Below are 57671 nucleotides of genomic sequence, written 5' to 3' on the forward strand. Positions count from 1 at the left end.
GCCGACGCGGACCCGGCGCGGGCGGCCGAGGCCGCGCACGACGCCGCCCGGGACGCCCTCGCACTCGTCCAGGCGTGGCTCGGCGAGCCCCGGCTGGAGCGGGCCCGGCTGGTCCTGCACACCGCCGGCGCGGTCGGCGCGGCCCCCGGCGAGGCCCCCCGCCACCTGGCCGGCGCCGCCGTGTGGGGGCTGGTCCGGTCGGCCCAGTCCGAGCACCCGGGCCGGTTCACGCTGCTCGACACCGACCGCGCCGCCGCCTCGCTCGCGGCCGTCCCGGCGGCCGTCGCCTCCGGCGCGCCGCAGCTCGCCGTCCGCGACGGCGCGCCGCTGACGCCCCGGCTGGTCCGGGCCCGCGACGCCGTGGCGCTGCCGCTGCCCGCCGACGGCGCGCCGTGGCGGCTCGACGTCACCGAGAAGGGGACGCTGGAGAACCTCGCCCTGCTGCCCGCCCCGGCGCAGGGTGACCTGCCGGCCGGCCACGTCCTCGTCGCGATGCGTGCCTCCGGGCTGAACTTCCGCGACGTGGTGCTGGCCCTCGGCATGGTGCCCGACCAGGAGGTGCTGGGCAACGAGGGGGCCGGCGTGGTGCTCGACGTCGGGCCGGGGGTCACCGACCTCGCCCCGGGCGACCGGGTGATGGGCATCTTCTCCGGGTCGTTCTCCTCCGTCGCGGCCACCGACCGCCGCCTGCTCACCCGCATCCCCGACGACTGGTCGTACGCCGAGGCCGCCGCCGTGCCGGTGGTGTTCCTGACCGCCTGGTACGGCCTGGTCGAGCTGGCCCGGCTGGCGGCGGGGGAGTCCGTGCTGGTGCATGCCGCGGCCGGCGGCGTCGGGATGGCCGCCGTGCAGATCGCCCGCCACCTCGGCGCGGAGGTCTACGGCACGGCCAGCCCCGGCAAGTGGCCGGCGCTGCGGGCCACCGGCCTCGACGACGCGCACCTCGCCTCCTCCCGCACCCTCGACTTCGTCGAGGAGTTCCGCGACCGCACCGCCGGGCGGGGCGTCGACGTGGTGCTCAACGCGCTCAGCGGCGAGTTCGTCGACGCGTCCCTGCGGCTGCTCGCCCCCGGCGGCCGGTTCGTCGAGATGGGCAAGACCGACAAGCGGGACCCGCAGCGGGTCGCCGAGGCCCATCCCGGCGTCGACTACCAGGTCTTCGACCTCATCGAGGCCGGGCCGGACGCCATCGGCCGGATGCTCGGCGAGCTGATGGCGCTCTTCGCCACCGGCGCGCTGCGCCCGCTGCCCCGGCGCACCTGGGACGTGCGGCGGGCCCCGGAGGCGTTCCGCTTCCTGAGCCAGGCCCGGCAGGTCGGCAAGCTCGCCCTGAGCATCCCGCAGCCGCCCCGGCTCGACGGCACCGTCCTGGTCTCCGGCGCCACCGGCACCCTCGGCGCGCTGCTCTGCCGGCACCTGGTCACCGCGCACGACGCCCGGCAGCTCCTCCTGGTCAGCCGGCGCGGCCCCGACGCCGAGGGCGCCGACGAGTTGCTGGCAGACCTCAAGGCGCTCGGCGCGGACGTGTCGATCGTCGCCGCCGACCTGGCCGACCCGGACGCCGTCGCCGACGTGCTGTCCATGGTGGACCCCCGGCAGCCGCTGCGGGCCGTCGTGCACGCCGCCGGGGTCCTCGACGACGCCACCGTCGAGTCACTCACCCCCGACCGGCTCGCCGCGGTGCTGCGCCCCAAGGTCGACGCGGCCTGGAACCTGCACCTGGCCACCCTCGGCCACGAGCTGACCGCGTTCGTGCTGTTCTCCGCCGCCGCAGGCGTGTTCGGCGGTCCGGGGCAGGGCAACTACGCCGCAGGCAACGCGTTCCTCGACGCCCTCGCCGAGCACCGTCGGGCCCTCGGCCTGCCGGCCGTCGCCCTCGCCTGGGGCCGGTGGGCGCAGGCCAGCGGCATGACCGGGCACCTCGACGTCGCCGACATCCGCCGGCTCGACCGTGGCGGCATGGCCGCCCTGTCCAACGACGAGGCCCTCGCCCTGTTCGACGCCGGCTGGCGGTCCGAACGCCCCGTCCTCATGCCGGCGAAGATCAGCACCGGGGTGGCGGCGCCGGGCGTGCCCGTCCATCCGCTGCTGGCCGGCCTGGTCCGAACCGCCGGCCGCCGGGCCGCCGCCGGTGAGGCCGCCGCCGGGCAGGCGTTCGCCGCGACCCTGGCCGGCCTCTCCGACGACAAGCGGGTACGCGCCCTGCGCGACCTGGTGCTGTCGCACGTGGCCGTCGTCCTCGGCCACGGCGACCCGGCCGGCATCGAACCGACCCGGGCGTTCCGGGAACTCGGCTTCGACTCGCTCACCGCGGTCGAGCTGCGCAACCGGCTCGGCGCGGCCACCGGGCTGCGGCTGCCCGCGACGCTGGTCTTCGACAACCCGACGCCGGCGGCGCTCGCCGCGCACCTCGCCGGGCAGTTCGCCCCGGCCGGCGCGGCGGACACCTCGGCGGCGGCCGGGCGGGAACTCGACCGCCTCGAGGCGGCGCTCGCCGGCCTCGACCCGGCCGACGACGAGTTCCGCCGGATCACCGACCGGCTGCACGGCCTGCTGGACCGGCTGGCCGAGCGGCAGTCGGAGGCGGACGGCGACGACGACCTGGAGTCGGCCACCGCCGAGAACATCTTCGACCTGATCGACCGCGAGCTGGAGACGTCGTGACCAGCCGCAACGACCACGGCATGCCGAGTGAGGTGGGTCCACGGTGAGCAACGAGGACGAAAAGTACGTCGAGTACCTGAAGCGTACGACCTCGGAGCTGCGGCGCACCCGGCGGCGGCTGCGCGAGCTGGAGGACCGGGCGCAGGAGCCCATCGCCATCGTGGCGATGAGCTGCCGCTACCCCGGCGGCGTCTCCTCACCTGAGCAGCTCTGGGACCTCGTCCGCGACGGCGGGGACGGCATCGGCCCGTTCCCCGCCGACCGGGGCTGGGACCTCGACCGGCTGTTCCACCCCGACCCCGACAACCCGGGCACCAGCTACGTGTCCGAGGGCGGCTTCGTCTACGACGCCGCCGACTTCGACGCCGACGTGTTCGGCATCTCACCCCGCGAGGCCGTCGCCATGGACCCGCAGCAGCGGCTGCTGCTGGAGACGTCCTGGGAGGCGTTCGAGCGGGCCGGGCTGCCGCTGCCGGCGGTGCGGGGCAGCCGCACCGGCGTGTTCGTCGGGGCCGCGTCGCACGGCTACGACGGGATGATGGCCCAGGCCCAGGCCGAGAACGGCGAGGGGCACCTGCTCACCGGCAACGCCACCAGTGTCATCTCCGGCCGGGTCGCGTACACCCTGGGCCTCGAAGGGCCGGCGGTCACCGTCGACACCGCCTGCTCGTCGTCGCTGGTCGCCGTGCACCTCGCCGCGCAGGCGCTGCGCAACGGCGACTGCGAGCTGGCGCTGGCCGGCGGCGTGACGGTCATGCCCACCCCGGCGGTCTTCGTCGGCTTCTCCCGGCAGCGCGGCCTCGCCGCCGACGGCCGGTGCAAGGCGTTCGCCGCCGGCGCGGACGGCACCTCCTGGTCCGAGGGCATCGGCATGCTGCTGCTCGCCCGCCTCTCCGACGCCCAGCGCCACGGATACCCGGTGCTCGCCGTGGTCCGGGGCAGCGCCGTCAACCAGGACGGCGCGTCCAACGGGCTGAGCGCCCCGCACGGGCCCTCCCAGGTGCGGGTCATCCGGCAGGCCCTGGCCAACGCCCGGCTCACCCCCGAGCAGGTCGACGTGGTCGAGGCGCACGGCACCGGCACCCGGCTCGGCGACCCGATCGAGGCGCAGGCGCTGCTGGCCACGTACGGGCAGGACCGGGGCGACGCCGCGCCGCTGCTGCTCGGCTCGGTCAAGTCGAACATCGGGCACACCCAGGCCGCCGCGGGCGTCGCCGGGCTGATCAAGATGGTGCTGGCCATCCGGCACGGGATCGTCCCGCCGACCCTGCACGTCGACCAGCCGTCCCCGCACATCGACTGGACCGCCGGGGCCGTCAGCCTCGCCACCGAGGCGACCCCGTGGCCGGCCGTGGACCGGCCCCGCCGGGCGGCCGTGTCGTCGTTCGGGGTGTCCGGCACCAACGCGCACACCATCGTCGAGCAGGCCCCAGCCCCGGAGGCGGGCGAGGACGCCCCGGCCCCGACGGCCGGCCGTCCGGTCGTACCGGTGCTGCTGTCGGCCCGGTCGGAGGGCGCGCTCGCCGCGCAGGCCGGCCGCTGGGCGGCGTGGCTGGACGCCGACGCCGACCTGCGTCCCCTCGACGTCGCCCACTCGTCGGTCGCCTCCCGGTCCCCCCTGGACACCCGCGCCGTCGTCGCCGCCACCGGCCGGGACGATCTGCTCGCCGGGCTGCGCGCCCTCGCCGCCGGCTCGCCGGCCGGCACCGTGCTCACCGGCACGGGCTCGACCCGTGGCCAGCTCGCGGTCCTGTTCTCCGGCCAGGGCGCGCAGCGCGCCGGCATGGGCCGGGAGCTGTACGAGACCTTCCCCGTGTTCGCCGCCGCGCTGGACGAGACGTGCGGGCACCTGGACCGGGCCCTGCCGCGCCCCCTGCGGGAGGTGCTGTTCGCCGCCGACGGCACCCCCGAGGCTGCTCTGCTGGACCAGACCGTGTTCACCCAGGCCGGCCTGTTCGCCGTCGAGGTGGCCCTGTTCCGGCTCGTGGAGTCCTTCGGGATCGCGCCGGACTTCGTCGGCGGCCACTCGATCGGCGAGATCACGGCCGCCCACGTGGCCGGGGTGCTCTCCCTCGAACACGCCTGCGCGCTGGTCGCCGCCCGGGGCCGGCTGATGCAGGCCCTGCCGGCCGGCGGCGGGATGCTCGCCGTCGCCGCGCCGGAGGCCGATGTCGTGGCGACGCTGGACGGGCTGACCGACCGGGTCGGGATCGCCACCGTCAACGGGCCGGCCTCGGTCGTGGTGTCCGGCGACGTCGACGCCCTCGACGAGGTCGAGCGGACCTGGCGGGACCGGGGTGCCCGCACCCGCCGGCTCGCCGTCAGCCACGCCTTCCACAGTCCGCTCATGGAGCCGATGCTGGCCCGGTTCCGGGCGGTGCTCGACAAGCTGACGTTCGCCGCCCCGCTGCTGCCGGTGGTGTCGAACCTGACCGGCGCGCTCGCCGACCCCGACGAGATCCGCACGGCCGACCACTGGGCACGGCACGTCCGGGAAACCGTCCGGTACGCCGACGGGGTGACCGCGCTGCGGGCCGCCGGGGTCGACACGTTCCTGGAGGTCGGGCCGCGCAGCGTGCTCACCGCGATGACCGCCGACGCGCTGCCCGGCGACACCGGCGTCCTCGCCGTCGCCGCCCAGCGCGCCGACCGGCCCGAGGCCGCCGCCCTGCTCGCCGCCCTCGGCGAGCTGCACGTCCACGGCGTGCCCGTCACCTGGCAGCCGTGGTTCGCCGACACCGGCGCGACCCGGGTCGACCTGCCCACGTACGCGTTCCAGCACCAGCGCTACTGGCCCGAGTTCGCCCCCACCGCCGAGCCGGGCGGGCGGGCCGACGGCGCGGAGGGCGACTTCTGGGCGGCCGTGGAACGCGGGGACCTGCCCGCCGTGGCGTCCCACCTCGCCGTGCAGGACGACCCGTCCGCCGTCGAGGCCCTCGCCCCGGCCGTGCCGGTCCTGTCGTCCTGGCGCAAGGCCCGCCTCCGCGACGCCACCCTGAACGCCTGGTCGTACCGCGTCGACTGGCAACCCGTCCGCCCCGCCCCCACCCCGGCCCTGAAGGGCCGCTGGCTGATCGTCACCCCCACCCCCGCCGATCTTGCAGTTGCGGCCCTTGATTCGGGCGGAATGCGGCTTTCATCGGGGCCGCAACCGCATGATCGCGGGGTGGCGGGCGTGCTGGCCGGGGCGGGGGCGGACGTGGACCGCCTCGTCGTACCCGCCGGGGTCGGGCGGGGTGAGCTGGGTGAGGTGCTGCGCCAGGGCGGCGGGGCGGGGTGGGCCGGGGTGGTGTGCGTGCTGCCCGAGGGGGACGCGGCGCTGCCGGACGCCCCCGCCGTGCCAGCCGGCACCGCCCTGCTCCTCACCCTCGTCCAGGCCCTCGCCGACACCGGCCTGGCCGGTCGGCTGTGGTGCGTCACCCGCGGCGCCGTGTCCGTCGGTAACGGCGAGACCGTCGCCGACCCGGCATCGGCGGCGGCCTGGGGGCTCGGCCGGGTCGTCGCCCTGGAACAGCCCGACCGCTGGGGCGGCCTGATCGACCTGCCCGCCCTGCCCGCCCGCACCGACAGGCCCGCCGGCCCAGCCCTGCCCGCCGGCACCGACCTGCCCGCCGGGGGCACCCCGCCCGCCGACGGCACCCCGACCGGCGGGGTCGACCCGACCGGCGGGGCCGCCGACCGCCTCGACCGGGCCACCGGGGACGCGCTGCTCGCCGTCCTCGCCGACGCCGGCCACGACCAGGTGGCGATCCGCCCGCAGGGCACCTTCGGCCGCCGCCTCGTGCCCGCCGCCCCGCCCGCCGGGGCGGGCTGGCAGCCGTCGGGCACGGTGCTGGTCACCGGCGGCACCGGTGCGCTGGGCCGGCACACCGCCCGGTGGCTGCTGGCCAACGGGGCCGCCGAGGTGGTCCTCGCCTCCCGGCGGGGCCCCGACGCCCCCGGCGCCGCCGAGCTGACCGGGGAGCTGGCCGAGCTGGGCGCCGCCCGGATCGTCGCCTGCGACGTCACCGACGCCGACGCCGTCACCGCGCTGGTCGCCGGTCTGCCGGACCTCACCGCCGTCGTGCACACCGCCGGGGTCGTCGACGACGGCGTCCTCGACGGCCTCGACCCGGCCCGGATGCAGACCGTCCTCGACGGCAAGGTCCGCGCCGCCCGGGTGCTGCACGAGGCCACCGCCGGCCGCGACCTCGACGCGTTCGTGCTCTTCTCCTCCCTCGCCGGGGTCGTCGGCAGCGCCGGCCAGGGCAACTACGCGGCGGCCAACGCGTACCTCGACGCGTTCGCGGCCTGGCGACGCGGCCAGGGGCTGCCCGCCACCGCGCTCGCCTGGGGCGCCTGGGCCTCCGACGGGATGGCCGCGGCCACCGCCGCGCTGACCGCCCGGCTCACCCGGGGCGGCGTCAACCCGCTGCCCGCCGCCGAGGCGGTCACCGCGCTCGGCCGCCTCGTCAACGCCGCCGAGCCGGCGCTCACCGTCGCCGACGTCGACTGGGGACGCCTCGCCGCCGCCTGGGGCCGGCCCACCCCGCTGATCGCCGCCCTGCCCGGGGTGCCCGCCGCGCCCGCCGGCCCCGTCCGCGCCGTGGTCGTCGGCCGGTCCCTGCCGCAGCTCACCGAGCTGGTCCGCACCCAGGCCGCCGTGGTGCTCGGCTACCCGGCAGGCCAGCCGCTGCCCGACCGCACCTTCCGCGACCTCGGCTTCGACTCGCTCACCGCCGTCGAGCTGCGCAACCGGCTCGCCGCCGAGACGGGCACGGCCCTGCCCGCCACCCTCGTCTTCGACCATCCGACCGTCGCTGAGCTGGCCGCCCACCTGCACGACCGCACCGCCGGCCACGCGCCCGGCGAGGTGGTCGCCGACGGCACCGACCTGCACCGCGAGCCGATCGCCATCGTCGCGATGAGCTGCCGCTTCCCCGGCGGGGTGTCCTCGCCCGAGCAGCTGTGGGACCTGGTCTCCGGCGGCACCGACGCGATGACCCTGATGCCCGGCGAGCGCGGCTGGAACGTCGCCGAGCTGTACCACCCCGACCCCGAACACCTCGGCACCAGCTACGTCCGCGAGGGCGGCTTCGTCGCCGGGGCCGGCGAGTTCGACCCCGCCTTCTTCGGCATCAGCCCCCGCGAGGCCCTGGCCATGGACCCGCAGCAGCGGCTGCTGCTGGAGACCACCTGGGAGGCGTTCGAGCGGGCCCGGATCGACCCGACCGCGCTGCGCGGCAGCCGCACCGGCGTGTACGTCGGCACCAACGGCCAGGACTACGGCTCGCTGCTGATGGCCGCCGGGGGCGTCGACGAGAACTACCTCGCCACCGGCACCTCCGCCAGCGTCATCTCCGGCCGGCTGGCGTACTCCTTCGGGCTGCACGGCCCCGCCGTCACCGTCGACACCGCCTGCTCGTCGTCGCTGGTCGCCATGCACCTCGCCGCGCAGGCCCTCCAGGCGGGGGAGTGCGACCTGGCCCTGGCCGGCGGCGCCACCGTGATGGCCACCCCCGGCATCTTCGTCGGCTTCTCCCGGCAGCGCGGGCTGGCAGCCGACGGCCGGTGCAAGCCGTTCGCCGGGGCCGCCGACGGCACCGGCTGGGGCGAGGGCGTCGGCCTGCTGGTCCTCCAGCGGCTCTCCGACGCCCGCCGCGACGGCAACCCGGTCCTCGCCGTGATCCGGGGCAGCGCCGTCAACCAGGACGGCGCGTCCAACGGGCTCACCGCCCCCAACGGCCCCGCCCAGCAACGGGTCATCCGGCAGGCGCTGGCCAACGCCCGGCTCACCGCCGACCAGGTCGACGCCGTCGAGGCGCACGGCACCGGCACCACCCTCGGCGACCCGATCGAGGCGCAGGCGCTCATCGCCACGTACGGCCACGACCGCCCCGCAGACCGCCCGCTCTGGCTCGGCTCGATCAAGTCGAACATCGGCCACACCCAGGCCGCCGCCGGCGTCGCCGGGGTGATCAAGATGGTGCTCGCCATGCGGCACGGGGTGCTGCCCCCCACCCTGCACGTCGACGAGCCCACCCCGCACGTCGACTGGTCCGCCGGCAGCGTCGAGCTGCTCACCGCCGCCCGTCCCTGGGAGCCGGCCGACGGCGTCCGCCGCGCCGGGATCTCCTCGTTCGGCATCAGCGGCACCAACGTGCACACCATCCTCGAACAGGCCCCCGCCGACGAGCCCGCCCCGACCGCCGACGGGCCGACCGGGGAACTGCCCTGGGTGCTGTCCGGGCGCACCGCCGCCGCCCTCGCCGCCCGCGCCCGCGACCTGACCGCCCACCTCGCCGGCGCCGGGCTCGCCGACGCCGCGCTCGTCGACGTCGGCTGGTCGCTGGTAGCCACCCGGGCGGCCCAGGACCACCGGGCCGTCGTCTTCGCCGCCGACCGGGACGACCTGACCACCGCGCTGGGCGCGCTCGCCGACGGGCGGACCGCCCCGGAGACCGTCACCCGGGGAGCCGGTACGCCGGGCGAGGTCGCCTTCGTCTTCCCCGGCCAGGGCTCCCAGTGGGTCGGCATGGCCGCCGAGCTGCTCGACACCGCCGGAGTCTTCGCCGAGAAGTTCGCCGCCTGCGCCGAGGCGCTGCGCCCGTACGTCGACTGGTCGCCGGTCGACGTGGTGCGCGGCGCGCCCGACGCCCCCTCCCTGGAACGGGTCGACGTCGTCCAGCCCACCCTGTTCGCGGTCGGTGTCTCCCTCGCCGCGCTCTGGGAGTCGTACGGGGTCCGCCCGACCGCCGTGGTCGGGCACTCGCAGGGGGAGATCGCCGCCGCGCACGTCGCCGGCGCCCTCACCCTCGACGACGCGGCGGCCGTGGTCGCCCTGCGCAGCCGGATCATCGCCGGCATCGCCGGGGACGGCGGGATGGTCTCCGTCGCCACCACCGCCGACGAGGCCACCAGCACCATCGCCCGCTGGGACGGCCGGGTCGCCCTCGCCGCCGTCAACGGGCCCACCTCCGTCGTCGTCTCCGGGGACAGCGCCGCCCTCGACGCGCTGGTCGCCCACTACGAGGCCCGCGAGGTGCGGGTCCGCCGGATCCCCGTCGACTACGCCTCGCACTCCGCCCACGTCGAGCCGCTGCGCGACCAACTCCTGGAACTGCTCGCCGGGCTGACCCCGCGCACCAGCGAGATCCGGTTCCGGTCCACCGTCACCGGCGACTGGCTCGACACCGCCGACCTCGACGCCGACTACTGGTACCGCAACCTGCGGCAGACCGTCCGCTTCGACGACGCCGTGCGCAGCCTCGTCGCCGCCGGCTACCAGACCTTCGTCGAGGTCAGCGCACACCCGGTGCTCACCATGGCTGTACAGGAGAGTGTCGAGTTGGCCGCCGCCGACCCGGGCGCGGTCACCGTCACCGGCACGCTGCGCCGCCACGAGGGCGGCCTCGGCCGGTTCCTCCGCGCCGCGGCCGAGGTCTACGTCGGGGGTACGACCGTCGACTGGCGGCCCGCGTTCGCCGGGCTCGCCGCGCACCGCCGCGACCTGCCCACGTACCCCTTCCAGCGGCAGCTCTACTGGCCGCAGCCGGCCCCGGCGTCCGCCCCGGCCGCCGGCCCGGTCGAGGTCGACGAGGTCGACGCCCGGTTCTGGGCCGCCGTCGAGGCCGAGGACCTGAGCGCCCTCACCGCCGAACTCGCCGCCGACGCGACCGACGCCGTGCCCGAGGCGGCCGTCGCCGACGTGCTGCCCGCCCTCGCCGCCTGGCGCCGCCGGCACCGCGACCAGGCCATGGTGGACTCCTGGCGGTACCGCGACGCCTGGCTGCCCGTCGCCACCGACGGGCCTGGTGAGCCCACCGCCACCGGCACCTGGTGGCTGGTCACCGGGCCCGACGACGCCGACGCGGCGCAGGCCGCGTTCTGCCGGGACGCCCTCGACCGGCGCGGCGGGACCGTCGTACCCCTGGCCCTGGACACCGAGCGGACGGACCGCGCCGCCCTCGCCGACCGGCTGCGCGACCTCGCCGCGGCGGGACCGGTCGCCGGGATCGTGTCGCTGCTCGCGCTCGACGAGACGCCCGCCCCGGCGCACCCGTCCGCGCCGGTCGGCTTCGCCGGCACGGTCACCCTGACCCAGGCCCTCGGCGACGCCGGCGTCCGCGCCCCGCTGTGGACGCTGACCTCCGGAGCCGTCTCCACCGACCCCGCCGACCCGCTGCCGCACCCCGTGCAGCAGCTCGCCTGGGGCTTCGGCCGGGTTGCCGCCCTGGAACACCCCGACCGCTGGGGCGGCCTCGTCGACCTCCCCGACGAGCTGGACGACGCCGCCGGTCGGCGGCTGGTCCGCGTCCTCACCGGCGGCGACGGCGAGGACCAGGTGGCCCTGCGCCGGGCCGGCGCGTTCGGCCGACGGCTGCTGCGCGCCCCGCTCGGCGACGCCCCCGCCACCCGGACCTGGCGGCCCTCCGGCACCGCCCTGGTCACCGGCGGCACCGGCGCCCTCGGCGGGCACATGGCCCGCTGGCTCGCCGCCAACGGCGCGTCCCACCTGGTGCTGCTCAGCCGGCGCGGCCGGCAGGCCGAGGGGATCGCCGAGCTGGAGGCCGAGCTGGTCGGCCTGGGCGCCCGGGTCACCGTGGCCGCCTGCGACGCCGCCGACCGCGACGCGCTCGCCGCCGTCATCGCCGACGTGCCCGCCGAGCACCCGCTGACCACCGTCGTGCACACCGCCGCCGTCCTCGACGACTCCGTGATCAACTCGCTCACCCTGGAACAGGTCGACTACGCGCTGAGCGCCAAGGTCAACGCCGCGCTCAACCTGCACGAGCTGACCCGCGACCGCGACCTCGACGCGTTCATCCTGTTCTCCTCGATGGCCGGCACCGTCGGCAGCTCCGGCGTCGGCAACTACGCCCCCGGCAACGCGTTCCTCAACGCCCTCGCCGAGCACCGGCGCGGCCTCGGCCTGCCCGCCACCTCCATCGGCTGGGGCGCGTGGGGCGGCGGCGGCATGGCCGAGGGCGACTTCGGTCGGATGCTGCACCGCCACGGCGCGCCCGAGATGCATCCCCGGCTCGCCGTCACCGCGCTGCACCAGGCCGTCGAGCACGACGAGACCTTCCTGACCATTTCGAACATCGCGTGGGACCGGTTCTACGTCGCGTTCACCGCCACCCGGCCCGGCCCGCTGATCGCCGAGATCCCCGAGGCGCAGCAGCTCCAGGCCACCAAGGGCCTCGTCGAGGCGAAGGAGGTGGAGGAGGCCGGCCCGGCCGGGGCGTTCACCCGGATGAGCGCCGCCGAACGCCAGCAGGCGCTGCTCGACCTGGTCCGCGACCAGGCCGCCACCGTCCTCAAGTACGACGGCGGCCAGGCCGTCGACCCGCACCACGCGTTCCGGGACCTCGGCTTCGACTCGGTGACCGCCGTGGAGCTGCGCAACCGGCTCGCCACCGCCACCGGGCTGCGCCTGCCGGTGACCCTGGTCTTCGACTACCCCACCGCCACCGCGCTCGCCCGGCACCTGCACGAGGAACTGGGTGGCGAGGCCGAGGCTCCGGCGGAGACCGCCCCCGTGACGCTCAGCGACGACGAGCCGGTGGCGATCGTGGCCATGTCCTGCCGGTTCCCCGGCGGCGCCACCGACCCGGAGCGGTTCTGGCAGATGCTGCACGCCGGCCGGGACGCCGTCTCCGACCTGCCCGGCGACCGGGGCTGGGACGTCGAGCGCCTGTACGACCCCGACCCCTATTCCACCGGCACCTCCTACGTCCGTAGCGGCGCCTTCCTGTACGAGGTGGCGGACTTCGATGCGGGCTTCTTCGGCATCTCGCCTCGGGAGGCGTTGGCGATGGATCCGCAGCAGCGGTTGTTGTTGGAGGCGTCGTGGGAGGTGGTGGAGCGGGCAGGGGTTGATCCGGGGGGGTTGCGGGGTTCGCGAACAGGGGTGTTCGTGGGGACGAATGGTCAGGACTATGGGGCCCTGTTGATGGTTTCTGCGGATGAGGTGGAGGGGTTCGCGGGGACGGGGAATGCGGCGAGTGTGGTGTCGGGTCGGGTGGCGTACGCGTTGGGGTTGGAGGGGCCGGCGGTGTCGGTGGACACGGCGTGTTCGTCGTCCCTCGTGGCGTTGCACCTGGCGGTGCAGTCGCTGCGGCGCGGCGAGTGTGACCTGGCGTTCGCGGGTGGTGTGACGGTGATGGCCACGCCGGGGTTGTTCGTGGAGTTCTCGCGGCAGCGGGGATTGGCCGCCGATGGGCGGTGCAAGGCGTTCGCGGCGGGCGCGGACGGCACGGGCTGGGGTGAGGGCGTCGGTGTGCTGCTGGTGGAGCGGCTTGCTGACGCGCGGCGGAACGGGCACCGGGTCCTGGCGATCGTGCGGGGGAGCGCGGTCAACCAGGACGGTGCCAGCAATGGTCTGACGGCCCCGAACGGCCCGTCGCAGCAACGGGTGATCCGGCAGGCCCTCGCCTCGGCGGGGCTGTCCACGGCGGACGTGGACGTGGTGGAGGCGCACGGCACCGGCACGACGCTCGGCGACCCGATCGAGGCGCAGGCGCTCCTGGCCACCTACGGACAAGGCCGGGACGCGCCGCTGCTGCTGGGCTCGGTGAAGTCCAACATCGGCCACACCCAGGCGGCGGCCGGGGTGGCCGGCGTGATCAAGATGGTGCTGGCCATGCAGGAGGGTGTCGTCCCGGCGACCCTGCACGTCGACGAGCCCTCCCCGCACATCGACTGGACGTCGGGCGCGGTGGAGTTGGCGACCGAGGCCACGCCGTGGCCCGAGACGGGCCGGACGCGGCGGGCGGCGGTGTCGTCGTTCGGCATCTCCGGCACCAACGCGCACGTGATCATCGAGCTGCCCGACGACGAGCCGGTCGAGCCGGTCGCCGTCCCCGCCACGGCGCCGGGGCTGGTCGCCTCGGGCGTGACGGTGTGGTCGGTGTCGGCCCGGTCCAGGGCCGCCCTCGCCGGTCAGGCCGCCCGCCTGGCCCGGTACGTCCGGGAACACGACGGCGTCGCGCCGGCCGGAGTGGCGTGGTCCCTGGCCACGACCCGGTCGACGTTCGACCACCGGGCGACGGTCGTCGGGTCGAGCGTCGAGGAGCTGCTGTCCGGTCTGGACGCCCTGGGCGCGGGTGCGCCTGCGGGGACGGCCGTCACGGGTGTGGTCGCGTCCCACGGTGCGGGTCCGGTGTTCGTGTTCCCGGGTCAGGGTGCGCAGTCGGCGCGGATGGCGGCTGGTCTGGTGGGTCGGACGCCGGTGTTCGACGTGCGGCTGGCGGAGTGTCAGCGTGCTCTGGCTCCGTTCCTGGACGTGGATCTCGTCGCGGTGTTGACGGGCGGGGACGAGTCGTGGTTGGAGCGGGTCGAGGTGGTGCAGCCGGTGCTGTGGGCGGTCGGCATCGCCTTGGCGGCGGTGTGGCGGCACGCGGGCGTCACCCCGCAGGCGGTGGTCGGTCACTCGCAGGGTGAGATCGGTGCGGCGTGTGTGGCGGGGATCCTGTCGCTGGACGATGCGGCGAAGACGGTTGCCCTGCGCTCGCGGGCCCTCGCGGTGTTGCGGGGTACGGGGGCGATGGCGTCGGTGGATCTGTCCGCCGATGCGGTGACCGAACGGCTGGGCGCGTTTCCCGGTGTCGGGGTGGCGGCGGTGAACGGTCCGGCCACCGTGGTCGTCTCGGGTCCGCCGCAGCCGGTGGCGGACCTCGTGGAGGCGTGCCAGGCCGAAGGGATCCGGGCCCGGTTGATTCCGGTGGACTACGCGTCGCATTCGGCGTCGGTGCAGGAGGTCGCGGAGCAGTTGCGGGCGGACCTGGCCGATGTGACCCCGCAGGCCGGCGACGTCCGGTTGGTGTCGACGTTGACCGGGGACTGGGTCGATCCGACCTCCATGGGCGCGCAGTACTGGTACGACAACTTGCGCCGGACGGTGCAGTTCGACGCCGCCGTCCGGGTCGCGATCGCCGCCGGCCACACCACGTTTGTGGAGATCAGCCCGCATCCGGTGTTGACGATGCCGGTGACGGCGATCCTCGACGACACCGGAACCACCGGACACACGTTGGGCAGCCTGCGCCGGGGTGACGACGACGCGACCCGGCTGCTGACGAACCTGGCGACCGCGCACGCCATCGGCCTGCCCGTCGACCTGACGAACGTGCTCGCCGGAACCGACGTGGTGCCGCTGCCCACCTACGCCTTCGACCGGGACCGGTTCTGGCCGACCGCCATCGCCGGGCAGCCCGGTCAGGACGACGCGCCGACCGGCGTCGACTCCGCGTTCTGGGCCGCCGTCGAGCGGGAGGATCTCCCCGCGCTCGCGGAACTCACCGCGCAGAGCGCCGCCGAATCCCTCGAACGGCTGGGCGCGGCCCTGCCGGTGCTCGCCTCCTGGCGGCGGCAGCAGCGGGAACGGTCCACCCTCGACGACTGGCGCTACCGCAGCGTCTGGCAGCCGTACACCGGGACGCCCGTCAGTTTCGTTCCCGGCGCCTGGTGGGTCGTCGCCGACGAGCGGCACGCTGCCGACGGCGAGACGGCGGTCGCCGAGCTGACCCGCCGGGGCGCCGACGCCCGGCTGGTGCTGCTGCCCGAGCGGCTGGCCGACCGGGCCGCCGTCGCCGAGCACCTGACCGCCGCCACCCGCACCACCGACGGGGACACCGCCCCGGCGCACGGTGTCCTGTCGCTGCTCGCCCTCGCCGACGGCGCGGTCGACGACACCCAGCCGGTGCCGCCGTTCCTCGCCCGCTCGCTGGCCCTGATCCAGGCCCTCGGCGACCTCGACGTGTCCGCGCCGCTGTGGTGCGTCACCCGGGGCGCCGCCGGCGCCACCCGGGGCGGGACCGTCGACCGGCCGGAGCAGTCGCTGCTCTGGGGCCTCGGCCGGGCCGTCGCCCTGGAACACCCCGAGCGCTGGGGCGGCCTGGTCGACGTGCCGGCCACCCTCGACGACCACGGCTGGGACCTGCTCTGCGCCGCCCTCGCCGGCCTCGACGGCGAGGACCAGCTCGCGCTCGACGGGGCCACCGTCCTCGTCCGCCGGCTGGTCCGGGCCCCCGCCGGAGCCCCCGCCGCCGACGCGCCCGACCACCCGGGCACCACGCTGGTCACCGGCGGCACCGGCGCGCTCGGCGCGGAGGTGGCCCGCTGGCTGGCCGCCCGGGGCGCCGAGCACCTGCTGCTGGTCAGCCGCCGGGGCGCGGACGCGCCGGGCGCCGCCGAGCTGGCCCGGGAGCTGACCGACGCGGGCACCCGGGTCACCGTCGCGGCCTGCGACGTGGCCGACCGGGCGGCACTGGCGAAGCTGCTCGACGACGTGCCCGCCGACGCGCCGCTGACCGGCGTCGTGCACGCGGCGGGCGTCCTCGACGACGGGGTCCTGGACGGCCTCACCGCCGCCCGGATCGCCACCGTGCTGCGGCCCAAGGTGCTCGGCGCGCTGCACCTGCACGAGCTGACCGTCGGCCGGGACCTGCGCACGTTCGTGCTGTTCTCCGCGATGGCGGGCCAGCTCGGCGCCGCCGGCCAGGGCAGCTACGCCGCCGCGAACGCGTACCTCGACGCCCTCGCCGAGCAGCGGCACCGGCAGGGGCTGCCGGCCACCTCGATCGCCTGGGGTCCCTGGGCGGCCGGCGGGATGGCCGCCGCCGACCCGGCCGTGGAGGAACGTCGCCGCCGCACGGGCGTGGCCCGCCTCGACACCGCGCCCGCCCTCGCCGCGCTGGAACGGTGCGTGGCACGGCGCGAACCGGCCACGCTGGTCGCCGCCATCGACTGGGCCCGGTACGTACCGGGGTTCGTCGCCGTCCGGCCCAGCCCACTGCTCAGGGGCGTCGCCGAGGCGCAGCGGGCCGTCACCGAGCGGGCCGACGACTCCGGGGCGTCCCCCGAGTCGCTGGCCGCCCTGCTCGCCGGGCAGACCGACGCCGAGCGGCGCAAGACCCTGCTGGAACTGGTACGCGGCCAGGCCGCCGCCGTGCTCGGGCACGCCTCGATGGACGCCGTCGAGCCGGACCGGGCCTTCCGGGAGCTCGGCTTCGACTCGCTGACCGCGGTGGAGCTGCGCAACCGGTTGTCCGCGACGACCGGCGTCCGGCTGCCCGCCACGGTGGTCTTCGACTACCCGACCGCGGTCGGGCTCGCCGAGTACGTCCGGGCGGCGATCGTCGACGGCGGGGTGGTCGGTGTCGCGCCGGTCTTCGGCGAACTGGACAGATTGGAAGCGGCGCTCACCGGCTCGGCGCCGGACCGTAGCGCCCGGATTCGGATCACCGAGCGGCTGCGGGCGCTGCTCGCCTCCCTCAACGAGGACGACGCCCCGGCGGGCGGCGGCGGGGACACCGTCACCGAGAAGCTCCAGGACGCCACGCCGGACGAGGTCTTCGACTTCATCGACCGGGAGCTGGGGGTGTCCTGACGTGATCGCTGCTGCGTCGACGGGTCAACACAAGGAGTGCGCGGTCCATGGCTGACGAGGCGAAGCTTCTCGACTACCTCAAGCGGGTCACCGCCGACCTGCACCAGGTGCGGCAACGCCTGCGCGAGGTGGAGGCCGGCGAGCAGGAACCGGTCGCCATCGTCTCCATGAGCTGCCGCTTCCCCGGCGGCGTGCGGACGCCGGAGGACCTGTGGGAGGTTGTCGCATCCGGCCGGGACGTGATCACCGACTTCCCGTCCGACCGGGGCTGGGACCTCGGCTCGCTGTACGACGCCGACCCCGGGCGGGTCGGCACCTCGTACACCCGGCAGGGCGGCTTCGTGCCCGAGCTGGCCGACTTCGACCCGGGCTTCTTCGCCATCTCCCCCCGGGAGGCCCTGGCGATGGACCCGCAGCAGCGGTGGCTGTTGGAGGCATCCTGGGAGGTCCTGGAGCGGGCCGGCATCGACCCGCACTCGCTGCGCGGCAGCCGCACCGGGGTCTTCGCCGGCAGCACCGGCCAGGACTACGGCGGCGTGCTGATGGGCGCCGCGCAGGGCCTGGAAGGCCACCTGATGACCGGCAACGCCGGCAGCGTCGTCTCCGGCCGGATCTCCTACACCTTCGGGCTGGAGGGCCCGGCGGTCACCATCGACACCGCCTGCTCGTCGTCCCTGGTCGCGCTGCACCTCGCCGGTCAGGCGTTGCGCCAGCGGGAGTGCACCCTGGCCATCGTCGCCGGGGTCACCGCCATGTGCACGCCGGCGGCCTTCGTCGAGTTCTCCCGACAGGGCGGCCTCGCCGAGGACGGCCGGTGCAAGGCGTTCGCCGCCGCCGCCGACGGCACCTCCTGGTCCGAGGGCGTCGGCGTGCTGCTGCTGGAGCGGCTGTCGGACGCCCAGCGCAACGGCCACCCGATTCTCGCCGTGGTGCGGGGCAGCGCCGTCAACCAGGACGGCGCGTCCAACGGCCTGAGCGCCCCCAACGGGCCGTCCCAGCAGCGGGTGATCCAGCAGGCCCTGGCCAACGCCGGCCTCGCCGCCGGCGGCGTGGACGTGGTCGAGGCGCACGGCACCGGCACCCGGCTCGGCGACCCGATCGAGGCGCAGGCACTACTGGCCACGTACGGGCAGGACCGGGGCGACTCGGGCCCGCTGCTGCTCGGCTCGGTGAAGTCGAACCTCGGGCACACCCAGGCCGCCGCCGGCGTCGCCGGGGTGATCAAGATGGTGCTGGCGATGCGGCACGGCGTCGTCCCGCCCACCCTGCACGTGGACGCCCCGACCCCCGAGGTGGACTGGGACGCCGGCGCCGTCGAGCTGGTCACCGAGGTCACGCCGTGGCCGGCGGTGGACCGGCCGCGCCGTTCCGCGGTGTCGTCGTTCGGGGTGTCCGGCACCAACGCGCACATCATCGTCGAGCAGGCCCCCGCCGTCGAGGCCGCGCCGGCCGCCGTCGCGCCGGCCGTCGAACGGCCGGTCGTGCCGGTGCCGGTGTCGGCCCGGGACGCCGCCGCGCTCGCCGCGCAGGCCGGCCGGTGGGCCGCCTGGCTGGACGCCGACCCCGACCTGAGCCCGCTCGACGTGGCCTTCTCGTCGGTCACCTCGCGATCCGCCCTGGACAGCCGCGCCGTGGTGCCGGCGACCGGCCGCGACGACCTGATCGCCGGGCTGCGGGCGCTGGCGGCGGGGGATCCGTCGGGCACGGTGGTCGCGGGTCAGGCGGCCGACCGGGGGACGCTCGCGGTGCTGTTCTCCGGCCAGGGCGCGCAACGCGCCGGCATGGGACGGGAGTTGTACGGGTACTTCCCAGGGTTCGCCACCGTGCTGGACGAGGTGTGCGCCGGGCTGGACCCGCTGTTGCCGCAGCCGCTGAAGCCGGTGCTGTTCGCCGAGGCGGGCACCGCCGAGGCGGGCCTGCTGGACCAGACCGTGTTCACCCAGGCCGGCCTGTTCGCCGTCGAGGTGGCCCTGTTCCGGCTGATCGAGTCGTTCGGGATCGCGCCGGACCTGGTCGGCGGTCACTCGATCGGCGAGATCACCGCCGCCCACGTGGCCGGCGTGCTGTCCCTGGCGGACGCGTGCGCCCTGGTGGCGGCGCGGGGCCGGCTGATGCAGGCGCTGCCGGCCGGCGGCGGGATGCTGGCCGTGGCCGCGCCGGAGGCGGACGTGGCGGCCAGCTTGGACGGGCTGACCGACCGGGTCGGCATCGCGGCCGTGAACGGCCCGTCGGCCGTCGTGGTGTCCGGCGCGGTCGACGCCCTCGACGAGCTGGAGCAGGCGTGGCGGGGCCGGGGCGCCCGTACCCGCCGGTTGACCGTCAGCCACGCGTTCCACAGCCCGCTGATGGAGCCGATGCTCGCCGAGTTCCGGGCCGTCCTGGGCACCCTGAGCTTCGCCGCGCCGACGCTGCCGGTGGTGTCGAACCTGACCGGCGCGCTCGCCGACGCCGAGGAGATCCGCACCCCCGAGTACTGGGTGCGGCACGTCCGGGAGGCCGTCCGGTTCGCCGACGGGGTCACCGCCCTGCGGGCGGCCGGCGCGGGCATGTTCCTGGAGGTCGGCCCGCAGAGCGTGCTGACCGCGATGGCCGCCGACGTCCTGCCCGGCGACGACGGCGTGCTCGCCGTCGCCGCCCAGCGCAGGGACCGGCCCGAGCCCCACGCCCTGCTCGCCGCCCTGGCCGAGCTGCACGTGCACGGCGTCCCCGTCACCTGGCAGCCGTGGTTCGCCGAGACCGGCGCGCGGCGGGTCGACCTGCCGACGTACGCGTTCCAGCACCAGCGGTACTGGCCCGAGGCCGGGGCCGGGTGGACCGGTGACATCACCGCCGTCGGACTGCGCCCCGCCCAGCACCCCCTGCTCGGTGCCGCCGTCGGCGTCGCGCACGCCGAGGGCTTCCTGTTCACCGGGCGGCTGGCCCGGCGCACCCACCCGTGGATCTCCGACCACGTCGTCTTCGACACCGTGCTGCTGCCCGGCACCGGCTTCGTCGAGCTGGCCCTCCAGGCCGGCGCGCACGTCGGCGCCGACCACGTCCGCGAGCTGACCCTGGAGTCGCCGCTGATCCTGCCGGAGACCGGCGGCGTCGACATTCAGCTCTGGATCGGCCCGGCCGACGAGACCGGCTGCCGGACCGTCTCCCTGCACTCCGCCGCGGACGGCGAGCCCGCCGAGGGCACCGGCGAGCGACCCTGGACCCGCAACGCCAGCGGCGTGCTGGCCGGCGGACCGGCGACCCCGGGCGGCCCGCAGGGCTGGTCCGACCTGACCGCCTGGCCGCCCCCGGGTGCCACCGAGGTCGGCACCGACGACCTGTACCTGAACCTCGCCGCCCAGGGCTACGACTACGGCCCGTCCTTCATCGCGCTGCGCTCCGCCTGGCGGCGCGGCGACGACCTGTTCGCCGAGCTGGCCCTGCCCGAGACCCCGGCCGCCGAGGCCGGCGGGTACGGCCTGCACCCGGCCCTGCTCGACGCGGCCCTGCACACGCTCGGCCTCACCACCCCCGCCGGCGAGCCGTCCGGCGCGGACATGCCCCCCGGGTACGGCCGGCTGCCGTTCTCCTGGAACGACGTCGCCCTGCACGCGGCCGGCGCGGCGGCGGCCCGGGTCCGCGTCTCGCACACCGGCACCGACAGCGTCTCCCTGCTGCTCGCCGACGTCACCGGCGCCCCGATCATCTCCGTCGGCTCCCTCGTGCTGCGGCCCGTCTCCGCCGATCAGCTCCGGGTCGCCGGGGGCGGCGGCACCGAGTCGCTGTTCCGGATCGAGTGGGCCCCGCTCGCCCTGCCCGCCGGCCCGTCCACCGCCGGCTGGGCGGTCGTCGGCGACGCCGCCGGCCTCGCCGACGCCGTCGCCGCCACTGGTACGCCCGTCGCGGCGTACCCCGACCTGACCGCCCTGGCCGCCGCGCTCGACGAGGGCGCGGACGCGCCCGGCGTGCTGGTCGTGCCGTTCCTCGACCCGCCCGCGTCGACCGACGTGCCCCGGGCCGTCGCCGAGGTGACCCACCGGGCCCTCGCCGTGCTCCAGCGGTTCCTCGCCGACGACCGGTACGCCGACTCCCGGCTGGTCGTGCTCACCCGGGGCGCCGTCGCCACCGACGCCGACGCCGACCTGACCGACCTGACCGGCCCCGCCGTCATCGGCCTGCTCCGCTCCGCCCAGTCGGAGAACCCCGACCGGTTCGTGCTGATCGACGTCGACGACGCGACCGGCTCGGCCGCCGCCCTGGTCTCGGCCGTGGGCACCGACGAGCCGCAGGTCGTGATCCGTTCCGGCGTAGCCGCCGGGGCCCGGCTCACCCGGGTTCCGGCCCTCGCGGAGCCGCCCGCCGCCCCGTTCGACGGCGACGGGACCGTGCTGATCACCGGCGCCACCGGCACCCTCGGCCAGCTCATGAGCCGGCATCTGGTGACCGTGCACGGCGTCCGGCACCTGATCCTCACCAGCCGGCGCGGTCTGGCCGCCGAAGGCGTCGCCGAGCTCCGCGCCGAGCTGGCGGCGCTGGGCGCGACCGTCACCGTCGCCGCCTGCGACGTCGCCGACCGGGACGCGGTCGCGGCGCTGCTCGCCGGCATCCCGGCGGAGCACCCGCTCACCGCCGTCATCCACGCCGCCGGGGTACGCGACGACGGCGTCATCTCCTCGCTCACCCCCGAGCGGATGGACGGCGTGCTGCGGCCCAAGGTCGACGCCGCCTGGAACCTGCACGAGCTGACCGCCGGCCTCGACCTGAAGGCGTTCGTCTCGTACTCGTCCCTCGCGGCCACCGCCGGCGGTCCCGGCCAGGGCAACTACGCCGCCGCCAACGCGTTCCTCGACGGGCTGGCCCACCACCGCAAGGCGCACGGCCTCGCCGCCCTCACCCTCGCCTGGGGCCTGTGGGCCGACCGCAGCGGCATGACCACCGAGCTGGACGACGTCCACCTCAACCGGATCTCCCGCTCCGGCGTCGCCGCCATGGAGGCCGAGGAGGGCCTGGCCCTCTTCGACGCCGCCTGCCGCACCCCCGACGCCGCGCTCGTCCCGGCCCGCCTCGACCTCGCCGCGATGAAGGCGCAGTTCGCGGGCGGCAGCATCCCGCCGCTGTACCGGGCGCTGATCCGCACCCCCGCCCGCGCCGCCGCCGTGAGCACCGGCGCGTCCCTGGTCCAGCAGCTCGCCGCCCTCGGCGACGCCGACCGGGTCACCGCGCTCGTCGAGATCGTCCGGGGCCAGGCCGCCGCCGTGCTCGGCTACCCCGACCCGGCCGCGATCGAGCCGCGCCGGGCGTTCAGCGAGTTCGGCTTCGACTCGCTCACCGCCGTGGAGATGCGCAACCGGCTCAACAACGCGTTCGGTATGCGACTGCCGGCCACCCTCGTCTTCGACTACCCGAGCCCGCACGACCTGGCCGTCCACCTCGGCACGGAGATCGCCGGCACCCCCGTGCCGGTCCGGCCCACGACCGCCACCGTGGCCGTCGGCGACGACGAGCCCCTCGCCATCATCGGCATGGCCTGCCGGCTGCCCGGCGGGGTGTGGTCGCCCGACGACCTGTGGCGGCTCGTCGTCGACGGCGTCGACGCGATCACCGACCTGCCCACCGACCGGGGCTGGGACCTCGACACCCTGTACAGCCCCGACCCGGACGCCAGCGGCACCTTCTACGCCCGGGGTGGCGGCTTCCTGGGTGGCGTCGACCGGTTCGACCCCGGCTTCTTCGGCATCAGCCCCCGCGAGGCGCTGGCCATGGACCCGCAGCAGCGGCTGCTGCTGGAGACCACCTGGGAGTCCTTCGAGTCCGCCGGGATCGACCCGGCCACCGTGCGGGGCAGCAGCACCGGCGTGTTCGTCGGCACCAGCGGCCAGGACTACGGCTCGCTGCTGGCGTACTCGCCGGAGGCCGCCGAGGGCTACATGCTGACCGGGATGACCAGCAGCGTCATCTCCGGCCGGGTGGCGTACACGTTCGGCCTGGAGGGGCCGGCGGTCTCCCTCGACACCGCCTGCTCGTCGTCCCTGGTCGCCCTGCACTGGGCCGGCCAGGCGCTGCGCCGCGGCGAGTGCGACATGGCCCTCGCCGGTGGCGTGATGGTGATGGCCACCCCGACGGCGTTCGTCGAGTTCTCCCGGCAGCGCGGCCTCGCCACCGACGGCCGGTGCAAGTCGTTCGCCGCGTCGGCGGACGGGACCGGCTGGTCCGAGGGCGTCGGCATGCTCCTTGTGCAGCGGCTCTCCGACGCCCGCCGGCAGGGCCGCCAGGTCCTCGCCGTGGTCCGGTCCTCCGCCGTCAACTCCGACGGCGCGTCGAACGGCCTCACCGCCCCCAACGGCCCCTCCCAGCAGCGGGTGATCCGGCAGGCCCTCGCCTCGGCGCGACTGTCCACGGCGGACGTGGACGTGGTGGAGGCGCACGGCACCGGCACGACGCTCGGCGACCCGATCGAGGCGCAGGCGCTGCTGGCCACGTACGGGCAGGACCGGCCCGCCGACCGGCCGTTGCTGCTCGGCTCGATCAAGTCCAACATCGGCCACGCCCAGGCCGCCGCCGGTGTCGCCGGTGTGATCAAGATGGTGCAGGCCATCCGGCACGGGATGGTGCCCGCCACCCTGCACGTCGACGAGCCGTCCCCGCACATCGACTGGACGGCGGGTGCCGTCTCGCTGGTCACCGAGGCCACCCCGTGGCCGGCCGTGGACCGGCCGCGCCGGGCGGCCGTGTCGTCGTTCGGCATCTCCGGCACCAACGCACATGTGATCATCGAGCAGGCCGACGACGAGCCGGCGGAGCTTTTCGCCGTCCCCACGAGTGCGCCGGGCCTGGTCGACTCGGGCGTGACGGTGTGGCCGGTGTCGGCCCGGTCCAGGGCTGCCCTCGCCGGTCAGGCCGCCCGCCTGGCGTCGTACGTGCGGGAGTGCGACGGTCTCGACGCGGCGGCGGTGGGCTGGTCCCTGACGGCCACGCGCGCCGTCTTCGACCAGCGGGCCGCCGTGATCGGTTCGACGGCCGAGGAGCTGCTGTCCGGCCTGGACGCCCTCGCGGCGGGTACGCCGGCCGGCAACGCGGTCACGGGTTCGGCTTCCGGTCACGGTGCGGGTCCGGTGTTCGTGTTCCCGGGTCAGGGTGCGCAGTCGGCGCGGATGGCGGCTGGTCTGGTGGGTCGGACGCCGGTGTTCGACGTGCGGTTGGCGGAGTGTCAGCGTGCTTTGGCTCCGTTCCTGGATGTGGATCTCGTCGCGGTGTTGACGGGTGGGGACGAGTCGTGGTTGGAGCGGGTGGAGGTGGTGCAGCCGGTGCTGTGGGCGGTCGGCATCGCCTTGGCGGCGGTGTGGCGGCATGCGGGCGTCTCCCCGCAGGCGGTGGTCGGTCATTCGCAGGGTGAGATCGGTGCGGCGTGTGTGGCGGGGATCCTGTCGCTGGACGACGCGGCGCGGACGGTTGCCCTGCGTTCGCGTGCTTTGGCGGTGTTGCGGGGTACGGGGGCGATGGCGTCGGTGGATCTGTCCGCCGATGCGGTGACCGAACGGCTGGGCGCGTTTCCCGGTGTGGGTGTCGCGGCGGTGAACGGTCCGGCCACCGTGGTCGTCTCCGGTCCGCCGCAGCCGGTGGCGGACCTCGTGGAGGCGTGCCAGGCCGAAGGCATCCGGGCCCGGTTGATTCCGGTGGACTACGCGTCGCATTCGGCGTCGGTGCAGGAGGTCGCGGAGCAGTTGCGGGCGGACCTGGTGGACGTGGCCCCGCAGGCCGGCGACGTCCGGTTGGTGTCGACGTTGACCGGGGACTGGGTCGATCCGGCCTCCATGGGCGCGCAGTACTGGTACGACAACCTGCGGCGGACGGTGCAGTTCGACGCCGCCGTCCGGGTCGCGATCGCCGCCGGCCACACCACGTTCGTGGAGATCAGCCCGCATCCGGTGTTGACGATGCCGGTCACGGCGATCCTCGACGACACCGGAACCACCGGACACACCCTGGGTAGCCTGCGCCGGGGTGACGACGACGCGACCCGGTTGCTGACGAATCTGGCGACCGCGCACGCCATCGGCCTGCCCGTCGACCTGACGAACGTGCTCGCCGGAACCGACGTGGTGCCGCTGCCCACCTACGCCTTCGAGCACCAGCGGTTCTGGGTGGACCCGCCCGTGCACCGGGCGCAGGACGTCGCCTCCGCCGGCCTCCAGGACGCCGGGCACCCGCTGCTCAGCGCCGCCCTCACCTTCCCCGACAGCGAGCGGATGGTGTTCACCGGACGGCTGTCGGTGCGTACCCACCCGTGGCTCGGCGAGCACCGGGTGATGAACAACATCCTGCTGCCCGGCACCGCGTTCGTGGAGCTGGCGACGTACGCAGGCGAGCAGGCCGGCTGCCCGACGGTGGAGGAGCTGACCCTGCTCGCCCCGCTGGTCCTGCCCGAGCTGGGCTCCCTACAGGTGCAGCTCTCGGTCGGCGAGCGCGACGACGACGGCCGGCGCGGCGTGCAGCTCTACTCCCGGCCCTACCGGGACGGCTCGGACGAGATCCTCGCCGACGTGGCCTGGACCTGCCACGCCACCGGCCTGCTCGCCCCGCAGCCGGCCGACGCGCCCGCCTTCGACCTGGGGGTGTGGCCGCCGCCCGGCGCGACCCGCGTCGAGTCCGACGACTTCTACTCCGGCATCGAGGCGACCGTCTTCGGGTACGGCCCGGCGTTCCGCGGCCTGCGCGCCGCGTGGACCCGCGGCGACGAGGTCTTCGCCGAGGTCGAACTGCCCGCCGACCACCACGCCGAGGCGGGCCGGTTCGGCGTGCACCCGGCGCTGCTCGACGGCGCGTTGCAGGCCATGTCGATCGGCGGCTTCCTCGGCCGGATGGGCGACGGCGCCGACGCCACCGCGCCCCGGCTGCCGTTCGCCTGGACCGGGGTCTCCCTGCTCGCCGCCGGGGCCACCGCCCTGCGGGTCCGGGTCGCCGCGGCCGGCGAGGTCGGGGTGGCCTTCCAGGTGGCCGACGCCACCGGCGCGCCGGTGCTGCACGTCGACTCGCTGATCATGCGGCGGGTCTCCGGCGACTCCCTGGGCGCGGCCCGCTCCGGCCGGCACGAGTCGCTGTTCCAGGTGGACTGGCCGGCGCTGCCGGTGCCCACCGGCCCGGTCCCGGCGGCCACCCGCTGGGTGGTGCTCGGCGGCGACGACCTGGCCCTCAGCGCCGCCTGCGAGTCGGCGGGCGCGCGGGTGCGCGCCGACATCGACCTGGACTCCCTCGGCGACCTGCTCGCCGGGGGCGAGCCCGCGCCGGAGGCGGTCGTCGTCCCGGTCGGCGGCGCCGACGACGACGCGGACCCGGCCCTCGCCGCGCAGGCGCGGGCCACGACGCACCGTACCCTCGCGGCGTTGCGGACCTGGCTCGCCGACGACCGGTTCGCCGGATCCCGGCTCGTGCTGGTCACCCGCGACGCGGTCGCGGCGGGGGAGCAGCCGGCGGTCAACCTGCGCCAGGCCCCCGTGTGGGGCCTGCTGCGCACCGCCCAGCTCGAACACCCCGACCGGTTGCAGCTCGTCGACCTCGACGACGCGCCGGACAGCCGGGCCGCCCTGGCCGCCGCGATCGCCTCCGGCGAGCCGCAGCTCGCCGTGCGGGCCGGGCAGGTCCGCACCCCGCGCCTCGGGCGGGTCCCGGCCGGGACGGAGCCGCTGCCCGGCGGCATCGACCCCGACGGCACCGTGCTGATCACCGGCGGCACCGGCGTGCTCGGCCGGATCCTGGCCCGGCACCTCGCCACCACGCACGGCGTGCGGCACCTGCTGCTCGCCGGCCGGCGCGGCGCGGCGGCCGAGGGGATCGCCGACCTGGTCGCCGAACTCGCCGAGGCCGGTACGGAGGTGACCGTCGCCGCCTGCGACGCCGCCGACCCGGACGCCCTGGCGGCGCTGCTCGCCGGGATCCCCGCCGCGCACCCGCTCACCGCCGTGGTGCACGCCGCCGGCGTCCTCGACGACGGGGTGCTGGAGTCGATGACCCCCGACCGCGTCGACGCGGTGGCCGTGCCGAAGATCGACGCGGCCTGGCACCTGCACCGGCTCACCGAAGGGCTGGGCCTCGCGGCGTTCGTGCTGTTCTCCTCGGCGGCGGCCACGCTGGGCAGCGCCGGCCAGTCCAACTACGCGGCGGCCAACGCCTTCCTCGACGCCCTCGCCGCGCACCGCCGGGCCCGGGGGCTCGCCGGCATCTCCCTCGCGTGGGGCCTGTGGGAGCAGGCCAGCGGCATGACGGGTCACCTCGCCGACGCCGACGTGCGGCGCATCACCGAGCAGGGCGCCGCCGGCCTGGCCACCGCGCAGGCGCTGGACCTGTTCGACGCCGCCTGGCGGCTGGACGCCGCGGCGGTCGTACCGATGCGGCTGGACGTCGGGACGCTGCGGGGTCAGGCGGAGTCCGGCACCCTCGCGCCGATGCTCCGCGCCCTGGTCCGGGTGCCGCTGCGCCGCTCCGTCGACGCCACCGGCGCCCGTGCCGGCGGGGTGTCGCTCGGCCAGCGACTCGCCGGACTGGCCGGCCCGGAACGGCTGAAGGTGGTGCTCGACGTGGTCCGGGCCAACATCGCCGCCGTCCTCGGCCACGCCGGCGCCGACGCGGTCGACCCCGGCCGGCTCTTCACCGACCTGGGCTTCGACTCGCTCACCGCCGTGGACCTGCGCAACCGGCTCAACGCCCTGTCCGGGCTGCGGCTGCCGGCGACGCTGGTCTTCGACTACCCGACGCCGACCGCGCTGGCCGAGAAACTGACCAGCGAGATCGCCGCCGACTCCGCGCCCTCCACCCAGCCCATCTTCCAGGGCATCGACACCGTGGAGAGCCTGCTCAACTCCATCCCGCTCGACCCGGTGGCCCGGGACCGGTTCACCGCCCGGATGCAGGACCTGCTCGCCAAGGCGTCCGACCTGGCCGCCGGGCCCGCCGCCGAGGACCGGCCCGACCTCGACTCGGCCAGCGACGACGAGATCTTCGACTTCATCAGCAAAGAGTTTGGAATCTCCTGAGATGACCGACTTCCGGATCGAGGCAGGTGTGACCCGATGAGCGACGACAAGCTGCGGTACTTCCTCAAGCGGGTCACCGCCGACCTGCACGACACCAGGCGCAAGCTGCAGACCGTCGAGGCGCGCGACCAGGAGCCCCTGGCCATCGTCTCGATGAGCTGCCGCTTCCCCGGTGGCGTCCGGACGCCGGAGGACCTGTGGGACCTCGTCGCCGACGGCCGGGACGCCCTCACCGAGTTCCCGGGCGACCGGGGCTGGGACCTGGAATCGCTCTACGACCCCGACCCGAACAAGCCGGGCAAGAGCTACACCCGGGTCGGCGGGTTCCTCGACGGTGCCGGTGACTTCGACCCGACCCTGTTCGGCATCTCGCCGCGCGAGGCCCTGGCCATGGACCCGCAGCAGCGGCTGCTGCTGGAGACGTCCTGGGAGGCGGTCGAGCGGGCCGGCATCGACCCGCTGTCGCTGCGCGGCAGTTCCACCGGCGTCTTCGTCGGGCTGAGCACCTCCAACTACGGCATCGGGCTGCCGAACGTGCCCGAGGGCGTCGACATGTACCTCGGCACCGGCAACACCACCAGCGTCGCGTCCGGCCGGATCTCGTTCACCCTCGGCCTCAACGGCCCGGCCGTCACGGTGGACACCGCCTGCTCGTCGTCCCTCGTCGCCCTGCACCTCGCCGTGAACGCGCTGCGCCGGGGCGAGTGCGACCTCGCCATCGCCGGCGGCGTCACCGTGATGGCCACCCCCGGCGTCTTCGTCGTCTTCTCCCGGCAGCGCGGCATGTCCGTCGACGGCCGGTGCAAGGCGTTCGCCGCGGGCGCCGACGGCACCGGCTGGGGCGAGGGCGGCGGCGTGCTCGTCGTGGAGCGGCTCGCCGACGCCGAGCGCAACGGCCACCCGGTCCTCGCCGTGATCCGGGGCAGCGCCCTTAACCAGGACGGCGCGTCCAACGGGCTCACCGCCCCGAACGGCCCCTCCCAGCAGCGGGTCATCCGGCAGGCCCTGGCCAACGCCCGGCTCGGCACCGCCGACGTCGACATGGTGGAGGCCCACGGCACCGGCACCACCCTCGGTGACCCGATCGAGGCGCAGGCGCTCATCGCCACGTACGGGCAGGACCGCCCCGCCGACCGGCCGCTGTGGCTCGGCTCGGTGAAGTCGAACATCGGCCACACCCAGAGCGCCGCCGGCGTCGCCGGGCTGGTCAAGATGGTGATGGCGCTGCGCAACGGCGTCATGCCGGAGACCCTGCACGTCGACGAGCCGTCCCAGCACGTGGACTGGACTGCCGGGGCGGTGTCGCTGCTCACCGAGTCGAAGCCGTGGCCGGAGCTGGACCGCCCCCGTCGCGGCGGCGTCTCCTCGTTCGGGGTGAGCGGCACCAACGCGCACGTGATCCTGGAGGAGTACCGGCCCCGCGTCGCCGGCCCGGACACCGTCGACGGGGAGGAGGCCGTCGAGGCAACCGCCGTCGAGCCCGCGTACCGGCCCGGCCTGATCGGCTCCGACGTGACGATCTGGCCGGTGTCGGCCCGGTCGAAGGCAGCCCTCGCCGGCCAGGCCGCCCGGCTCGCGCGGCACGTGCGCGACCACGGCGACCTCGCCCCGGCGGCGGTCGGCTGGGCCCTGGCCACCACCCGGTCCACGTTCGACCACCGCGCCGCAGTGGTCGGCGCGGGCGCCGAGGAGCTGCTGGCCGGGCTGGACGCCCTGGCCGCCGGCCAGCCGGCCGGCAACCTCGTCACCGGCACGGTAACCGGCTCCGGCGCCGGTCCCGTGTTCGTCTTCCCCGGCCAGGGCGCCCAGTCGGCGCGGATGGCCGCCGGCCTCGTCGGCCGGGCCCCCGTGTTCGACGCGAGGCTCGCCGAGTGCCAGCGGGCCCTGGCCCCGTACCTGGACGTGGATCTCGTCGCGGTGCTCACCGGCGACGACGAGTCGTGGTTGGACCGGGTCGAGGTCGTGCAGCCGGTGCTGTGGGCCGTCGGCATCGCCCTCGCCGCCGTCTGGCGCGCGGCCGGCGTCGTTCCGGACGCCGTGGTCGGTCACTCGCAGGGTGAGATCGGTGCGGCGTGCGTGGCCGGGATCCTGTCCCTGGACGACGCGGCGCGGACGGTTGCCCTGCGTTCGCGTGCTCTGGCGGTGTTGCGGGGTACGGGGGCGATGGCGTCGGTGGACCTGTCCGCCGACGCGGTGACCGCCCGCCTGGCCGCCTTCCCGGGTGTCGGGGTGGCGGCGGTCAACGGCCCGGCCACGGTCGTGGTGTCCGGTCCGCCGCAGCCCGTCGCTGACCTGGTGCAGGCGTGCACGGACGAGGGGCTGCGGGCAAGGCTGATCCCGGTGGACTACGCGTCGCATTCGGCGTCGGTGCAGGAGGTCGCGGAGCAGTTGCGGGCGGACCTGGCCGACGTGGCCCCGCAGGCCGGTCACACCCGGCTCGTGTCGACGTTGACCGGGGACTGGGTCGATCCGACCTCCATGGGCGCGCAGTACTGGTACGACAACCTGCGGCAGACCGTGCAGTTCGACGCGGCCGTCCGGGTCGCGATCGCGGCGGGGCACTCGACGTTTGTGGAGATCAGTCCGCATCCGGTGCTGACGATGCCGGTGACGGCGATCCTGGACGACGCCGGCACGGCTGGGCACACCCTGGGTAGCCTGCGTCGCGGTGACGACGACGCGACCCGGTTGCTGACGAACCTGGCGACCGCGCACGCCATCGGCCTGCCCGTCGACCTGACCGACGTCCTGCCCGGAACCGACGCGGCACCGCTGCCCACGTACGCCTTCGACTACCAGCGGTTCTGGCTGGACGGCAGCGGCGGCCCCGACCTGGAGAGCCTGCTCCAAGCGGCGGCCGACCCGAGCGACGCCAGTTTCTGGGCCGCCGTGGAACGCGGCGACCTCACCGCCCTCGCCGAGACCATCGCCACCGAGGATACCCCGGTGGACCAGGCCTTCGACGCGTTGCTCCCGGCCCTGCCGCTGCTCACCTCGTGGCGTCGGCAGCGGCGCCGGCAGTCCGACATCGACAGCTGGCGCTACCAGGACACCTGGAAGCCGCTGCCCGGCGTCGCCAATCGGGGCATGACCGGCACCTGGGTCGTCGTCATGCCGACCGGCGACATCGTCGAGCCCTGGCAGGACGCCTGCGTCGAGGCGCTCACCGGGGCCGGCGCGACCCTCGTTCCGGTGCCCGTCTCCACCCCCGACGTCGACCGCGACCTGCTCGGCAAGCTGCTGCGGGAGGCGCTCGCCGCCGCGCCGGGCGGCGACGGCGAGGCCGTCGAGGTGGCCGGCGTGGTCTCGCTGCTCGCCTTCGACGAGCTGGTCCACCCGCTGTACCCGTCCGTGCCGGGCGGCTTCGCCGCCACCGTCGCGCTGTTCCAGGCCCTCGGCGACCTCGGCCTGCGTGCCCCGATGTGGAGCATCACCTCCGGCGCCGCGTCCGTCGGCCGAGCCGACCTGCTGCGCTCCCCGGTGCAGTCGCTGGTCTGGGGCTTCGGCCGGGTCGCCGCGCTGGAACACCCGCAGCGCTGGGGTGGCCTCGTGGACCTTCCCGAGGCCGTCGACGAGCGCTCCGCCGGCCTGCTGGTCGCGGCCCTCACCACCGCCGGGGAGGAGGACCAGATCGCGGTACGCCCCGGCAGCGTCCTCGCCCGCCGGCTCACCCGGGTCCCGCTCGGCGACAGCCAGCCCACGAACCCGTGGCAGCCGTTCGGCACGGCGCTGGTCACCGGCGGCACCGGCGCGCTCGGCGGGCACGCCGCCCGCTGGCTGGCCCGCAGCGGCGTGGAGAACATCCTCGTCGTCAGCCGGCGGGGCATGGCCGCGCCGGGCGCGCAGCAGCTCGTTGACGACCTCACCGAGCTGGGCGCCCAGGCCGCCGTGGTCGAGTGCGACGCCTCCGACCGGGACGCGCTGGCCGATCTGATCGACGCGATCCCCGCCGAGTACCCGCTCACCACGGTCGTGCACGCCTCCGCCGTGCTGGACGACGCGATGATCAACGACATCCGGCCGGAGCAGATCGAGCGGGTGCTCCAGGCCAAGGTCGACGTCGCGTACAACCTGCACGAGCTGACCCTCGACCTGGACCTGTCCGCGTTCATCATGTTCTCGTCCTTCGCGGGCAGCGTGGCCAGCTCCGGCGTCGGCAACTACGCCCCGAGCAACGCGTTCCTCGATGCGCTCGCCCAGCACCGGCGCGGCCTCGGCCTGCCCGCCACCTCCATCGCCTGGGGCGCCTGGGCCGGCGGCGGCATGGCCGACGGGCCGCTCGGCGAGCTGCTGCACCGGCACGGCGTACCCGAGATGACCCCCGAGGCGGCCATCGCCGCGCTGCACCAGGCCGTGGACCACAGCGAGGGGTTCCTCACCATCGCCGACATCGCCTGGGAGCGGTTCGCCGTCGCGTTCACCGCCACCCGGCCGGGTCCGCTGATCGGCGACCTGCCGGACGTCCGCCGGCTCGCCACGGCCGAGACGGTCGCCGGCGTGGAGGCCGGTGACGGCCCGGAGACGTTGCAGGACCGGCTCGCCGGGCTGCCCGCCGCCGAGCGGCTCGCCGTGCTGCTCGGTCTGGTGCGCAGCCAGGTCGCCGCCGTGCTCAACTACGCGTCCGCCGAGTCGGTGGACGAGCACCGGGCGTTCCGGGAGCTGGGCTTCGACTCCGTCACCGCGGTCGAGCTGCGCAACCGCCTCGGCTCGGCCACCGGGGTGGCCCTGCCGGTCACCCTGGTCTTCGACTACCCGACCCCGACGACGCTGGCGGAGTACCTGTTCGCCGAGGTCGCCCACGCCGACGTGGTCACCCCGACGGCCCTCCTCGACGACCTCGACCGGATCGCCGACAGCCTCGACGTGGTGGCGCGCGACGAGGCGGCGCGGGTGCGGGCCACCGTACGGCTCCAGGCGATGCTCTCCCGGCTCGGCCAGGCCAGCGGCGGCGACAACATCGGCCGGCACCTCGACGACGCCACCGACGACGAACTGTTCGCGATGGTGGACAAGGACCTCGGCATTTCCTGACCTCGCTCCGGCTCTCTCCCGTCCCTCCCGAGGAAGCGGCACCCCGATGGCCAATGAAGACAAGCTCCGCGACTACCTCAAGCGGGTCATGGCTGATCTCCACGACACCCGCCGCCGACTCAGCGAGGTCCAGTCCCAGGAACTGGAGCCGGTGGCGATCGTGGCGATGAGCTGCCGGCTGCCCGGCGGGGTGCGCAACCCCGACGAGCTGTGGGAGCTGCTGCGGGACGGCCGGGACGCTGTCGCCCCCTTCCCCGCCGATCGGGGCTGGGACCTGGAACGGCTCTACCACCCCGACCCCGACAACCCGGGCACCTCGTACGCCCGGGAGGGTGGGTTCATCGACGGGGCCGGGGACTTCGACTCCGCCTTCTTCGGCATCTCGCCCCGCGAGGCGCTCACCATGGACCCGCAGCAGCGGCTGCTGCTGGAGACGTCCTGGGAGGCGGTCGAGGCCGCCGGGATCGACCCGGCCACCCTGCGCGGCAGCCGGACCGGGGTGTTCGTCGGCACCAACGGGCAGGACTACGGCACCCTGCTGATGATGTCGCCCGACGGCGACGAGGGGCACTCGATGACCGGGGGCGCGGCGGCCGTCGCGTCCGGCCGGGTGTCGTACACCCTCGGGCTGGAGGGTCCGGCGGTCTCCATCGACACGGCCTGCTCGTCGTCGCTGGTGGCGCTGCACCTCGCGGTGCAGGCGCTCCGGGCGGGGGAGTGCGACCTGGCCCTGGCCGGCGGGGTGACCGTGATGGCCACCCCCGGCCTCTTCATCGGCTCCAGCCGGCAGCGCGCCCTCTCCCCGGACGGGCGGTGCCGGTCCTTCGCCGCCGCCGCCGACGGCGCCGGGTTCTCCGAGGGCGTCGGCTGGCTGATGGTCGAGCGGCTGTCGGACGCCCGCCGCAACGGCCACCCCGTCCTCGCGGTGGTCCGGGGCTCCGCCGTCAACCAGGACGGCGCGTCCAACGGGCTGACCGCGCCGAACGGGCCGGCGCAGCAGCGGGTGATCAGCCAGGCCCTCGCCTCGGCCCGGCTGTCCACGGCCGACGTGGACGTGGTCGAGGCGCACGGCACGGGCACCAAGCTGGGCGACCCGATCGAGGCACAGGCGCTGCTGGCCACGTACGGGCAGGACCGGGGCGACACCGGTCCGTTGCTGCTCGGCTCGGTGAAGTCGAACATCGGCCACGCCCAGGCCGCGGCCGGTGTCGCCGGTGTGATCAAGATGGTGCTGGCCATGCGGCACGGGATCGTGCCCGCCACCCTGCACGTCGACGAGCCGTCCTCGCACATCGACTGGACGGCCGGCGCGGTGGAACTGACCACCGAGGCGCGGCCGTGGCCCGAGACGGGCCGGGCCCGGCGGGCCGCCGTCTCCTCCTTCGGCATCTCCGGCACCAACGCGCACGTGATCATCGAGCAGGCCGACGACGAGCCGGTCGAGCTTTTCGCCGTCCCCACGAGTGCGCCGGGTTTGGTCGACGCGGGCGTGACGGTGTGGCCGGTGTCGGCCCGGTCCAGGGCCGCCCTCGCCGGTCAGGCCGCCCGCTTGGCGTCGTACGTGCGGGAGCGTGACGGTCTCGACCCGGCGGCGGTGGGCTGGTCCCTGACGGCGACCCGGTCGACGTTCGACCACCGGGCCGCCGTGGTCGGTTCTACCGTCGACGAGCTGCTGGCCGGCCTGGACGCCCTGGGCGCGGGGGCGCCGGCCGGCAACGCGGTCTCCGGCGCGGCGGCGGCTCCGGGCGCGGGCCCGGTGTTCGTGTTCCCGGGTCAGGGTGCGCAGTCGGCGCGGATGGCGGCCGGCCTGGTCGGCCGGACGCCGGTGTTCGACGCGCGGCTGGCGGAGTGTCAGCGTGCCCTGGCTCCGTACCTCGATATGGATCTCGTCGCGGTGCTCACCGGTGATGACGAGTCGTGGTTGGAGCGGGTCGAGGTGGTGCAGCCGGTGCTGTGGGCGGTCGGCATCGCCCTGGCGGCGGTGTGGCGGCACGCGGGCGTCACCCCGCAGGCGGTGGTCGGTCACTCGCAGGGTGAGATCGGTGCGGCGTGTGTGGCGGGGATCCTGTCGCTGGACGATGCGGCGAAGACGGTTGCCCTGCGTTCGCGGGCCCTCGCGGTGTTGCGGGGTACGGGGGCCATGGCGTCGGTGGACCTGTCGGCTGATGCGGTGACCGCCCGCCTCGCGCAGTTCCCGGGTGTCGGGGTGGCGGCGGTCAACGGGCCCGGGACCGTGGTCGTCTCGGGTCCGCCGCAGCCGGTGGCGGACCTGGTGCAGGCTTGCGCCGACGAGGGGCTCCGGGCCCGGTTGATTCCGGTGGACTACGCGTCGCATTCGGCGTCGGTGCAGGAGGTCGCGGAGCAGTTGCGGGCGGACCTGGCCGACGTGTCCCCGCAGGCCGGCGACGTCCGCCTCGTGTCGACGTTGACCGAGGACTGGGTCGATCCGGCCTCCATGGGCGCGCAGTACTGGTACGACAACCTGCGGCAGACCGTGCAGTTCGACGCGGCCGTGCGGGTCGCGATCGCCGCCGGCCACACCACGTTCGTGGAGATCAGTCCGCATCCGGTGCTGACGATGCCGGTCACGGCGATCCTCGACGACACCGGAACCACCGGACACACCCTGGGCAGCCTGCGCCGGGGCGACGACGACGCGACCCGGCTGCTGACGAACCTGGCCAGCGCGCACGCCATCGGCCTGCCCGTCGACCTCGCGAACGTGCTCGCCGCCACGGCCACCGTCGACCTGCCCACGTACGCCTTCGACCACCACCGGTACTGGCCCGCGCCGTCGCTCTTCCTCGCCCGCGCCGACGACGAGCCGGACATCGGCCGGTGGCGCTACCGGGTCACCTGGGACGCCCTGCCCGACCTGCCCCTGGACCGGCTCGCCGGCACCTGGCTGGTCCCGGTTCCCGACGGGCTTGGCGAGGACCCGCTGGTCCAGGACGTGCTCTCCGCGCTCGGCAGCGTCGGCGTGGACGCCGTACCCGTCGAGGTGGACACCACCGCCGACGCGGCGGCGCTGGCCGACCTGCTGCGCGCCGCGCTGCCCGACGAGGGCCCCGCCTCGGTGCTGTCGCTGCTCGGCCTCGACGAGCGGGCGCACCCCGAACATTCCGCCACCACGCTGGGCGTCACCGGGACGGCCCTGCTCGTGCAGGCGCTCGGGTCGCTCGACGTCGAGGCGCCGCTGTGGTGCGCCACCCGGCGGGCCGTCGCCGTCGACGCCGAGGACCCGGCGCCGAGCCCGGCCGCCGCCGCCGTCTGGGGCCTCGGCCGCGCGGTCGCCCTCGAACACCCCGGCCGCTGGGCCGGCCTGGTCGACCTGCCGGACGTCCTCGACCCCTGGACGGGGGTGCGGCTCTGCGCGGCGCTCGGCGACAACGGCGGCGAGGACCAACTCGCCGTCCGCGACTCCGGGGTCTTCGCCCGCCGGCTCGCCCGGATCACCGAGCCCGAGCCGACCGCGTCCGGCGAGCCGGCGGACGACGGCTGGCGGATGCGCGACACCGTGCTGATCACCGGTGGCACCGGCGGTCTGGGCGGGCACCTGGCCCGCTGGGCGGCCCGCTCCGGCGCCGCGCACGTCCTGCTGGCCAGCCGGCGCGGCCCGGACGCCCCGGGTGCCGCCGAACTGGAGGCGGAGCTGACCGACCTCGGCGTACGGGTCACCGTCGCGGCCTGCGACGTGACCGACCGGGCGCAGCTCGCCGACCTGCTGGCCACCGTCGACGGGGACGTCCCGGTGAGCGCCGTGCTGCACACCGCCGCCGTCCTCGACGACGGCATCGTGGACACCGTCACCCCGCAGCGCCTGCACACCGTCGCCGCCCCCAAGTGCGCCGCCGCCGTCCACCTGGACGAGCTGACCCGCGACCTGGACCTGGACGCCTTCGTGCTGTTCTCCTCGGTCGCCGGCACCACCGGCAACGCCGGGCAGGGCGCGTACGGCGCCGCGAACGCCTTCCTCGACGCCCTCGCCGAGCGGCGCCGGGCCGAGGGCCTGCCCGCCCTCTCGGTGGCCTGGGGAGCGTGGAGCGGCGCGGGCCTGCCCGCCGAGAACGAGCGCGCCCAGCAGCGGCTGCGCCGGGGCGGCATGGTCGGCATGGATCCGGACCTGGCCGTCGAGGCCCTGGCCCGGGCGCTGCGCCGGGGCGAGACCAGCACGCTGATCGCCGACATCGACTGGGGCCGGTTCGCCCCCGCCTTCACCCTGGTCCGGCCCAGCCCGCTGATCGGCGACCTCGCCGAGGTGCGCGAGGCGGCCCGGGAGACCACGCCGCAGGCCACCGAGGAGGAGCCGGCCGCCCCGTCCGGGGCGCTGGCCCGCCGGCTCGCCGTGCTCACCCCGGCGGAGCGCGCCGAGGCGTTGCTGGAACTGGTCCGCCAGTGCGCGGCGACCGCGCTGGGCTACGGCGCGGCCGACGACATCCCGGCCACCCGGCCCTTCCGGGACCTGGGCCTGGACTCGCTGACCGCGGTGGACATGCGCAACTTCCTGGCCTCCGCCACCGACCTGCGGCTGCCGGCGACGCTCGCCTTCGACTACCCGAACCCGACGGTGCTCGCCGCGCACCTGGACGAGCTGCTCACCGGGGTCGTCCCGGCCGTGACCGCGCCCGCCGCACCCGCCGTGGCCGTCGACGACGACCCGATCGCCATCGTGGCGATGAGCTGCCGCCTCCCCGGCGGGGCGGACGACCCGGAGCGGCTGTGGCAGCTCCTCGCCGCCGGCGGCGACGCGATCGGCGAGTTCCCCACCGACCGGGGCTGGGACCTCGACCGGCTGTTCGACTCCGACCCGGAGAACGAGGGCACCAGCTACGCCCGGGAGGGCGGCTTCGTCACCGGGGTCGCCGACTTCGACGCCGGGTTCTTCGGCATCAGCCCCCGCGAGGCCCTGGCCATGGACCCGCAGCAGCGGCTGCTGCTGGAGGCGTCCTGGGAGGCCATCGAGCGGGCCGGGATCGACCCGCAGGCGCTGCGGGGCAGCCCCACCGGCGTCTTCGTCGGCACCAACTACCAGGACTACCGGAACCTGATGTACAGCGCCGAGGGCGCCGAGGGACACCTGATGACCGGCAACGCCGGCAGCGTGCTCTCCGGCCGGGTGTCGTACACCCTCGGGCTGGAGGGGCCCGCCGTCTCGGTGGACACCGCCTGCTCCTCGTCGCTGGTCGCGCTGCACTGGGCCTGCCAGGCGCTGCGCCAGGCGGAGTGCTCCCTCGCCCTCGTCAGCGGCGTAACCGTGATGTCCACCCCCGGGGTGTTCGTCGGCTTCAGCCGGCAGCGGGGCCTGGCCCCGGACAGCCGGGTCAAGGCGTTCGCCTCCGCCGCCGACGGCACGAGCTGGGGCGAGGGCCTCGGCGTGCTGCTGGTCGAGCGGCTCTCCGACGCCCAGCGCAACGGCCACCCCGTGCTCGCGGTGATCCGGGGCAGCGCCGTCAACCAGGACGGCGCGTCCAACGGCCTCACCGCCCCGAACGGCCCCTCGCAGCAGCGGGTGATCCGGCAGGCCCTGGCCAACGCCGGCCTCACCCCGGCCGAGGTGGACGCCGTCGAGGCGCACGGCACCGGCACCAAGCTCGGCGATCCGATCGAGGCGCAGGCCCTGCTCGCCACGTACGGGCGGGACCGGCCGGCCGACCAGCCGCTCTGGCTCGGCTCGATCAAGTCCAACATCGGGCACACCCAGGCCGCCGCCGGGGTCGCCGGCATCATCAAGATGGTCCTGGCCCTGCGGTACGGCTACCTGCCGCAGACCCTGCACGTCGACGAGCCGACCGACCAGGTGGACTGGAGCGTCGGCGCGGTCGAGCTGCTCGACGAGGGCCGGACCTGGCCGGTCACCGGCCGCCCCCGGCGGGCCGCCGTCTCCTCCTTCGGGATCAGCGGCACCAACGCGCACACCATCCTGGAGCAGGCCCCCGAGCTGCCCGTACCGGCCGAGCCGGCCGGGGACCCGGACCGGCTGCCGGTGGTGCCGGTGCTGCTGTCGGCGCGTACCGCGTCCGCGCTGGCCGCGCAGGCGGGTCCGTGGGCCGACCAGGTCACCGGGCCGGAGGCGCCGCCGATGCTCGACGTCGGCTGGTCGTCCGTGGTGTCCCGGGCCGCCCTGGAGCACCGGGCCGTCGTCCTCGCCACCGACCGGATCGCGCTGCGCACCGGGCTGCGTGCCCTCGGCTCCGGCGAGGAGTCGCCGCTGGTGGTCACCGGCGCGGTCGCGCCACGGCCGAAGGTGGCGTACCTGTTCTCCGGGCAGGGCGCGCAGCGGGCCGGGATGGGCCGCGAGCTGGCCGCCGCGTTCCCGGCCTTCGCCGCCGCCCTCGACGAGGTCTGCGCCGCCCTCGACCCGCACCTGCCGGGACCGCTGCGGCCGGTGCTGTTCGCCTCGCCCGGCACCGCCGACGCGGAGCTGCTGGACCGCACCGAATACACCCAGCCGGCGCTGTTCGCCGTCGAGGTGGCGCTGTTCCGGCTGCTGCGGGCGTGGGGCGTGCGCCCCGACGCGGTCGCCGGGCACTCCATCGGCGAGTTCGCCGCCGCCCACGCCGCCGGGCTGCTCAGCCTGACCGAGGCCGCCGAGCTGGTCGCCGCCCGGGGCCGGCTCATGCAGGCGCTGCCGGACGGCGGGGCGATGCTCGCGGTCGCCGCCGCCGAGGCCGACGTGCTGGCCTCGCTCGGCGACCGCGCCGACCGGGTCTCCGTCGCCGCCGTCAACGGCCCTGCCGCCGTGGTGCTGTCCGGGGCCGGCGACGCCGTCGAGGAGCTGGCCGCCGAGTGGTCGGCCCGAGGCGTACGCATCCGGCGGCTGACCGTCAGCCACGCCTTCCACAGCCCGCTGATGGACCCGGTGCTCGACGACCTCGCCGCCGTCGCCGCCCGGCTGGAGCAGCGGACCCCGACCGTGCCGATGGTCTCCACGGTCACCGGCGCGGTGGTCGATCCGGCGGAGCTGGCCAGCCCGGCGTACTGGGTGCGACACGCCCGCGACGCCGTGCGCTTCGCCGACGCCGTCACGGCCCTGCGGGCCCAGGGCTGCACCGGGTACGTCGAGATCGGCCCGGACGGGGTGCTCACCGCCCTCACCCAGGCAGTCCTCGCCGAGGGTGCCCCGGCCGGCGGCCGGTCCCCGCTGGTCGTGCCGACGCTGCGCCGGGACCGGCCGGAGCCGGCCGCCCTGCTCCGGGCCGTCGCCGCGCTGCACACCCACGGCGTCTCCCCGGACTGGTCCGTCCTGTACGAGGGCACCGGTGCCCAGCCGACGGACCTGCCCACGTACGTGTTCGACCGGCAGCGCTACTGGCCGGAGCCACCGGACTGGTCCGCCCTCGTCTCCGCCGAGGACGACAGCACCGAGGTCGAGCGCCGGTTCTGGGCGGCCGTCGAGGCCGAGGACTTCGATTCGCTGACCCGCGAGCTGGACGTGGACCGCGACCAGCCGTTCGGGGCGGTGCTGCCGGCCCTGTCCGCGTGGCGGCGGCGCGGCCGGGAACGCTCGCTCGTGGACGGTGCCCGGTACCGGGCGGTCTGGGAGCCGCTGGCCGGCACGCCGACGGAGCAGGACGCCGGCCCCTGGCTGGTGCTGCTGCCCGCCGACCGGGCCGACGACCCGGATCTGAACGCCTGCACCTGGACCCTCGGCGGCGACGTGACGACCGTGCCCATCGACACCGCCGCCGACCCCGACGAGCTGGGCGGCCAGCTCGCCGACGTGCTCGGCGAGGCGCTCGCCGGGGCCGACGGGACGCTGTCGATCCTGTCCTTCCTCGGCCTGGACGACGGCCCGCACGCCGAGCACCCGGTGCTGCCCCGTGGCCTCGCCGCGACCGTGCAGCTCCTCCAGGAGCTCACCGACACCGTCGCGGCGGCCCGGCTGTGGTGCGTCACCCAGGGCGCGGTCGGCGTCGGCGACGGCGACGTGCCGGTCAACCCCCGCCAGGCGATGCTGTGGGGGCTGGGCCGGGTGGCCGCGCTGGAGCAGCCCGCCCGCTGGGCCGGGCTGGTCGACCTGCCCGCCACCCTGGAGAGCTGGACGGCGATGCGGTTCGGCGGCATCCTCACCGGCGGTGTGGGGGAGGACCAGCTCGCCGTCCGCGACTCCGGGGTGCTGGTCCGCCGGCTCGCCCCGGCCGTCACCGCCGGGGAGCCCGCGCCGTGGCAACCCCGGGGCACCGTGCTGATCACCGGCGGTACCGGGGCGCTCGGCGGGCACGTGGCCCGCTGGGCGGCCGGCGCCGGCGCGGAGCGGGTGGTGCTGACCAGCCGACGTGGTGCCGACACCCCCGGCACGGCCGAGCTGCTCGCCGAGCTGGATGCCCTCGGCGTCTCCGCCCGGGTGGCGCGGTGCGACGCCGCCGACCGGGCCGCCATGACCGACCTCGTCGCCGAGCTGCGGCGGGAGGGCCCGCCGCTGCGCGCGGTGGTGCACGCCGCCGGGGTCAGCGAGGTGGTGCCGCTGGCCGACACCACCCTGGAGGACCTCGCGTACGTCATCGCCCCGAAGCTGGCCGGCGCCGAGTTGCTCGACGAGTTGCTCGACGGCGTCGAGCTGGACGCGTTCGTGCTCTTCTCGTCGATCGCGGCGGTGTGGGGCAGCGGCGGGCAGGGCGCGTACGCCGCCGGCAACGCGTACCTGGACGCGCTGGCCGAGCGGCGGCGCGGCCGGGGCCTGCCGGCCACCTCGGTGGCGTGGGGGCCGTGGACCGAGTCGGGCATGTTCGCCGACGACGCGCCGGAGCAGCTGCGCCGCCGTGGCCTGCGGGTGATGCCGCCGGGCGTGGCGATGGCCGGCCTGCGGCACGCCCTCGCCGCCGGGGACGTCTGCGTCACCGTCGCCGACGTCGACTGGGCCACCTTCCAGCCGTTGTTCACCGCGCTGCGGCCCAGCCCGCTGCTGGCCGACCTGCCGGCCGTGCGGGCCCTGACGGAGACCGCCGCCGACGGCCCCGCCCCGGCCGCGCCGGCCACCCGGGACCTGCTCGCCGGGATGCGCGCGCTGCCCGGCGAGGAACGGCGGGCGGCGCTGCTGGAGATGGTGCGGGTGGACGCGGCGAAGGTGCTCGGCCACTCCTCCGCCGACGTGATCGAGACCGACCGGGGCTTCCTCGACCTCGGCTTCGACTCGCTGACCGCCGTGGAACTGCGCAACCTGCTCACCGCGGCGACCGGGCACGAGCTGCCCACCACGGTCGTCTTCGACTACCCGACCCCGGCCGGCCTGGCCGACCACCTCTACGAGGAGCTCTTCCCCGGTGCGGGGGCGGCGGCCGGCGACGACGGCGACGAGGAGTCCGTCCGCCGGGTGCTGGCCGCGATCCCGCTGGACCAGCTACGCCAGGCCGGGCTGCTCGACCAGCTGCTCCAGCTGGCCCGCGCGGCCGGACCGGTCGCGGGCGCGCCGGTGGCCGGCCCGGCCGCGCCGGAGGCCGAAATCCGCGAACTGGACGTCGCCGGTCTGGTCCGGATGGCCCTGGAAGGCTCCGACTCGTGACCCGGCTGGCCGCAAGGAGCCCTCGATGAGCGTCTCACTGGACGAGGTCGTCAGCGCGTTGCGCGCGTCCCTGCTCGACAACCAGAAGCTCAAGCAGCAGAACCAGCAGCTCGCCGCCACGCTCACCGAACCGGTGGCGATCATCGGAATGAGCTGCCGGTTCCCGGGCGGTGTGCGCTCGCCGGAGCAGCTCTGGGACCTGGTCGCCGGCGGGGCCGACGCGATGGCGCCGTTCCCCGACGACCGGGGGTGGAACCTCGACGCCCTGTACAACACCGACCCGGACAGCCGGGGCACCTCGTACGTGCGGGAGGGCGGGTTCCTCTACTCCGCCGGCGACTTCGACCCCGCGTTCTTCGGCATCAGCCCCCGCGAGGCGCTGGCCATGGACCCGCAGCAGCGGCTGCTGCTGGAGGCCGCGTGGGAGGCGTTCGAGCGGGCCGGGATCGACCCGACCACGCTGCGCGGCGCGCCCACCGGCGTGTACGCGGCGACCAGCAGCCAGGGCGACTACGCGGCCCTGCTGTCCGGGGTCGGCGGCGGTGTCGAGGGGTACCTCGGCACCGGCAGCGCCGCCGCCGTGGCCAGCGGCCGGATCTCGTACGCCCTCGGTCTGGAGGGCCCGGCGGTCACCGTGGACACCGCCTGCTCGTCGTCGCTGGTCGCGCTGCACCTGGCCTGCCAGGCGCTGCGGCTGGGCGAGTGCACCCTGGCGCTGGCCGGCGGGGTGTCGGTGATGGCCACCCCGACGGTCTTCGTGGAGTTCTCCCGCCAGCGTGGGCTGTCCACGGACGGGCGGTGCAAGTCGTTCGCCGCCGCCGCCGACGGCACCGGCTGGTCCGAGGGGGTCGGCATGCTGCTCGTCGAGCGGCTCTCCGACGCCCGCCGCAACGGCCACCGGGTCCTCGCCGTGGTGCGCGGCAGCGCGGTCAACCAGGACGGGGCCAGCAGCGGGCTCACCGCCCCCAACGGCCCCTCCCAGCGTCGGGTGATCAAGCAGGCGCTGGCCAACGCGGGGCTGACCGCCGACCAGGTCGACGTGGTGGAGGCGCACGGCACCGGCACCACCCTCGGCGACCCGATCGAGGCGCAGGCGCTGCTCGCCACGTACGGGCGGGACCGGCCGGCGGACCGGCCGCTGCTGCTCGGCTCGGTGAAGTCGAACATCGGCCACACCCAGGCCGCCGCCGGGGTCGCCGGAATCATCAAGATGGTCCACGCCATGCGGCACGGGACGCTGCCGCCCACCCTGCACGTCGACCGCCCCACCCCGCACGTCGACTGGTCCGCCGGGGCGGTGTCCCTGCTCACCGAGGCGGTCCCGTGGCCGGAGACCGGGCAGCCGCGCCGCGCCGGGGTGTCCGCGTTCGGGGTCAGCGGCACGAACGCGCACACCATCATCGAGCAGCCCGACCCCGCCGACGTGCCGCCGCCCCGTCCCGCTGGAACGCCCGCCCCGCCGGCGCCGTGGATCGTCTCCGCCCGTTCCGCGCCGGCCCTCGCGGGGCAGGCCCGCCGGCTGCTGGACCACCTGGCCGCCCACCCCGACCTGACCCCGGCCGACGTGGCGTACTCGCTGGTCACCACCCGGGCGGCGCTGCCGCACCGGGCGGCCGTGACCGGCGCGGACGGCGACGCGCTGCGGGCCGGCCTGCGGGCCGTCGCCGAGGACCGGCCCGCCGCGGGCGTGACCCGTGGGGTGGCCCGGCCGGCCGGCAAGCTCGCCTTCCTCTTCACCGGCCAGGGCGCGCAGCGCCCCGGGATGGGCGCCGAGCTGCACCGCCGGTTCCCGGTGTTCGCCGCCGCCTTCGACGAGGTGGCCGCCGAACTCGACCGGCACCTGGCCCGCCCGCTGCGCGAGGTCGTCTTCGCCGACCCCGGCTCGCCCGAGGCGGCCCTGCTGGACCGCACCGAGTTCACCCAGCCGGCGCTGTTCGCGTACGAGGTGGCCGCGTACCGGCTGGTCACCGCGTGGGGGCTGCGCCCGCAGCAGCTGCTCGGGCACTCCGTCGGCGAGCTGGCCGCGGCGCACGTCGCCGGGGTGCTGTCGCTGGCCGACGCGGTGACCCTGGTGGCCGCCCGGGGTCGGCTGATGCAGGCCCTGCCCGACGGCGGGGCGATGCTGGCGGTCCGGGCGTCCGAGGCGGAGGTGGCGCCGCAGCTCGGCGACCGGGTCGCCCTGGCCGCCGTGAACGGCCCCGCGTCGGTGGTGCTCTCCGGCGACGCCGACGCTGTGCTCGCGGCTGGCGAGAGCCTCGCCGCGCAGGGCAGGCGGACCCGCCGGCTGCGGGTCAGTCACGCGTTCCACTCCGCCCGGATGGACGCCATGCTCGCCGACTTCCGGGTGGTCGCCGAGAAGGTCACCTGGCATCCGCCGAGGCTGCCGGTCGTCTCCGACCGCACCGGCGACGTGCTCACCGCCGAGCAGGCCACCGACCCCGGCTACTGGGTCGACCACGTGCGGGACACGGTGCGCTTCCACGCCGGCGTCGCCACCCTGGCCGCCGCCGGGGTGGGCACCTTCCTGGAGCTGGGCCCGGACGGCGCGCTCACCGCGCTGGGCCGGGAGTGCCTGCCCGACGTCGACCCGGCGGCCTTCGTGCCGGTGGCTCGCCGGGACCAGCCGGAGGCGGCCGGGCTGCTCGCCGCCCTCGCCGCCGTGGATCTGCGAGGCGCCGTGGTGGACTGGCCCGCCCTGTTCGCCGGTGCCGATGCTGCCCGCGTCGACCTGCCCACGTACGCCTTCCACCATGAGCGGTACTGGCCGGAGCCGCCCGGGTTCCACCTCGTCCCGCCCCCGGCGGCGGACGCCGTGGACGGGGACTTCTGGGCCGCCGTCGAGGCCGACGAGCCCGCCGCGCTGGCCGCTGTCCTCGGCCTCGGCGGCGACCGGCGGGACGCCCTGGCCGAGCTGCTGCCCGTCCTCGGTGCGTACCGGGGCCGGCGGCGCCGGCGTACGGAGCTGGACGGCCTGCGGTACCGGGCCGGCTGGGCGCGGATCGTCCCGCCGACCGTCGTCGCCCCGCCGGCCGGTCCCTGTCTGGTGGTCGCCCCCACCGGCGTGGACGCGGACCCGGTGCTGGCCGCGCTGCGAGCCGAGGGCCTGTCGCCGGTGCTGCTGCCCGTGGGCGACGACCCCGGCGACCTCGTGCTGCCCGCCGGGGACGCCCCGTCGGTCGTGGTGTCGCTGCTGGCGGCGGGCGACCCGACCGGCACCGCCGGGCTGGCCGGCACCGCCGCGCTGGTCCGGGTCCTGGGCTCGGCCGACGGCGGCGCGCCGGTGTGGTGCGTGACCCGGGGAGCCGTCGCCGTCGACCCGGACGATCCCGCGCCGGGCGTCGCCGGGGCGTACGTCTGGGGCCTAGGCCGGGTGCTCGCGCTGGAGATGCCGCGGCTGTGGGGCGGCCTGGTCGACCTGCCGGCGGAGCCGGACGCCGCCGCCCTCGCGGCGCTGGCCCGGCTCGTCGCGGCCGGGGGCGACGAGGACCAGCTCGCGGTCCGGCCCGCCGGGGTGTACGCGCGGCGACTGGAACCCGCCCCGACGGGCCCGGCCGCCGCCGACGAGGACTGGCATCCCAGGGGAGCGGTGCTGGTCGACGGCGCGGCCGGCGTGCGGGGCCCGCACGTGCTGCGCTGGCTCGCCGACCGGGGCGCGCCGCACCTGGTCCTCACCGGGGCGGCCCTGCCCGCCGAGGCGACGGCCGAGCTGACCGGGCGGGGCGTCGAGGTCACCCCCGTGGGCGATCCCGCGGCGCTGCCCGGCCTGCTGGACCGGCTCGCCGCCGACGGCCACCCGGTCCGCACGGTCGTCCACGTCGCCGACGCCGGCGGGGCGGGCGAGCCGGTCGCCGGCCTGGACCCGGCGGAGCTGGCCGTCGCCGTCGCCGCCCGCGTCGCCGCCGTGGAACTGCTCGACTCCGCCTGCGCCGACCGGCCCGTCGACGAGTTCGTGGTCTTCACCTCCACCGCCGCGACCTGGGGCGGCGGTGGCGCGGCGGTCACGGCCGCCGCCGGCGCGGGCCTGGAGGCGCTGGCCGCCCGCCGCCGGGCCGCCGGTCGGCCGACCACCGTGCTGGCCTGGGTGCCGTGGGCCGACGAGGTCGCCGAGCCGGGGCAGCTGCGTCGCCGGGGCGTCCGGCCGCTCGACGCCGAACTGGCCGTCGCCGCGTTGCAGCAGGCCGTGAGCCGGGGCGACGACCAGCTCGCCGTCGCCGACATCGACTGGCCCGCGTTCGTGCCGGCCTTCACCGCGGTACGGCCCAGCCCGCTGCTGCGCGGCGTCCCCGAGGCGACGGCCGCCGCCGCGGCGGACGGGTCGGCCGGGGGCGACGCCGGCGACCCGGCCCGGGCGCTGCTGACCCGCCTCACCGGCAGCACCGCCGCGGACCGGCAGCGGATCCTGCTGGACCTGGTCCGGGCGCGGGTGGCCACGGTGCTCGGGCACGCCTCGCCCGGGGCGATCGAGGCCGACCGGGACTTCCTGGAACTCGGCTTCGACTCGCTGACCGCCCTCGAACTGCGCGACGCGCTGCGTCAGGAGACCGGCGCGGAGCTGTCCGCCACCCTGCTGTTCGACCACCCCACCCCGACGGCGCTGGCCCGGCACCTGCTCGGCCAGCTCCTCGGCGCGGACGCGGCCGGCGACGCGGCGACCGGAGCGGGCGACGGCGGCGGGGCGGGTGGCGGCGGGCTGCTCGGCGGGCTGTTCAACCAGCCCAAGGCTCGCGAGGACTCCGCCGGGTACGCCGAGCTGCTGGTCAAGCTCGCCCAGTTCCGGCCGTCCTTCACCGACCCCGGGCAGCTCTCCCGGCCGGCCGGGATCCTCCGGCTGGCCGAGGGCGGCGCCGGTGCGCCGCTGGTCTTCTGCTGCACCATGTCGCTGCTCTCCGGCGCGCACGAGTACGCCCGGCTCGCGTCCGGCTTCCGCGGCCTGCGCGACGTCTGGGCGCTGCCCAACCCCGGGTTCGGGGCGGGCGAGGAGCTGCCCGCCGACCTGGACGCCCTGCTGCGGGTGCACGCTGACACGGTGCTGCGCGCCATCGGCGACGGCCCGTACGTGCTGGGCGGGCACTCCGGCGGCGCGATGGTCGCCAACGTGCTCGCCCGCGAGCTGGACCGCCAGGGCCGGCCGCCGGCCGCCGTGGTGCTGATGGACACCTACCCGGCCGACAGCGAGGTGCTCGGCGGCTGGGTGCCGGAGCTGCTCGACGGGATGACCGAGCGGGACAGCGCGTACACCCCGATGGACGACTGGCGGACCACCGCGTGGGCCGGGTACCTGCCGTTGTTCCTGGACTGGCAGCCCGCCCCGATGACGTCGGCGACCCTGCTGGTGCGGGCCAGCGAGCCGCTGGGGAAGTGGACGGGGGAGGCCGACGGCTGGCGGTCCCGGTGGCCGTACCCGCACGAGGCGGTGGACGCGGCCGGGGACCACTTCAGCATGGTCGCCGACCGGGGCCCGGAGCTGGCCGAGAGCCTCCAGGGGTGGCTGGCCGGGCATGGGCTGTGAGGGTCCGCGCCCCTGGCGGTCCCCCTAGCGCCCCCTATTCAAAGATCCGTATCTGTCCCATAGATGACCTGGACGGGAGCATGACGACGTGGACGAGGCAGTGGTGGTCACGGAGCTGGTCAAGCAGTACCAGCCCAACATGCCACCGGCGGTGGACGGACTGAGTTTCACCGTCGCCGCTGGTGAGGTCTTCGGTCTGCTCGGGCCGAACGGCGCGGGCAAGACGACGACGATCGGGGTGCTGACCACACGGGTGCGAGCCACCTCGGGTCGGGCCACCGTATGCGGCGCGGACGTGATCGGCGCGCCGGCCGTGGCCCGGCAGTTGCTGGCGGTCGTGCCGCAGCGGGTGAACCTGGACCGGGCGTTGACCGTCCGGCAGAACCTGGTGTTCCACGCGGCGTACCACCGCGTGCCGCGGGCCGAGCGCAACCGGCGGGCAGACGAGCTGCTGGAGCAGATGGGCCTCACGGAGATGGCCAAGCTCCGTACCGACTTCCTCTCCGGCGGCCTGGCGCAGCGCACGATGATCGCGCGGGCGCTGATGCACTCGCCCCGGGTGCTCTTCCTCGACGAGCCCTCCAGCGGCCTCGACCCGCAGTCGCGGCTGTTCGTGCACGACCGGATCGCCGAGCTGAAGCAGCAGGGGGTGACCGTGGTGGTCACCACCCACGACATGGACGAGGCGGAGAAGCTCTGCGACCGGGTCGGCATCATCGACCACGGCAAGCTGCTCACCCTGGACGCCCCCGCCGCGCTGACCCGCACCCTGCCCGGCAGCAGCACGCTGACCCTGGTGGTCGGCGCCGGCGCGCCGGCCGAGGAGGTGCAGGCCGCGCTCGGCAACATCGCGGACGTGGAGCGGGTGGAACAGCTGCGCGGCGGCGCGGGCGCCGGCATGCCGGCGTTCCCCGGGATGCCGCCCATGCCCATGCCCGCCGCACCGGCCGACCCGGACGCCACCCTGTCCTTCCGGGTCTACACCGGCACCCAGCCGGCCCACGCCGTGCCGATGGCGCTGAAGATCCTCAGCGACCTGAGTTGTGAGGTCCGCGACCTCAGCATCGGCCAGCCCAGCCTGGAAGACGTCTTCATCCACCTGACCGGAAGGGAACTTCGGTGAGCGTCACCGCACCCGCCGCCCCGTCCGCGCCGACGCAGGCGTTCACGGCGCCTCGTTCCGTGCGCTGGCTGGACCAGCTCGCCACGTTCCGCGCGGTGCTCGCGCGTGACCTGTTCGTCACCGGCCGCGAGCTGGGCGCGTTCCTTGCCCAGGTCTTCATCCAGCCGCTGTTCATGTTGCTGATCTTCGGCAAGGTGCTCGGCGAGCTGGGGTACGCCAGCAACGACTTCGCCAACGTCCTGCTGCCCGGCGTCATCGCGCTGAACGCCTTCCTGATCGGCCTGGAGAACACCGCGCTGCCGCTGGTGATGGACTTCTCCTTCACCAGGGAGATCGAGGACCGGCTGCTCTCCCCGCTGTCGATTCCCCTGGTCGCCTTCGAGAAGATCGTCTTCGGGGCCATCCGCGGCACGATCGCCGGCCTGGTGCTGATCCCGATCGGCATGCTCATGCTGGGGGTCACCTGGCCCGTGCTGACGGCGCTCAAGGTGATCGTGGTGCTGGCCGCCGGCGCGCTGGTCGGCGCGGCGCTCGGTCTCACGTTCGGCACCCTGGTCCCGCCGCACCGGATCCAGATCATGTTCACCGTGATCATGACGCCGCTGATGTTCACCGGCGCCACCCAGTTCCCGCTGCGGGCCCTGGACTCCCTGCCCTGGTTCCAGGTGATCTGCGTGCTCAACCCGCTGACCTACGTCAGCGAGGCCACCCGGTCGCTGGTCGCCCCGCCCGGCGTCGAGTCGGTGCCGCTCTGGCTGTGCCTGATCGTCCTCGCGGGCGTGTTCGTCGTCGCCACCGCGATCGGGACCCGCGGCTTCCTGCGCCGATCCATGGACTGACCGCGTTACGCGCGAAGGGCGCCGTGGTGGGGGACCACCCGGCGCCCTTCGCGCGTTCCGGTCAGGACGCCGCGCCCTGCGCCTCCTCGGCCAGCGGCTCCGCGAACGCGATGAGCCGGGCCGGCAGGTCGGTGCGCCGCTTGACGTCCAGCTTCCGGTAGACCCGGGTCAGGTGCTGCTCCACGGTGCTCACCGTGATGAACAGCTTGCTGGAGATCTGCCGGTTGGTGTGCCCCTGGGCAGCCAGCGCGGCGACCCGCCGCTCGGCCTCGCTCAGGCCGTCGTCCGGTTCCTGCGGCTCGGTGCTCGCCTGGTAGGCCGGCAGCCCGCCGCCCGGCTCCCGCCGGATCAGCCGTTGGGCCAGCACCGACGCCCCGCAGTCCTGGGCCAGCTGGTACGCCCGGCGGACCAGCAACCGGGCCCGGGCGGAGTCGCCGGCCCGTTGCAGCGTCTGCCCGGTGTCGCCGAGGGCCCGGACGAGCTCCAGCCGGTCCCCGCAGGACTGCAGCAGGTTCACCGCCTCGGAGAGCAGCTTGCGCCGGTGGTCCGGGGCGGCGGTCGTGGCGAGCAGCCGCAGCGACCGCCCCCGGGTCCGGTCGTCGACCCCGTGGGCGACCCGCAGTTGCTCCTGCAACAGTTGGGTGGCCTGCGTCTTGTTGCCGACGCTGAGCTGAACCCGGGCCAGCTCCAGCCGCCACGGCGCCAGCCCGGCGACGTCGACGCCCCAGGCGCGTACCAGCTCGCCGCACCGGCGCAGGTCGGTGATCGCCGCGTGCGGCCGGCCCATGGCCAGGTGGTGCCGGCCCCGGGCGGCCAGGTAGTGCACACCCAGCGGGGTGCGGAGCATGCCGGCCGGCATGGGGTGGGCCAGCCACCGGTCGGCCTCGGCGAACCGGCCCGCCTCGGTCGCGCAGCCGATCAGCGTGGCCAGCGGGCCGGCGATCGCCACCCCCCACGCCGGGGCGGGCAGGTCCGCCAGCGCCGTCCGGGCCTGGTGCTCCGCGCCCGGCAGGTCACCCAGGCGCAGCGCCGCCTCGGCCCGCACCGCCCGCACGATCGCCCGCCATACCGGGGCGTGCCGGGCCGCCGGCCGGTTGAGCAGCACGTCACCCCAGACCGCCACCCGGTCGGCCCGGCCCGCCCAGAGCAGCGCCAGCAGCGGGGCGGTGAGCAGGCCCAGCGACCCGTCGTCGGTGTGGTGCCGTTGCAGCAGCTGCTCGGCGGTGGCCACGGTGTCGTTCTCGGCGGTCGGCATCAGCGCCGTGCCGAGCACGGTCACCGCCTGCAACTGCGGGCTGATCGTCGTCGGCGCGGTCGCCGCCCGGCTCCAGGTGCTCGGGGTCTCCCGGACGGTGGCCAGGTGGTCGGGGTGGGAGAGGGAGACCAGCAGCTGCATCGCCCGCAGCCGGCTGGCGGCGCCGGTGGCGGTGCCGTGGTCGTCGTCGGGGGAGAAGCCGCTGACCGCCTCGGTGGCCTCGTCCACCCGGCCCTGCCAGAGCAGGTACGGCACGGTGGACAGGGCCGCGGTGGTGGACCACCCGGCAGCCCGGGCGGCCTGCACCAGCTCGGTCAGGTGCCCGTTGACGGTCAGCGGGTTGACCTGCCAGCGGGCGTTGACCAGCATCGCGGTGTTGGTGCTGCGCTGCTGCTCGTCCACCTCTGCGCGGCCGAGCAGGCGCAGGCAGGCGGCGGCGAGGTCGGGGCGGCCCGAGGCCAGCGCCTGCCCGGCGGCGTCGGAGAGCACCGGCACCGACCAGGCGCCGTCCGCCCAACCGGCGGCGACCAGGTGCTCGGCGATCACCCCCGGCTCGGCGCCGTGCTCGTGCAGCACCTCGGCGGCGCGCTGGTGCAGGGCCCGACGTTCCTCGGGGGACATGTCGGCCAGGATCGAGCGCAGGATACGCGGGTGACGCAGCTGGTCGGTCTCCATCAGCCCGGACGTGCGCAGCACCCGCACCGCTGGCACGGCGGACTCGGGCACCACGTCGAGGAGGTGACCGAGCAGCTCCGTCGGGGCCGGGCGGTTCAGCACCGCCAACGCCTGGGCGACCCGCCGCACCCCCGGCTCGTGCCGGTAGAGGCAGCCGAGCACGGCCTGGTCGAACCCGTCGCCGTCGGTCGGGTCGGGGGTGGCGTCGTCGGCCGATTCGGCCCGGTCCCGCTCGTCGAGCAGGGCCCGGGTGAGCAGCGGATTGCCGCCGGTCATGCTGAGCAGGCTCTCGGCCGCCTCCCGGGCCTGCGCGTCCTCGGTGTCGTCGCCGATCATCCGGGCGATGGCGTCGGCGGTCAGCGGCGGCAGGCTGATCCGGGAGAAGTACGGCTGGCTGAGCAGTTCCGCCCGGAACAGCGGGTGCGACGGGCGCAGCGTCGACGCCTCGGCGAGCACGATCATGATCCGTGCGTGCCGCAGCCGGCGGGTGACGTAGAGCAGGCAGTGCAGCGAGGCCGGGTCCGCGTGGTGCACGTCGTCGACGGTGAGGACCAGCGGCCCGGACCTGGTCAGGTCGAGCAGCGCGGTGAACAGGCCGTGCAGCAGCGGTGCCCAGACCTGTTCCTCGGAGGCGACCCCCTCGGCCGCCTCACCGCCGGGCTCCGGCAGCGGTACGGCGAAGGCGGCGTCCCGCATCAGCTTCTCCACCCGGTCGGCCGACTCCTGGTCCAGCCGCGCGCTGTGGAACAACTGCCCCAGCACCCCTAGGCGGAGTCCGCGTTCCGCCCGCGAACCGGCCGCGTTGAGCACCCGCCCTCCGGCGGCCACCACCCACTCGTCGAGCGTCTCCAGCAGACTCGTCTTGCCGCTTCCCACTGCGCCCGTCACCAGCGCCACGTGTCCACGTTGCTGCTCCTCGCAGGCGCGGAACGCCCTCCGGAGCAATGCGATCTGTTCGTCCCGCTGCACCAGCACCACTCGTGTCAGCCTCTCTCATATGTGGTGCCGAACCGGGTTACCGGTGCTGACCGACACCACTTCTCCCGAGCCGAACGGCAGCCCTCACCGCTCCCACCTGGCGCGCCGGGTAGGGGTGAGGCACACCGGGCCGCCGTGCCGGGTGGACCTGTGATCTTCCTGCCGGACCGCGCTCCCCAGCGGGCGGTCCGGAATTCTCAGGCGAGTCTGGCACCGGGTCGGGTGTGCGACAACGGCCTTGAGACCCCATCGTTCCCGCCCGAAACCTACGGATCTCATTCGCCGATAGGGGTTGCGGAAGGGGTAGGAGGGGAGTGCCCGCCCGGGGACGATTCGGATGGGACGCGGTGGACGGTCCGCGACGGCGCCGTCGCTCGATGTTGTCACAACGCCGTCGCGGATGCCTGTCCGGAGTGTCCACAAGAGAAACGGCAGGGGTCGGCGGGGGAGGAGAAGAGGAGACGGGCCGAGGGTTAGCACTCCGGGTCGCCCGGCAGCGACGGCGCGTCGCCGTGCCCCGTCGGGGCCGGGCCGGGGCGGCCCAGGCGCAGCCGGACGGCGAGGTCGCTGCGGGAGTTGACGTCGAGCTTGCGGTAGATCCGGGTCAGTCGCTGCTCGATGGTGCTGACCGTGAGGAAGAGCCGCTCGGCGATCTCCCGGTTGGTGTGGCCCCGGGCGGCCAGCGTGGCCACCCGCGACTCCGCGTCGCTGAGGCCGTCGACCACCATCGCCACGTCGGGGGCGGCCTCGCCGGACCCGGCGGCCCCGGTGGCGACGCTGGGCCGCAGCAACGGGATGCCGCACTCCTGGGCCAGGGTGTGGGCCGCGCGGATGGCGTTGCGCGCCTGCCGCAGGTCGCCGACCTCCTGGTAGACGTGGCCGAGGTCGACGAGGCTGTGGGCGAGTTCCGCCCGGTCCCCGCACTGGCGCAGCAGCCGGACGGCGGCGCGCAGGTGCTGGATCCGGTCCGGCCCTTCCCCCGTCGCGGCCAGGACTCGCAACGCGAACCCCCGGTACCGCACGTGCGTGGGCCGCAGCCGGGTGAGCTCCTCGCGGACCAGCTTCTCGGCCCGTTCGCGGCGGCCCATCCGCAGCAGCGCCCGGGCCGACTCGGTCCGCCAGGGTACGAGGGCGGGCAGGTCCAGCCGCCAGGACGTCATCAGCTGACCGCAGAGCTGGAAGTCGGCGAGGGCTGCCTCCGGGCTCCCCGTGGCCAGGGCGTACAGGCCGCGCGCGTGCAGGTAGTGCAGCCCGAACGGCGTCTCGAACATCGTCTGCGGCACCGGGACCTGGAGACACCCGGCTGCGGCGTCGAGTTCCCCCATGAGGGTGAGGACGCGCAGCCGGACGGCGAGCGGTACCCCGATCACCACGCCCCAGCCCTTGTGGGAGAGCTGGGTCAGCGCGGTGTCGGCGAGGTTCCGGGCCCGGCTCAGGTCACCGAGGCGCTCGGCGACCACCGCCTTCACGGCGGCGATCATCGCCGCCGGGGTGGGCTGCCGGTGCGCCGCCCGGGTGTCGCCCAGCTTCTCGGACCAGTCGCCGGCCAGCTCCAGCCGGTCGGCGTAGACCGTCGCGACGAGCGCGCAGACGGCGGTCCACATGTCGCGCTCGTCGTCGAGGCCGATGGTGGACAGCACCCGTTCGGCGTCCTCGACCACGCCGACGTCGCCCTGTTCGAGCACGGCGGTCAGCATGGTCACGCCGTGGAGCCGCCGCTTGACCTTGGCCAGGGTCAGCGGGTCCCGGACGGACGGCGAGGGCATCGGCCGGCTGGCCGCCACCCCGGGGTAGAGGGTGGCCAGCCACCCCTTGGTGATCACCAGTGCCGCGGCGGAGCTCGGGTCGGCGCTGTCGGCGCGTTCGCCGAGGTGGTGGACGAGCTCGACGGCCTTGTCGATCTGTCCGTGCCAGAGCAGGAACTGGATGGGGCCGGCGGCCTGCCGGCTGCTCAGGTGCCCCGCCCGAACTGCGGAGGCGACGCCGAGCAGGTGGGGTACCGCGGCCTGCGGGTCCAGCATCCACTCGGCCCGGGCGAGGGCCGAGCGGATGCGGGCCCGCAGGCAGGCGTCGGTGCAGTCGCGGTTGGCCCGCCGCAGGTAGCGCAGGGCGGTGCCGGCTTCGCCGTCGAGCAGCGCCTGCTCGCCGGCGTCCAGCAGGGTCTGGGCCATCCACGGCTCGCCCAGCTCCTCGGTCCTGACCAGATGGCGCGCGATGCGCTCCGGCGCGGTGCCGTCCTCGTATAGCAGGCAGGCGGTTTCCCGGTGCAGCCGGGCGCGTTCCTCGGCCGTCATCCCGTCGAGCACGGCCTGGACCACCGCCGGGTGTCGCAGTCCGTCCGTGGTGACCAGGCCGCCGCTGGTCGGCCCGTCGATCGCCCGCAGCGCCGACTCGGCGCGGACGTCGACGAGGTGGGACAGCAGGCTCCCGTGCAGCGGCTCCCCGGTCACCGCGAGCGCCCGGGCGGCCTTGAGCACCAGGTGCTCGCAGCGGTAGAGGCAGCTCAGCACGGCCTCCCGGAACGCCTCGCCCACGACTGGCCGGTCCGGGCGTTGCCCGGTGGCGGCGAGGTGGTCGTCGCTGAGCGCCCGCACCAGCAGCGGGTTGCCGGCGGTGATCTCGTGGCACTCGTCGGCGATGCGGCGGGCGGCGGGCGCGCCGAGCCGGGCGGCGAGGAGTTGGTACGTCCCGTCGGCGGTGAGCAGGGGCAGCCGGATGCGGTGCAGCCGCGCGGGTTGCAGCAGCTCGGCATACACCTCGGGATGCCACGGCCGGGTGCGGGGCGACTCGGTGAGCACGATCAGCACGGGGAGGCCGGCGATCCGCCGCGCCGCGTAGTCCAGACAGCGCAGTGAGGGTATGTCGGCGTGGTGGGCGTCGTCGACCGCGATGACCAGGGGTGCCCGGCCGGCCAGCTCCACCAGCGCGCTGCCGAGCGCGGCGGTGGTCAGGGCGGGGGCCTCCGGGTCCCGGTCGTCGGCGTCGCCCCAGGCGAGGGCGCCCCGGTCGATCAGCCGGCCGAGGCGGTCGCGGTCGCCGTCGCCCAGCGGCGCGGCCCGGACGAGCTGACGGATGACCTCCAGCGGGACGGTGCGCTCGGCGCGGGACGCGCCTGCGGCGAGGAAGCGGACGCGGGACCCGGCGACCTGCCGGGCGAACGCCTGTAGCAGCGTGGTCTTGCCCGCGCCGACGGGGCCCGTCAGGACGGTCAACGGCCGGTCGTCGGCGAGCCGGCCGGCCGGCCGGAGCCGGTCGGCGAGCCGGTGCTCCAGGAGGGCGAGCTGGCTGCTCCGTTCGGTCAACTCCATGGTCGTGGCCTCGGAAGGAGCGCGGGGTGCGCCGACACCGGGTGCGCCATCTTCCCAGGGCTGCCGAGGGGCCTGACGAAATCGGAGACCGGCAATTTTCGACCCATTCCCAGATAGGCGAATATAGACGGCCGTCTCATTTAGGGGACATGCCATCGATTAACTTGACTGTCTGGCGCCTCTGAATCGTGGCCCCACCAGCTTCATCGGCAATTTCCGCCCCCTCGGGGCATGTCCCCCCGCTATCGACCGCCGTGCATGGTGGAGTATGTCAGCCCCGGAATTGGGCGGCAAGCCGGAAGTTGTAAAGGATAGGCAAACATCGGTTCGGTGCCAACGGGGTGGCGCCTACCCTGCCGCACCCTCCGCAACGGAAAGTCGTCAGCCGATTTCATAACGTGATGCGGTTCGCGGAGTGGGCCGCTCGCGGGCGCTTTCGGCGCTTGCCGAAATTGGTGGGGGAGGTGTCGTGGCGTTCGGCAGCGGTGCCCGCGCCGCCGTCGCGGATCCTCGGGCGATGCGTCCGGCACCCCGCCCGTCGGGCATCGTGTCGGGCGCACGCGGCCCGCGCGAGCGGCGGCCCCGGAGTCCGCGTTTCGTGCCCAGGGTGGCCGGTCGCGGCCCGGGTCCGGTTGGCCCGTCCGCCGCCGGGCGGTCGCCGTGTGTGAAGAAGGCGCAGCTCAGGACCCCGATCGCGTGGCCCGGCACCGACGGGTCGGGCTGAAGGCTGGTGCGCGCCGGGCCGGGGTGTGCCGTCGGCGGACTCCGGCGCCGGGCCCCCGGGTGGGTGGGGTCGGCGGCGGACCGGCGGCGCACCCCGGGCCGGGCTTCCGGTGCGCCTCCCGGTTGCCGAGCGGTCGGCGTCCCGTCGGCAAAAGTTAAAAGAATTCGCCTTTCGCTGCTGTCGCGCCCGCCCTGAGGGCGGGCACCGGTCGCCGGCCGGTCCGCGTTCGAGGCCGTCGCTAACGGCGGATGAATCGGGAGGATCCGCATCGGCGGCATCGTCGCACTCTTGCCCGATTCGAACCTTTAACAGCGGATAGGCGAGATAGACGTTAATTAAGACATATGTGGCATCAATGGTTGTCCGTGCGCCGCGTCCGCGCGGTTGCCACAGTGGCGTTCGACGTATTCTATCGGCGGCTCGGCATCAATATCGTGAAGGCCGGCCTGAATCTGATCGCCATTCTACTGCAATGGTCGTCGCCAATTATCTCCACCCCGCACGGACCGGGCTTCCTCGAATGTGCGCCCCGGCGGAATGTGCCGTCGCCCCACAGCCGCCCCGTCGTCGCCCCACACACGCCCTGCCCCTGTCTTACCGTCGCACTCGGAGCCGGCGCGGATCGCGTCCTACCTGGCCCGTCGGCCCGTCACGCCCCGGCAGCCCGCCCGCCAGCAGCGCCGCGGGCCCGC

9 protein-coding genes and 1 pseudogene (1 of these 10 running past the window's edge) are annotated in these 57671 nt (G+C 75.6%); 8 read left to right on the top strand and 2 right to left on the bottom strand.

Going from position 1 to position 57671, the window contains the following annotated elements; all coding sequences use genetic code 11:
• From ACFYZF_RS11260 to ACFYZF_RS11295, 8 genes and pseudogenes are all read left to right on the top strand, one after another.
• Positions 1-2664 carry the 3' portion of a type I polyketide synthase gene (locus ACFYZF_RS11260; protein WP_387018497.1) on the top strand. The gene continues 8508 nt to the left of window position 1, outside the view, so only the last 2664 of its 11172 coding nucleotides appear in the window; the start codon falls outside the window, past its left edge; its stop codon occupies positions 2662-2664.
• Positions 2665-2707: 43 nt separating this feature from the next.
• Complete coding sequence (locus tag ACFYZF_RS11265) at positions 2708-17035, top strand: type I polyketide synthase (protein WP_387018499.1); 14328 nt, start codon at positions 2708-2710, stop codon at positions 17033-17035.
• A 47-nt stretch (positions 17036-17082) separates the two neighbouring features.
• Positions 17083-28038 carry an SDR family NAD(P)-dependent oxidoreductase gene (locus tag ACFYZF_RS11270; protein ID WP_387018501.1) on the top strand — a complete coding sequence of 3652 codons (10956 nt, stop codon included), beginning with the start codon at positions 17083-17085 and terminating at the stop codon, positions 28036-28038.
• Positions 28039-28089: 51 nt separating this feature from the next.
• Entirely contained in the window at positions 28090-33069 is a 4980-nt protein-coding gene (locus ACFYZF_RS11275) for a type I polyketide synthase (protein ID WP_387019307.1), read from the top strand.
• A gap of 46 nt (positions 33070-33115) precedes the next feature.
• The gene (locus ACFYZF_RS11280) at positions 33116-42568 is read left to right on the top strand and encodes a type I polyketide synthase (protein WP_387018504.1); all 9453 of its coding nucleotides are present in this window, start codon (positions 33116-33118) and stop codon (positions 42566-42568) included.
• A gap of 25 nt (positions 42569-42593) precedes the next feature.
• Positions 42594-48077 (top strand): annotated as a pseudogene (locus ACFYZF_RS11285) (type I polyketide synthase); the annotation flags it as partial.
• Positions 48078-48165: 88 nt separating this feature from the next.
• Positions 48166-49200: an ABC transporter ATP-binding protein gene (locus ACFYZF_RS11290; protein WP_387018507.1), complete on the top strand. Its 1035-nt coding sequence runs from the start codon at positions 48166-48168 to the stop codon at positions 49198-49200.
• On the top strand, positions 49197-50039 hold the full coding sequence (locus tag ACFYZF_RS11295) for an ABC transporter permease (protein WP_387018510.1): 843 nt from the start codon (positions 49197-49199) through the stop codon (positions 50037-50039). The genes ACFYZF_RS11290 and ACFYZF_RS11295 overlap by 4 nt, the downstream gene beginning before the upstream one ends.
• Positions 50040-50100: 61 nt before the next feature.
• On the opposite strand, the gene ACFYZF_RS11300 is transcribed toward ACFYZF_RS11295, so the two are convergent.
• Both ACFYZF_RS11300 and ACFYZF_RS11305 read right to left on the bottom strand, forming a co-directional pair.
• Positions 50101-52947 carry an ATP-binding protein gene (locus ACFYZF_RS11300; protein ID WP_387018513.1) on the bottom strand — a complete coding sequence of 949 codons (2847 nt, stop codon included), beginning with the start codon at positions 52945-52947 and terminating at the stop codon, positions 50101-50103.
• Between the two features lie 473 nt (positions 52948-53420).
• A complete protein-coding gene (locus tag ACFYZF_RS11305) occupies positions 53421-56255 on the bottom strand; it encodes an AAA family ATPase (protein WP_387018516.1) in 2835 nt (944 codons plus the stop codon).
• Positions 56256-57671: the final 1416 nt, after the last annotated feature.

It is taken from the genome of Micromonospora sp. NPDC001898 (genome assembly GCF_042891255.1).
GTDB lineage: Bacteria > Actinomycetota > Actinomycetes > Mycobacteriales > Micromonosporaceae > Micromonospora.

Excerpts from the sequence above, each read along its gene's own strand:
- ACFYZF_RS11280 (WP_387018504.1), top strand. The coding sequence starts at position 33,116 with ATGGCCAATGAAGACAAGCTCCGCGACTACCTCAAGCGGGTCATGGCT.
- ACFYZF_RS11305 (WP_387018516.1), bottom strand. The coding sequence starts at position 56,255 with ATGGAGTTGACCGAACGGAGCAGCCAGCTCGCCCTCCTGGAGCACCGG.
- ACFYZF_RS11270 (WP_387018501.1), top strand. The coding sequence starts at position 17,083 with ATGGCTGACGAGGCGAAGCTTCTCGACTACCTCAAGCGGGTCACCGCC.